Annotated in this window: 53 protein-coding genes and 1 pseudogene; 42 read left to right on the top strand and 12 right to left on the bottom strand. The window is 70.6% G+C overall.

Going from position 1 to position 56,939, the window contains the following annotated elements:
• Nucleotides 1-138 precede the first annotated feature (138 nt).
• From KILIM_RS23325 to KILIM_RS12190, 18 genes are all read left to right on the top strand, one after another.
• Nucleotides 139-237, top strand: coding sequence for a 30S ribosomal protein bS22 (locus KILIM_RS23325; protein WP_003792170.1), 99 nt, complete (start codon nt 139-141; stop codon nt 235-237).
• Between the two features lie 81 nt (nt 238-318).
• Entirely contained in the window at nt 319-1,305 is a 987-nt protein-coding gene (locus KILIM_RS12270) for an NAD-dependent epimerase/dehydratase family protein (RefSeq protein ID WP_255247644.1), read from the top strand.
• A 47-nt stretch (nt 1,306-1,352) separates the two neighbouring features.
• The gene (locus KILIM_RS12265; protein WP_174316829.1) at nt 1,353-2,336 is read left to right on the top strand and encodes a lysophospholipid acyltransferase family protein; all 984 of its coding nucleotides are present in this window, start codon (nt 1,353-1,355) and stop codon (nt 2,334-2,336) included.
• Nucleotides 2,337-2,830: 494 nt separating this feature from the next.
• Entirely contained in the window at nt 2,831-3,895 is a 1,065-nt protein-coding gene (locus tag KILIM_RS12260; protein ID WP_006593009.1) for a TerC/Alx family metal homeostasis membrane protein, read from the top strand.
• 100 nt (nt 3,896-3,995) lie between these two features.
• Complete coding sequence (locus tag KILIM_RS12255) at nt 3,996-4,292, top strand: glutaredoxin family protein (RefSeq protein WP_040563197.1); 297 nt, start codon at nt 3,996-3,998, stop codon at nt 4,290-4,292.
• A 184-nt stretch (nt 4,293-4,476) separates the two neighbouring features.
• On the top strand, nt 4,477-5,319 hold the full coding sequence (locus KILIM_RS12250) for a redox-sensing transcriptional repressor Rex (RefSeq protein WP_006593007.1): 843 nt from the start codon (nt 4,477-4,479) through the stop codon (nt 5,317-5,319).
• Nucleotides 5,316-6,641, top strand: coding sequence for a glutamyl-tRNA reductase (locus tag KILIM_RS12245; protein ID WP_006593006.1), 1,326 nt, complete (start codon nt 5,316-5,318; stop codon nt 6,639-6,641). Before KILIM_RS12250 ends, KILIM_RS12245 begins: the two co-directional genes overlap by 4 nt.
• The gene (gene hemC, locus KILIM_RS12240; RefSeq protein WP_006593005.1) at nt 6,638-7,780 is read left to right on the top strand and encodes a hydroxymethylbilane synthase; all 1,143 of its coding nucleotides are present in this window, start codon (nt 6,638-6,640) and stop codon (nt 7,778-7,780) included. The genes KILIM_RS12245 and hemC overlap by 4 nt, the downstream gene beginning before the upstream one ends.
• 99 nt (nt 7,781-7,879) lie before the next feature.
• Nucleotides 7,880-9,574: a bifunctional uroporphyrinogen-III C-methyltransferase/uroporphyrinogen-III synthase gene (locus KILIM_RS12235; RefSeq protein WP_006593004.1), complete on the top strand. Its 1,695-nt coding sequence runs from the start codon at nt 7,880-7,882 to the stop codon at nt 9,572-9,574.
• 89 nt (nt 9,575-9,663) lie between these two features.
• Nucleotides 9,664-10,656, top strand: coding sequence for a porphobilinogen synthase (gene hemB, locus KILIM_RS12230; protein WP_006593003.1), 993 nt, complete (start codon nt 9,664-9,666; stop codon nt 10,654-10,656).
• A gap of 32 nt (nt 10,657-10,688) precedes the next feature.
• Complete coding sequence (locus tag KILIM_RS12225) at nt 10,689-11,216, top strand: MarR family winged helix-turn-helix transcriptional regulator (RefSeq protein WP_006593002.1); 528 nt, start codon at nt 10,689-10,691, stop codon at nt 11,214-11,216.
• 69 nt (nt 11,217-11,285) lie between these two features.
• Nucleotides 11,286-12,644 carry a glutamate-1-semialdehyde 2,1-aminomutase gene (gene hemL, locus KILIM_RS12220; protein WP_040563194.1) on the top strand — a complete coding sequence of 453 codons (1,359 nt, stop codon included), beginning with the start codon at nt 11,286-11,288 and terminating at the stop codon, nt 12,642-12,644.
• Nucleotides 12,641-13,321, top strand: a complete 681-nt coding sequence (locus tag KILIM_RS12215) for a histidine phosphatase family protein (protein ID WP_006593000.1) — start codon at nt 12,641-12,643, stop codon at nt 13,319-13,321. Before hemL ends, KILIM_RS12215 begins: the two co-directional genes overlap by 4 nt.
• Entirely contained in the window at nt 13,321-13,965 is a 645-nt protein-coding gene (locus tag KILIM_RS12210; RefSeq protein WP_006592999.1) for a TlpA family protein disulfide reductase, read from the top strand. Before KILIM_RS12215 ends, KILIM_RS12210 begins: the two co-directional genes overlap by 1 nt.
• A 48-nt stretch (nt 13,966-14,013) precedes the next feature.
• The gene (locus KILIM_RS12205) at nt 14,014-14,907 is read left to right on the top strand and encodes a cytochrome c biogenesis CcdA family protein (RefSeq protein WP_040563220.1); all 894 of its coding nucleotides are present in this window, start codon (nt 14,014-14,016) and stop codon (nt 14,905-14,907) included.
• A 28-nt stretch (nt 14,908-14,935) separates the two neighbouring features.
• Nucleotides 14,936-16,705: a cytochrome c biogenesis protein ResB gene (gene resB, locus KILIM_RS12200; protein WP_006592997.1), complete on the top strand. Its 1,770-nt coding sequence runs from the start codon at nt 14,936-14,938 to the stop codon at nt 16,703-16,705.
• A 65-nt stretch (nt 16,706-16,770) separates the two neighbouring features.
• Nucleotides 16,771-17,805, top strand: a complete 1,035-nt coding sequence (gene ccsB, locus KILIM_RS12195; RefSeq protein WP_006592996.1) for a c-type cytochrome biogenesis protein CcsB — start codon at nt 16,771-16,773, stop codon at nt 17,803-17,805.
• A complete protein-coding gene (locus tag KILIM_RS12190) occupies nt 17,802-18,122 on the top strand; it encodes a DUF4229 domain-containing protein (RefSeq protein WP_006592995.1) in 321 nt (106 codons plus the stop codon). The genes ccsB and KILIM_RS12190 overlap by 4 nt, the downstream gene beginning before the upstream one ends.
• 505 nt (nt 18,123-18,627) lie before the next feature.
• Here the strand turns inward: KILIM_RS12190 and KILIM_RS12185 are convergent.
• The gene (locus KILIM_RS12185) at nt 18,628-19,515 is read right to left on the bottom strand and encodes a 1,4-dihydroxy-2-naphthoate polyprenyltransferase (protein WP_006592994.1); all 888 of its coding nucleotides are present in this window, start codon (nt 19,513-19,515) and stop codon (nt 18,628-18,630) included.
• 45 nt (nt 19,516-19,560) lie between these two features.
• Nucleotides 19,561-19,818: a PLD nuclease N-terminal domain-containing protein gene (locus KILIM_RS12180; protein WP_006592993.1), complete on the bottom strand. Its 258-nt coding sequence runs from the start codon at nt 19,816-19,818 to the stop codon at nt 19,561-19,563.
• A gap of 110 nt (nt 19,819-19,928) precedes the next feature.
• On the opposite strand from KILIM_RS12180, the gene KILIM_RS12175 reads away from it, so the two are divergent.
• Both KILIM_RS12175 and KILIM_RS12170 read left to right on the top strand, forming a co-directional pair.
• Complete coding sequence (locus KILIM_RS12175; RefSeq protein ID WP_169330762.1) at nt 19,929-20,222, top strand: ribbon-helix-helix protein, CopG family; 294 nt, start codon at nt 19,929-19,931, stop codon at nt 20,220-20,222.
• Nucleotides 20,219-20,635 (top strand): type II toxin-antitoxin system VapC family toxin, encoded by a 417-nt coding sequence (locus KILIM_RS12170; RefSeq protein WP_006592991.1) that lies wholly within the window; start codon nt 20,219-20,221, stop codon nt 20,633-20,635. The genes KILIM_RS12175 and KILIM_RS12170 overlap by 4 nt, the downstream gene beginning before the upstream one ends.
• A 296-nt stretch (nt 20,636-20,931) precedes the next feature.
• Here KILIM_RS12170 and menE read toward each other — a convergent pair whose 3' ends face one another.
• On the bottom strand, nt 20,932-22,122 hold the full coding sequence (gene menE, locus KILIM_RS12165) for an o-succinylbenzoate--CoA ligase (RefSeq protein WP_006592990.1): 1,191 nt from the start codon (nt 22,120-22,122) through the stop codon (nt 20,932-20,934).
• 40 nt (nt 22,123-22,162) lie between these two features.
• Nucleotides 22,163-23,443: an acyltransferase family protein gene (locus KILIM_RS12160; protein WP_006592989.1), complete on the bottom strand. Its 1,281-nt coding sequence runs from the start codon at nt 23,441-23,443 to the stop codon at nt 22,163-22,165.
• Between the two features lie 303 nt (nt 23,444-23,746).
• Between KILIM_RS12160 and KILIM_RS12155 the strand changes: the two genes are divergently transcribed.
• Nucleotides 23,747-24,982 carry an acetate kinase gene (locus tag KILIM_RS12155; RefSeq protein ID WP_306302356.1) on the top strand — a complete coding sequence of 412 codons (1,236 nt, stop codon included), beginning with the start codon at nt 23,747-23,749 and terminating at the stop codon, nt 24,980-24,982.
• 44 nt (nt 24,983-25,026) lie between these two features.
• Nucleotides 25,027-27,099, top strand: coding sequence for a phosphate acetyltransferase (gene pta / locus KILIM_RS12150; protein ID WP_006592987.1), 2,073 nt, complete (start codon nt 25,027-25,029; stop codon nt 27,097-27,099).
• Nucleotides 27,100-27,590: 491 nt separating this feature from the next.
• Here the strand turns inward: pta and KILIM_RS12145 are convergent, their stop codons facing one another.
• Nucleotides 27,591-27,857, bottom strand: a complete 267-nt coding sequence (locus KILIM_RS12145; RefSeq protein WP_006592986.1) for an addiction module protein — start codon at nt 27,855-27,857, stop codon at nt 27,591-27,593.
• A 193-nt stretch (nt 27,858-28,050) separates the two neighbouring features.
• On the opposite strand from KILIM_RS12145, the gene KILIM_RS12140 reads away from it, so the two are divergent.
• From KILIM_RS12140 to KILIM_RS12125, 4 genes are read left to right on the top strand one after another with little or no spacing between them, the layout of a single operon-like run.
• Nucleotides 28,051-29,283, top strand: coding sequence for an amidohydrolase (locus KILIM_RS12140; protein WP_006592985.1), 1,233 nt, complete (start codon nt 28,051-28,053; stop codon nt 29,281-29,283).
• The gene (locus tag KILIM_RS12135; RefSeq protein WP_006592984.1) at nt 29,280-30,005 is read left to right on the top strand and encodes a DUF5058 family protein; all 726 of its coding nucleotides are present in this window, start codon (nt 29,280-29,282) and stop codon (nt 30,003-30,005) included. Before KILIM_RS12140 ends, KILIM_RS12135 begins: the two co-directional genes overlap by 4 nt.
• A 10-nt stretch (nt 30,006-30,015) precedes the next feature.
• Entirely contained in the window at nt 30,016-30,744 is a 729-nt protein-coding gene (locus tag KILIM_RS12130; RefSeq protein ID WP_006592983.1) for a hypothetical protein, read from the top strand.
• A 13-nt stretch (nt 30,745-30,757) separates the two neighbouring features.
• Nucleotides 30,758-32,215 carry an amidase gene (locus tag KILIM_RS12125; protein WP_006592982.1) on the top strand — a complete coding sequence of 486 codons (1,458 nt, stop codon included), beginning with the start codon at nt 30,758-30,760 and terminating at the stop codon, nt 32,213-32,215.
• Between the two features lie 150 nt (nt 32,216-32,365).
• On the opposite strand, the gene KILIM_RS12120 is transcribed toward KILIM_RS12125, so the two are convergent.
• The gene (locus KILIM_RS12120; RefSeq protein ID WP_006592981.1) at nt 32,366-33,349 is read right to left on the bottom strand and encodes a 1,4-dihydroxy-2-naphthoyl-CoA synthase; all 984 of its coding nucleotides are present in this window, start codon (nt 33,347-33,349) and stop codon (nt 32,366-32,368) included.
• 42 nt (nt 33,350-33,391) lie between these two features.
• On the opposite strand from KILIM_RS12120, the gene KILIM_RS12115 reads away from it, so the two are divergent.
• The 3 genes from KILIM_RS12115 (at nt 33,392) to KILIM_RS12105 (ending at nt 37,151) form a co-directional block, all read left to right on the top strand.
• A complete protein-coding gene (locus KILIM_RS12115) occupies nt 33,392-33,949 on the top strand; it encodes an NUDIX hydrolase (RefSeq protein WP_006592980.1) in 558 nt (185 codons plus the stop codon).
• Between the two features lie 112 nt (nt 33,950-34,061).
• Nucleotides 34,062-36,101 (top strand): phosphate acyltransferase, encoded by a 2,040-nt coding sequence (locus KILIM_RS12110; protein ID WP_006592979.1) that lies wholly within the window; start codon nt 34,062-34,064, stop codon nt 36,099-36,101.
• Nucleotides 36,102-36,125: 24 nt separating this feature from the next.
• The gene (locus tag KILIM_RS12105; RefSeq protein ID WP_006592978.1) at nt 36,126-37,151 is read left to right on the top strand and encodes an o-succinylbenzoate synthase; all 1,026 of its coding nucleotides are present in this window, start codon (nt 36,126-36,128) and stop codon (nt 37,149-37,151) included.
• Between the two features lie 28 nt (nt 37,152-37,179).
• Here the strand turns inward: KILIM_RS12105 and KILIM_RS22425 are convergent, their stop codons facing one another.
• Entirely contained in the window at nt 37,180-37,878 is a 699-nt protein-coding gene (locus tag KILIM_RS22425) for a 4'-phosphopantetheinyl transferase family protein (protein ID WP_006592977.1), read from the bottom strand.
• Nucleotides 37,879-37,930: 52 nt separating this feature from the next.
• Entirely contained in the window at nt 37,931-39,256 is a 1,326-nt protein-coding gene (locus KILIM_RS12095) for a THUMP-like domain-containing protein (RefSeq protein ID WP_006592976.1), read from the bottom strand.
• A 128-nt stretch (nt 39,257-39,384) separates the two neighbouring features.
• On the opposite strand from KILIM_RS12095, the gene KILIM_RS12090 reads away from it, so the two are divergent.
• On the top strand, nt 39,385-40,002 hold the full coding sequence (locus KILIM_RS12090; RefSeq protein ID WP_006592975.1) for an arsenate-mycothiol transferase ArsC: 618 nt from the start codon (nt 39,385-39,387) through the stop codon (nt 40,000-40,002).
• A gap of 16 nt (nt 40,003-40,018) precedes the next feature.
• Here the strand turns inward: KILIM_RS12090 and KILIM_RS12085 are convergent, their stop codons facing one another.
• Together KILIM_RS12085 and KILIM_RS12080 are read right to left on the bottom strand one after the other, a co-directional pair.
• Complete coding sequence (locus KILIM_RS12085; protein ID WP_083876142.1) at nt 40,019-40,753, bottom strand: sulfite exporter TauE/SafE family protein; 735 nt, start codon at nt 40,751-40,753, stop codon at nt 40,019-40,021.
• A gap of 127 nt (nt 40,754-40,880) precedes the next feature.
• Complete coding sequence (locus KILIM_RS12080; protein WP_006592973.1) at nt 40,881-41,831, bottom strand: PIG-L deacetylase family protein; 951 nt, start codon at nt 41,829-41,831, stop codon at nt 40,881-40,883.
• Between the two features lie 513 nt (nt 41,832-42,344).
• Between KILIM_RS12080 and groES the strand changes: the two genes are divergently transcribed.
• Nucleotides 42,345-42,641, top strand: coding sequence for a co-chaperone GroES (gene groES / locus KILIM_RS12075; RefSeq protein WP_006592972.1), 297 nt, complete (start codon nt 42,345-42,347; stop codon nt 42,639-42,641).
• Nucleotides 42,642-42,954: 313 nt separating this feature from the next.
• Nucleotides 42,955-44,565: a chaperonin GroEL gene (gene groL, locus KILIM_RS12070; protein ID WP_006592971.1), complete on the top strand. Its 1,611-nt coding sequence runs from the start codon at nt 42,955-42,957 to the stop codon at nt 44,563-44,565.
• 108 nt (nt 44,566-44,673) lie between these two features.
• Here the strand turns inward: groL and KILIM_RS12065 are convergent, their stop codons facing one another.
• Nucleotides 44,674-44,964, bottom strand: coding sequence for a WhiB family transcriptional regulator (locus tag KILIM_RS12065; protein WP_006592970.1), 291 nt, complete (start codon nt 44,962-44,964; stop codon nt 44,674-44,676).
• A gap of 295 nt (nt 44,965-45,259) precedes the next feature.
• On the opposite strand from KILIM_RS12065, the gene shbA reads away from it, so the two are divergent.
• From shbA to KILIM_RS12015, 10 genes are all read left to right on the top strand, one after another.
• Entirely contained in the window at nt 45,260-46,015 is a 756-nt protein-coding gene (gene shbA, locus KILIM_RS12060; RefSeq protein WP_246308810.1) for an RNA polymerase sigma factor ShbA, read from the top strand.
• On the top strand, nt 46,012-47,316 hold the full coding sequence (locus KILIM_RS12055) for a hypothetical protein (protein ID WP_006592968.1): 1,305 nt from the start codon (nt 46,012-46,014) through the stop codon (nt 47,314-47,316). The genes shbA and KILIM_RS12055 overlap by 4 nt, the downstream gene beginning before the upstream one ends.
• 156 nt (nt 47,317-47,472) lie before the next feature.
• Nucleotides 47,473-49,050, top strand: coding sequence for an IMP dehydrogenase (guaB, locus tag KILIM_RS12050; RefSeq protein ID WP_006592967.1), 1,578 nt, complete (start codon nt 47,473-47,475; stop codon nt 49,048-49,050).
• 249 nt (nt 49,051-49,299) lie between these two features.
• Nucleotides 49,300-50,076 carry a glucose-1-phosphate cytidylyltransferase gene (gene rfbF, locus KILIM_RS12045; RefSeq protein ID WP_006592966.1) on the top strand — a complete coding sequence of 259 codons (777 nt, stop codon included), beginning with the start codon at nt 49,300-49,302 and terminating at the stop codon, nt 50,074-50,076.
• Nucleotides 50,077-50,078: 2 nt separating this feature from the next.
• On the top strand, nt 50,079-51,107 hold the full coding sequence (locus tag KILIM_RS12040) for an NAD-dependent epimerase/dehydratase family protein (RefSeq protein ID WP_006592965.1): 1,029 nt from the start codon (nt 50,079-50,081) through the stop codon (nt 51,105-51,107).
• Nucleotides 51,104-51,646 (top strand): dTDP-4-dehydrorhamnose 3,5-epimerase family protein, encoded by a 543-nt coding sequence (locus KILIM_RS12035; RefSeq protein ID WP_006592964.1) that lies wholly within the window; start codon nt 51,104-51,106, stop codon nt 51,644-51,646. The genes KILIM_RS12040 and KILIM_RS12035 overlap by 4 nt, the downstream gene beginning before the upstream one ends.
• The gene (locus KILIM_RS12030) at nt 51,643-52,962 is read left to right on the top strand and encodes an NAD(P)H-dependent oxidoreductase (protein ID WP_006592963.1); all 1,320 of its coding nucleotides are present in this window, start codon (nt 51,643-51,645) and stop codon (nt 52,960-52,962) included. The genes KILIM_RS12035 and KILIM_RS12030 overlap by 4 nt, the downstream gene beginning before the upstream one ends.
• Nucleotides 52,962-54,305: an L-2-hydroxyglutarate dehydrogenase gene (gene lhgD / locus KILIM_RS12025; protein WP_006592962.1), complete on the top strand. Its 1,344-nt coding sequence runs from the start codon at nt 52,962-52,964 to the stop codon at nt 54,303-54,305. Before KILIM_RS12030 ends, lhgD begins: the two co-directional genes overlap by 1 nt.
• 597 nt (nt 54,306-54,902) lie before the next feature.
• Nucleotides 54,903-55,541: a hypothetical protein gene (locus tag KILIM_RS23695; protein WP_157551681.1), complete on the top strand. Its 639-nt coding sequence runs from the start codon at nt 54,903-54,905 to the stop codon at nt 55,539-55,541.
• Between the two features lie 315 nt (nt 55,542-55,856).
• Nucleotides 55,857-56,459 (top strand): Uma2 family endonuclease, encoded by a 603-nt coding sequence (locus tag KILIM_RS12015; protein WP_006592960.1) that lies wholly within the window; start codon nt 55,857-55,859, stop codon nt 56,457-56,459.
• A 37-nt stretch (nt 56,460-56,496) separates the two neighbouring features.
• Here the strand turns inward: KILIM_RS12015 and KILIM_RS12010 are convergent.
• Nucleotides 56,497-56,939: pseudogene (locus tag KILIM_RS12010) on the bottom strand (hypothetical protein); the annotation flags it as partial.

The raw sequence follows: 56,939 nt of genomic DNA, 5'->3' as shown, positions 1-56,939 counted from the left end.
CGCTTGTGGTTCGGTTGACCTGGACGATTACCGAGCGCCGTGGGCTGGCGGGTAAGGTGGAGCGACTGTCGACGGGCCGCGCGCGTCAGACAATCCGTACGAGACACCGCATGACAACCAGCACGACGAGGACGACACATGGGTTCAGTGATCAAGAAGCGCCGCAAGCGGATGGCGAAGAAGAAGCACCGCAAGTTGCTGCGCAAGACGCGTCACCAGCGTCGCAACAAGAAGTAATGAACGGCGGGCGCCTGCGGAGAGTCGGCGCCCGTCGCGCGTAAGCGGTCCTGCTCGGAGGTTCGATTGACCACGGTCCTGGTGACGGGCGTGTCTCGGTTCGTCGGCGCTCGTGTCGCCCAGGAGCTCAGTGAGAGCCCCGGCGTCGATCGGGTCATCGGCATCGACTTGCCGGAGCCTCGTTTTCCCCTCGGCGGCGCCGACTTCGTGCGCGTCGATATCGGCAATCCGCTCGTGGGTCGCATCTTGGCGACGCAGGGCGTGGATGTCGTGGTGCATCTGGCGATGAGCGCCGACGCGCGCTCGGGTGCGGCCCGGGTCTCGCAGAAGGAGCGCAACGTCATCGGGACGATGCAGTTGTTGGCGACGTGCCAGGCGCATCGTCCGCTGCGGCGGTTCGTGTTGAAGTCGACGGCGTCGGTCTACGGCTCGTCGCCGCGGGATCCGGCCGTGTTCACCGAGGCGATGTCCGGGGTGGGCCGCATCCGTGGCGGGCACCTGCGCGACGCCATCGAGGTCGAGGGGTACGTGCGGGCGATGGCTCGACGACGCCCCGACCTTGCGACCGTCGTGCTGCGGATGGCCCATATCGTGGGGCCGAACGTGCATTCGGCGTTGACCGACTATTTGCGCGGGTCCGTGTGGCCGACGCCCTTGGGTTTTCGCGCCCGACTGCAGTTGCTGCATCCGGACGACGCGATCACCGCACTGGTCGCCGCTGCCGTCGGCACCGCCGACGGGGTCGTCAATGTCGCCGGCGACGGTGTGGTGACGTTGTCGCAGGCCGCGCGGCTGCTGGGCAGAACCGCCGTGCCGGTGCCCGCGGCCACCACGCGCCGCTTGGGGTCGGTGCTGCGCCGGTTCGGGGTGGCCGCGATGGGCGACGACCAGATCGACTACCTCATGTGGGGGCGCTGCCTGGACACCACGCGCATGCGCAGCCTGCTGCACATGGAGCCGGCGTGGTCGACGCGCGAGCTCATCGAGGACTTCGGACGACCGCAGGAGGGGCCGCGTGACCTGCCGGACTTTCCCGAGCCGGCCCAGTCGTGGGCGATGGCGCGATGACCCCCCGCCGCGAACCTCCGGAGCAACCCGAGATGCCTGAGCCCGAGATGCCTGAGACGCCCGAGTCGTCGGACGGGGCCGGCCCGCAGTTGAGCGCGGCGCAGGTCGCGCGTCGCCTGGAGCAGGGCGTGGAGTTGCTGATCGCGACGCTGCGCTGGGCGGTGGCCAAGGCGGGCGGCGACCTGACCGAGCAGGAGGTCGAGGAGCGGGTCGCGCTGTTCCTGGCGTACCTGCGTCGCCGGATGTCCGGCGAGGTCGAGGTCGACGCGTACGGCTACGACGCCGACTTCACCCAGCACATCTACCTGCCGGTGTTGCGCGTGCTGTACAAGCGCTGGTTCCGGGTGCAGGTGCGCGGCATCGAGAACATTCCGGCGGACGGGCCGGCGCTCATCGTGGCGAACCACTCGGGCACCGTGCCGGTGGACTGCCTGATGACGCAGGTGGCGGTGCACGACACCCATCCGCAGCAGCGGCTGATGCGGCTGCTGGGCGCCGACCTGCTGTTCCGCCTGCCGGTGATCGGTGAGACCGTCCGCGCAGGGGGCACGACGCTGGCGGCCCCGAGCGACGCGCAACGTCTGCTGGCGGCTGGCGAGTTGGTGGCGGTGTGGCCGGAGGGCTTCAAGGGTCTGGGCAAGCCGTACGCGGATCGCTACCGCTTGCAGCGGTTCGGCCGCGGCGGCTTCGTCGGCACGGCCCTGCGCACCCAGGCGCCGATCGTGCCGTGCTCGATCGTCGGCGCGGAGGAGATCTACCCCAAGATCGGCGACCTGACGCCGCTGGCGCACCTGCTCGACGTGCCCTACTTTCCGATCACCCCGACGTTCCCGCACCTGGGGCTGCTGGGTCTCATTCCGCTGCCGAGCCAGTGGATCATCGAGTTCGCGCCGCCGGTCGAAACCGCCGACCTCGGCCCCGACGCCGCCGAAGACCCCCTCCTGGTCTTCGAACTCACCGACCGGGTTCGCGAGACCATCCAGTCCCGCCTGCATGTGCTCCTGGCCGACCGCGGCCCGATTTTCGGCTAGTCGACGACCACCTCGTACAGGCAGGAGGCATCGACAACGATCACGTCGGCCAAGCCCCCGAAGCTCATCCAGGGCTTCGAGCGTGTCACGGCGGGTGTGTTCGCCGGATCGACGGCGCGTGCGATCCCGCCACTCGCCGATCGTCGGGCGAGCCGCGAGCCGCTCGGTCTCCTTGCGCAGATACTCCGGTACGGAGAGCCCAACCTCGGCGGCGCGCCTGGCCAGGGCCTCGTACACGTCATCGTCCACGTCGCGAATCTGAATCGTGCGAGGCATATCTGCGTTGTCGCATGCGTAAATGCATGTCCACCTGCGTCGGGAGCCGGTGGTTTGCCGAATGCGGGACGTGTCCTCTAGTCTCGAGCGAGAGGGGAGTACTTCCCAGTCGAGTTCGGTCATTCCGGTCGCCCCAGTGCGACCCCGGGCTCGAGTCGCGCCGCACGCCGCGATGAAGGAGACCTCAGCCACGCATCAGCGTTCCTGAGGAGACCTTCGTGTCTGTGCCATCTGTGTTGTCCGCTGCCCTGCCGACCGCGTCTGCGGGGGCCGGGATCGAGACCATCGCCACCCCGGGCCTGTGGGTCGCGACGATCGCCGGCGTCCTCGCCCTCTTCGCGATCGACTTCGTCATCACCCGCAAGCCACACGCCGTGACCATGCGCGAGGCCATCGGCTGGTCCGCCTTCTACGTCGCCATCCCGGTCGCCTTCGGCGTCTGGCTCTGGTCGGCCTACGGCAGCGTCACCGGCGTCGAGTTCTACACCGGCTATCTCGTCGAGAAGTCGCTGTCGATCGACAACCTCTTCGTCTTCCTGCTGCTGCTCACCGCGTTCGCCGTCCCGCGCGAACTGCAACAGCGGGTGCTGCTCATCGGCGTCGCCGGCGCGCTCGTGCTGCGGGCCATCTTCATCGCCCTCGGAGCTCAACTCATCGCCTCCTTCTCCGCCGCCTTCCTGCTGTTCGGCGCGATCCTGCTGATCACCGCCGTCAAGGTGCTGCGCGACGCGATGAACCACGACGAGGCCTCGATCGACATCTCCTCGCTGCGCACCGTCAAGGTGGTGCGCCGCTTCTGGCCGGTCACCGACGACTACGTCGGCTCCCGCCTGAGCGTGCGCCGCGCCGGCCGCCGCATGCTGACCCCGATGGCGTTGGTCATCGTCGCGATCCTGGGCACCGACATCGTCTTCGCCATCGACTCCGTGCCGGCGGTCTACGGCATCACCGGCGACCCCTACCTGGTCTTCATCACCAACGCCTTCGCCCTGCTCGGCCTGCGCGCCCTCTACTTCGTGGTCGAAGGGGCGCTGGCGTCGCTGGCGCACCTGGCCTACGGCCTCTCGATCATCCTCGGCTTCATCGGCGTCAAGCTCGTGCTGCACTGGGCGCACGACGTGTGGGCGTGGGTGCCGCAGATCCCGACCCTGGCCTCCCTGGCCGTCATCGTCGGAGTGCTCGGCACCGTCACCGTCACCAGCCTCATCGCCCGCCGCCGCGCCCAGAACGCGCAGCCCCAAGCGGAGAACGAGGTGGCGGCGGAGCGGGAGCCGGTCGCCTGAGTTCAGCGCTGCGCGAACAAACGGTGTCCGCTGTGCCCGAAAGTGTCCACAGAGCGACGAGCGGCGCTGCCCACTTGAACGACCGTCATACAGTGGCGCCATGAGCAGCGATGAACGTAGCGTGGAGCAGCCGCGCGTGACCCTCATCACCAAGCCCGGTTGCCACCTGTGCAATCTCGCCCGGCAGGTCATCGAGCGGGTGACCGACGACCTGGGTGTGCGCTGGCAGGAGCAGTCGATTCTCGATATCGACGAGCCCGACCCCGTGTGGTTCGAGCAGGTGCCGATCACGTTGGTCGACGGGCGCCAGCACGACTACTGGCGGGTCAGCGAGACCCGGTTGCGCGCGGCCTTGGGTGCTGCACCGGTGTCCTCCACCGTCGGGACGTCGGCTTGAGCTGTGCCGGACCGGTGCCTGCGGCGCAGCACGAAGCCGCCGGGACCGCAAGGTTTGGAGCAAAACGTCACGCACACCTAAGGTGAGGGACGTCGAGAGCGCCGCCCCCGGTCGCCTCGTCGATGAACGCGCCGCCCTGGCGCACGCCAGGGCCTGAAACTCGGATAGGAGCCGGTGACTTCCGTTGCCTGCCGACACCGCAGCACGCCGTGGCATCCCCGATGCCACGGTGGCGCGGCTGCCGGACTACCTACGGGCGCTCACCGACCTCATGGATCAAGATGTCGCCACCGTATCCTCCGGTGATCTGGCCGCAGCGGCGGGGGTCAACGCTGCCCAGCTGCGCCGCGACCTCTCCTACTTGGGCTCCCACGGGGTGCGTGGGGTCGGTTACGACACGGCGCACCTGGTCGCCGAGATCGGCGCCCGCCTCGGCGTCGGTCGCGACTGGTCCGTCGTCATCATCGGCGCCGGCCGGCTCGGGCAGGCGCTGGCCGACTATCCCGGCCTGACCGCGGGCACGTTCCGCGTCGTCGGGCTCTTCGACCGCGACCAGCGGCTCATCGGCAACGCCGCAGGTCGGCTGACGATCCAGGATGTCGAACGGCTGGCACAGGTCGTGCGGACCTCCGCCGGGTCCAGCCCGGGTGCCGCCGTGGCGAATAGCGTCATCGGTGTCATCGCGACCTCCGCCGAGGGGGCCCAGGAGGCGTGCGACGCGCTCGTCACCGCCGGGGTCACCTCCGTGCTGACCTTTACCCACGGGCACCTGCGCGTGCCGGCGGGCGTGCACGTGCGCTCCGTGGACGTCGCGACCGAGCTGGCCGTGCTGGCGTTCCGGGCTCAGGCCGAGCGCCCGGCCGCTCCCGCACCGGATCCGCAACTCGCCGACCGCTTGGCCGCCGTAGATGCAACGCTGCTGCCCAGCAATGACAGCGGCGAAGACATAGGTGGCGCGGGCGTGAGCAACGGCGTGGACGAGGCAGACGGGCACGGCAGCACAGGGGAGAGGCAGGGAACACGATGAGCTTGGTCGTCATGGGGCTCTCTCACCGATCTAGCCCGATCGACGTGCTGGAGCGGGTGGCGCTGGACGAGGTCGGCGCGCAGCTGCTCGTGGGCGCGGTCGCCGCCGGCGAGAACATCGCCGAAGCGGTCGTCGTCGCCACCTGCAACCGGCTCGAGGTGTACGCCGACGTGGACGCCTTCCACGGCGCCGTCGACGACATCGGCTCGGCCCTGGTCGAGGCCACGGGCATGTCCCGCGCCGCGCTCGGCGACCACTGCTACGTGCACTACGAGGACCGCGCCATCGCGCACGTCTTCCAACTGGCGTGCGGGCTCGACTCGATGGCCGTGGGCGAACCGCAGATTCTCGGGCAACTGCGCACCTCCCTGCTGAGCGCCCGGGAGGCCGGTACCGTCGGCCCCGCCCTCAACGTGCTCTTCCAGCAGGCGCTGCGCGTCGGCAAGCGCGCCCAGAGCGAACTCGACCTGGCCGGCACCAACCGCAGCCTCGTCGCCGAAGGCCTGGCCGCCGCCGCCGAATACGTCGGCCCGGTCCGCGACGCGCACGTGCTGATCGTCGGCGCCGGCGCCATGAGCGGCCTGGCCGCCGCGACCGTCGCCCGCGAGCAGCCGCGCGCGATCACCGTCGTCAACCGCACCTGGGAACGTTCGCTGCGGCTCGCGCAGGGCAGCGGCGGTGCCCCCCGCCCGTGGAGCGAACTGCACGACGCTTTCGCCCACGCCGACATCGTCCTCACGTGCACCGGCTCGCTCGGCCACGTCATCCACGCCGACCAGGTGGCGCAGGCCCGTCACGAGGTCGCGCAGCGCACCGGCGAGCGATGCGTGCAGCGCCAGGTCGTCGTCGACCTCGCCCTGCCCCGCGACGTCGACCCCGACGTCGCACTGCTGCCGAACCTGCGCGTGCTCGGACTCGGCGAGCTGGGCGAGCGGCTCGCCCACCGCGAGCAGGGCAGCGACCTGAGCGCGGTGCAGGCCCTGGTGACCAGTGAGGTCGCCGCCTACCTCGTCGGCCGCCGCGGCCAGGAGGTCGCGCCGACCGTCACCGCCCTACGCGCGCGTGCCGCCGAGGTCATGGCCGCCGAACTGTCGCGTCTCGACGCCAAAGTTCCGCACATGGACGAGCCGACCCGGGCCGAGGTGCAGCGCACCCTGCACCGCGTCGTCGAGAAGCTGCTGCACGCCCCCACCGTGCGAGTCAAGCAGCTGACCGGCAACGACGGCTCCGACTACGCCCGCGCGCTGCGCGAACTGTTCGACCTGCACCCCGGTGAGGCCGCGACCAGCGGCAGCGCTCCGCCTCCGGGGGTGACCCGATGACCTCTACCGAGGCGACCCAGATCGCGGCGCAGCCGCGCCCCGTGCCCGGCCTGGGCACCCTGCGCCTGGGCACCCGGCGCAGCCGTTTGGCGACCACCCAGTCGAGCTGGGTGGCCGACCTGTTGCGCGCCCGCGGCCACGAGGTCGCGCTCATCGAGATCGCGACGGAGGGCGACGTCAATCGCGCTCCGCTGACGCAGATCGGCGGCACCGGCGTGTTTGCCAGCGCGCTGCGGGACGCCCTGCGCGAGGGGCAGGTCGACCTGGCCGTGCACTCGCTGAAGGACCTGCCGTCCGCGCCCGAACCGGGCCTGTTCATCGCCGCTGTGCCGGAGCGTGAGGACCCCCGCGACGCGCTGTGCGCCCGCGACGGCCTGCGCCTGGAACAGTTGCCCGCCGGAGCCCGGGTGGGCACCGGATCGCCGCGCCGCGCTGCCCAACTCGCGGCCCGCCGCCCCGACCTGACGATCGTGCCGATCCGCGGCAACGTCGAGACCCGCCTGCGCCGCGTCGCCGACGCTGCGACACACACCGACGCCACGACGAGCACCGACACCACGACGAGCACCGACGCCGCGACGAGCACCGACGCCGCGGCGACCGAATCCGGTCCGCTGGATGCCATCGTGCTCGCCTACGCCGGCCTGCGCCGCCTCGGACTCACGGAGCACGTGACACAGGTGCTCGAACCCGACGTCATGCTGCCCGCCGCCGGCCAGGGTGCCCTGGCCGTCGAATGTCGCGCCGACCGCACCGACCTCGTCGAGACGCTGCGCGACCTCGACGACCCGCCCACGCGGGCCGCCGTCGAGGCCGAACGGGCCCTGCTGGCGACCCTGGAGGCCGGCTGCACCGCCCCGATCGGCGCCCTGGCGCGCCCCGACGGGCAGACCGGCCTGTTGCTCGAGGCGTTCGTCGGCGCCGACCTGCCCGCCGGCGCCCGCCGCGACCAGCTCAGCGGCGTCGCCGCCGACCCGGTCGGTCTGGGGGCCGCGCTGGCCCGGCGACTGCTTGCCGACGGCCCGATCGCGGGCACCACAGCCGGCACCACCAGGGGCACCGAAACCGTTAGTACTTCCACCGAGAACGACAGCAGCACCAGCACGAACAGCACCGCGAAAGCACAACTGAATACCTAGCACCACCGCCCAGTTCCACCAGTTCAACTCGGGTCGACCGGCCCGATCGCACGCACCACCATCAGGTGCGGGCGACATCGAAACACAGGAGTGCCCGACGTGAGCGTCAGCAGCCGCGACCGCACCACAGCGCAGGGTTCATGCGCCACCACCTCCCTGCCCTTGGCCACACCCGCCCCACGGCACGCCCGGATCGCCTTCGTGGGCACGGGCCCCGGCGACCCCGGGTTGCTCACCGTCCGAGCACGCGAGCTGCTCGTGACCGCCGACGCCCTGGTCATCGACTCCGGCGTGCCCGTCGACCTCGTCGAGGCGCACGCCCGGGCGGACGCCCAGATCATCGATGCCGGCTACGGCGAAGGCACCCAACTGACCCGGGCCTCGCGCGCCAAGCTGCTCGTGCGCACCGCGCAGAGCACCTCCGGCGTGCCCGCCCCCGGCGGCCTGCCGATCCGCGGGCTCGTCGTGCGGGTCATGGCCGGCGACCCCGGCACCTTCAATGGTCTGCCCGCCGAGATCGCCGCCTGCCACAAGGCCGGGTTGGAGGTCGAGGTCGTCCCCGGCGTCTCCACGATGCACGCCGCCCCGACCTACGCGGGAGTCCCGTTGGCCAGCGAACACAGCCCGACCGTGCTGATGAACTGCGGCGACGCCGATCGGGCCGACTGGTCCAGCGCGGCCGCCGACTCCGTCACCGTCGTGCTGACCGGTGACCCGGCGCAGATCGCCTCCGGTCTGCGTCAGGTGCTGGCGGCCGGCCGCGACGACCAGACGCAGGTGGCGTTGACCGCCGACCCGACGACCACGGCGCAGCGCACCGTCTGCACCAGCCTGGGAGAGGCGCCCGCGCTCGTCGAGAACGGCCAGATCGTGCCCGCGCTCGCCGTCATCGGCGCCGGAGTGCAGGCCCGCGACGAGCTCTCTTGGTTCGAGACTCGGCCGCTGTTCGGCTGGCGGGTGCTGGTGCCGCGCACCAAGGACCAGGCCGGTGACACCCTCGAGCGGCTGGCCCGCTACGGCGCCCACGGGGAGGTCGTGCCGACGATCAGCGTCGAGCCCCCGCGCACCCCGCAGCAGATGCAGAAGGCCATCAAGGGCCTGGTCACGGGCCGCTACGAGTGGGTCGGGTTCACCTCGGTCAACGCGGTGCGCGCGGTCAAGGAGAAGCTCGCCGAGATCGGCCTCGACGTGCGGGCCTTCGCCGGCCTCAAGATCGCCGCCGTCGGCGGGGTCACCGCCCAGGCGCTGCGCGAGTGGGGCCTGGAGCCTGACCTCGTGCCCGACGGTGAGGAGTCCGCTCGCGGGCTGCTCGAGGTCTGGCCGCCGTACGACGACGTGCTCGACCCGATCAACGGGGTCTTCCTGCCGCGCGCCGATATCGCCACTGACACCCTCGTCGCGGGGCTGCAGGAGATCGGCTGGGCGGTCGACGACGTCACCGCGTACCGCACGGTGCGCGCGGCCCCGCCGCCCGCGCCGACCCGCGAGGCCATCAAGACCGGCGCGTTCGACGCGGTGGTCTTCACCTCCAGCTCGACAGTGCGCAACCTCGTCGGGATCGCCGGCAAGCCGCACGCCAGCACCGTCGTCGCCTGCATCGGCCCGGCCACGGCCAAGACCGCGCAGGAGCACGGTCTCAACGTGGCGGTCATCGCCGAGTCGGCCAGCAGCGACGCTCTGATCGACGCCCTCGCGGGCTTCGGCCGCACCCTGCGGGAGCAGGCCCAGGCCGTGGGAGATCCGGTGCGCCGACCGAGCGAGAACCGGCCCGCCGCCCGCCGCAAGTCCCGCTGACGCGGGTCCGCCGGAGGGGTTCTGTCCGAGCGGGTTTGGTGACACGGGCCCGCTGAACGAGGCTCGCTGCGGCGGGCGCAGGAGGGTTGATGGACTGGGACGGCTCGCGGGTGCGCCCGCGGCGGCTGCGGACGACCCCCGCGGTGCGGCGGCTCGTGCGCGAGACCCGGCTGCATCCGGCGCAGTTGATCCTGCCGGTGTTCGTCGTCGAGAACCTCGAGGCGCCCCGGCCCATCGGCTCGATGCCGGGCGTCGTGCAGCACACGCTGACCTCGCTCGCGCAGACCGCCCGGGAGGCGGTCGCGGCCGGGATCGGCGGAGTGATGATCTTCGGGGTGCCCGCGACCAAGGACGCGGTCGGCTCCGGGGGCACAGACCCCGACGGCATCCTCAACGCCGCCGTGGGTGTGGTGCGTGAGGAGGTCGGCGACGACACCCTCGTCATGGCCGACCTGTGCCTGGACGAGTTCACCGACCACGGCCACTGCGGGGTGCTGGGCACCGACGCCTCCGGGCGCACGGTCGTCGACAACGACGCGACGCTGGAGCGGTACGCCGCCATGGCGGTCGCCCAGGCCCGCGCCGGCGCTCACGTCGTGGGCCCCTCGGGGATGATGGACGGGCAGGTCGGGGTGGTGCGGGACGCCCTCGACGAGGCCGGTCACGACGATGTCATCGTGCTCGCCTACGCCGCCAAGTACGCCTCCGCGTACTACGGGCCGTTCCGCGAGGCCGTCGACTCCAGCCTGACCGGCGACCGCATGAGCTACCAGCAGGACCCGGCCAACCTGCGGGAGTCCCTGCGGGAGGTCGCCCTCGACGTCGAGCAGGGCGCCGACATCGTCATGGTCAAGCCCGCGCTGCCCTACCTCGACGTACTCGCCGAGGTCGCCGCCACCGTGGACGTGCCGGTCAGCGCCTATCAGGTGTCGGGGGAGTACGCCCAGATCGAGGCCGCCGCCGCCAACGGCTGGATCGACCGTGACCGGGTGGTGCTGGAGAGCCTGACGTCGATCACCCGTGCCGGCGCCGGTTCGATCCTGACCTATTACGCGCTGCACGCCGCGCGGCTGCTGGGCTGACCCCGCCGACGCGGACCGACGTGGGAGCGGGAGTGGACGACGACCAAGACGAGAAGGCGACACCGCCGACCCGCTGGCTGACTGCGGCCGAGCAGGACACCTGGCGCGCCTACCTGTGGGCGGGTCGCCTGCTCGACAAGGTGATGGACGACGACCTGCAGGAGCACGGCCTGAGCATCGGCGAGTACGAGATTCTCGCGATGCTCTCGGAGGCGCCGCGGGCGGCGATGCGGATGTCGACCCTCGCCGACTTCGTCGTGCAGTCCCGCAGCCGGTTGAGCCACACCGCGATGCGGCTCGAGCGCCGCGACCTCGTGGCGCGCCGGCCCGCGCCCGGCGACCGGCGCGGCGTGGAGCTGACGCTGACCGGGCAGGGCCGCCAGATCGTCGACGCCCTGGCACCCGTGCACGTGGCCAGCGTGCGCGCCCACCTGTTCGACGTCATCACCCCACGCCAGGCCGCTGTTCTCGGTGACGCGATGCACCGCGTCCGCGCCGGCATCCTCGGTGTGGACCCCTCGACCGCCGCGCCCCCACCGGACGAACCACCGGTCCCGTAGCGCTACCGAGCCCCCGCCGGAAACCCCCGGGGGCAGTGGGCGGAGCGTGCGCTCGGCATGATGGGCTGCATGTCGACCCCAGACTCCAGCCCTGATACCCAGCCGGTGGCCGCCAGCGCCGCCCTCATGGAGCGGGCCCTCGCGGTGACGCCGGGGGGAGTGAACAGCCCCGTGCGGGCCTTCCGCGCCGTCGGCGGCACCCCGCGGTTCATCGCTTCCGCCGCCGGGCCGTGGCTGCGTGATGTGGACGGCAATCGCTATGTCGACCTCGTCGGCTCGTGGGGGCCGATGATCCTGGGCCACACCCATCCCGACGTGCTGGCCGCCGTGCAGGGCGCCGCGGCGCACGGGTTCAGCTTCGGCACGCCGAGCGCCAACGAGGTCGCGCTCGCGGAGGAGATCGTGGCCCGGGTCGAGCCGGTGGAGCAGGTGCGGCTGGTCTCCAGCGGCACCGAGGCGACGATGAGCGCGGTGCGGCTGGCCCGCGGGTTCACCGGCCGCTCGGCGGTCGTGAAGTTCGCGGGCTGCTACCACGGGCACGTCGACGCGCTGCTGGCCCACGCCGGCTCCGGGATCGCGACGTTCGGGTTGCCGGACTCCGCGGGGGTGCCCGCGAGCGCCGCCGCCGAGACGATCGTGTTGCCGTACAACGACGTCGAGGCGCTGGAGGCCGCGTTCGCCGAGCACGGGGAGCGGATCGCGTGCCTCATCACGGAGGCCTCGCCGGGCAACATGGGCGTGGTGCCGCCGGCCCCGGGGTTCACCGACGCGCTACGTCGGGTCACCCGCGAGCACGGGGCGCTGCTCATCTCCGACGAGGTGATGACGGGGTTCCGCTGCAGCGCCTCCGGTTGGTACGGCCTGGAGGGGCCGTACGAGGGTGGTGCGCCCGATCTGTTCACGTTCGGCAAGGTGATGGGCGGTGGCTTCCCGGCGGCCGCGTTCGGCGGCCGCGCCGACATCCTGGCCCATCTGGCTCCGCTCGGGCCCGTCTATCAGGCGGGCACCCTCTCGGGAAACCCGGTGGCGACCGCCGCCGGGCTGGCGACCCTGCGCGGTTGCACCCCGGAGGTGTACGAGCGGCTCGAGCGCACCGCGCGCACCATCGCTGACGCCGCCTCCGCGGCCCTGACCGAGCACGACGTGCCGCACACCGTGCAGTGGGCGGGGTCGATGTTCAGCATCTTCTTCCAGCCCGGCCCGCCCAAGCCGGTGCGTGATTACGACGACGCCCGGGAGCAGGATCTGCCGGCGTTCGCCGCGTTCTTCCACGCGATGCTCGCCGCCGGGGTGCACCTGCCGCCGAGCGCGTTCGAGTCGTGGTTCGTCAGCGCCGCGCACGACGAGGAGGCGATCGAGGCGGTGCTCGCCGCGTTGCCCGGTGCTGCCAGGGCGGCTTCAGACTCGCGTGCCAGGATGACCCGATGAGCACGCCGAGTAGCGCGCGCGTGTCGCTGCGCCGCGACGTCGTGCATCTCCTGCGGCACGGGGAGGTGCACAACCCCGACGGCATCCTCTACGGGCGGCTGGCCGACTTCCACCTCTCCGACCGGGGCCGCGCGATGGCCGACCTGGTGGCCGAGCACCTGGCCGACGCCCCGATCGGCATGGTCACCGCCTCCTCGCTGGATCGCGCGCAGCAGACCGCGGCGCCGATCGCGGCCGCCCACGGGCTGGGCGTGCACACCGACGATCGGGTCATCGAAGCCGGTAACCACTTCGAGGGCAAGACGTTTGGGCGGGGCGCGGGTTCACCGGCCAATCCCGCCAACTGGGCGCTGCTGCGCAACCCGCTGCGCCCCTCCTGGGGGGAGCCGTACGAGCAGATCGTGGCCCGCATGCTCGCCGCGATTCGCGCCGCGCGGGCCGCCGTGCACGAGCTCTACGACGGCGGCGAGATCGTCATCGTCTCGCACCAGTTGCCGATCGAGACCACCCGCCGCTTTCTGGAGGGTCAGCACCTGTGGCACGACCCGCGCCGTCGACAGTGCACGCTGGCGTCGCTGACGACGCTGACGTTCCACGGCGACGCGCTCGAGTCCATCGCCTACAGCGAGCCGGCCGCCGCGCTGCTGCCCGGCGCCGCGCAGGTGCCGGGGGCGTGATGGCTGGGGGCGTCATGGCTGGGCTCGGTGGATCGTTCTCGCGTCGGCAGCTGCTGCGCGGGGTCGCGTTGTCGGCCGCCGGGCTGGGGCTGGCGGCCGGGGCCGCGGCGTGCACCGACCCGAACTCCGTCTCCGAGCAGGCGCGGCGCGGCGACGACAAGGGCTTCATCGCCGGCGACGGCACGATCGAGCAGCTGGCCCCCGAGCAGCGGGGCGCTCCGGTCGAGCTCTCCGGCAAGCTCCTCGACGGCACGCCGTGGTCGATGGCCGACGCCGCGAACACGGTGCTGGTGCTCAACGTGTGGGGCTCGTGGTGCGAGCCGTGCGTCGCCGAGGCGCCCGAACTGGTGCAGGCCGCCGACTCCCTGACCGCCGCCCACAAGGACGTGCGGTTTCTCGGCATCAACGTCGGCGAGAGCCCGCAGACCGGGGCCGCCGGAGCCCGCGCGCTGCAGCTGCCCTATCCCTCCCTCAGCGACGAATACCGCGGGCTGGGCCCGGCGCTGCAGAACAAGGCCAGCGCCACCCCGACCACGCTGGTGCTCGACCGGGCGCACCGCATCGCCGCGCGCATCTCCGGGCCGATCACCAGCCCGGCGACGTTGACCAACCTCGTGGAGTCGGTCGTTGCGGAGGGCGCGTGATCGGGCCTGTGACGCAGCTACGTGCGGGAGGTGGCGGTGGGCGCTGAACTGGCGGGCGTCATCGCCGACGGCAACCTCGCCCTGGCGGCGGCCGTCGCGCTGCTCGCCGGGCTCGTCTCGTTCGCCTCGCCGTGCGTGCTGCCGCTCGTGCCGGGCTTTCTCGGCTATGTCACCGGCCTGGGGGCCGCGGCGTTGCCGGGTGCCGCTGTGCCTGCCCACGCCGCCTCCGTGAGCGCTGCGGTCAGCCGTACCGGAGCAGGAGGGTCGGCCGCCACCTCCACCTCGCCGGGTGCGTCGGCGGACGTCGAGGGTGGCGCGGCGCGCGATGATCGCCCCGCCGCGGTGCGCCGGCGGGTGCTTCTGGGGGCGGCACTGTTCGTCGCCGGGTTCAGCGTCGTGTTCATCACCGGGACGCTGCTCGCCTCGGCGGTCGGGACGGCGCTCGCAGACCACCGCCAGCTGCTCTCCCGCGTCGGCGGGGTCGTCGTCATCGCGCTGGCCCTCGTGTTTCTCGGCGTCGGCGCCGGGCTGGGGGCCCAACGCTCCTGGCAGCCGCGCTGGCGTCCGGCGGCCGGTCTGGCCGGGGCGCCGCTGCTCGGGGTCGTCTTCGCCATCGGGTGGGCGCCGTGCATGGGGCCGACGTTCGGCGCGATCATGCTGCTGGCCACCAACCTCGCCGGTGACTCCGGGCTCGTGGCCCGCGGCGGGCTGCTCGGGGTCGCGTACTGCATCGGGCTCGGTCTACCGTTCCTGCTTCTTGCTGCGGGCTGGTCGCGGGCGATCACCGCGTCGGCGTGGCTGCGCCACCACCACCGCGCCATCCAGCTCGCCGGCGGCGCGATGTTGCTCGTCGTCGGGCTGCTGCTGGTCACCGGCGTGTGGGATCAGCTGGTGCGCGCCCTGCAGTCCTCGCTCGTCTCCTCCTTCACGACGCCGCTGTGAGCGGCGGCAAAGGGTGATGTGAACTCCTATGGCCACCCCCCCTCGTGACCCGGCCGGCCCGGCCGACCGCGTCGACCCGCTCGCTCAGGGTGACCCCGGCGGCGTAGCGCTGCGCCGCGAGCCACCCGTGCCCGCGTCCGTGCGTCAGCCGAAACTGGGGCCGCTGGGCTGGGCGCGCTGGGCCTGGCGGCAACTGACGAGCATGCGCACGGCGCTGCTGCTGTTGCTGCTGGTAGCCGTCGCCGCCGTCCCCGGCTCGGTGTTCCCGCAGCGCGACATCGACCCCGGGGCGGTGAGCACCTACCTGGAGGACAACCCGACCTGGGGGCCGTGGGCCGACCGCCTGTACCTCTTCGACGTGTTCACCTCGCCGTGGTTCTCGGCGATCTACCTGCTGCTCGTCGTCTCGCTGCTCGGCTGCATCGTGCCGCGCACCCGGCTGCATCTGCGGGCGCTGCGCGGGCAGCCGCCCAAGGCCCCGAGCCGTCTCGACCGACTCTCCCAACACCGCTCCTTCGAGGTCGCCGCCCCGCCTGAGCAGGTGGTGCAAGCGGCCCGCTCGGCGCTGCGTTCGTCGCGGTACCGGCTGCGCCGCGAGGACGGCGACGCCGACGGCGCGGCTGCCTCTGGCGCGGGCAAGGGCACGGCGGTGGCGGGGGAGACCGGCTACCTGCGCGAGACCGGCAACCTCATCTTCCACATCGGGGTGGTCGTCGTGGTCATCGCGCTGGCCTGGGGGTATCTCGTCGGTTGGAAGGCCGACCGCATCGTTCCGGTCGGCGGCACGCTGACCAACACCGTCTCCGGTTATGACAGCTTCTCGGCCGGGCCGCTGGTCGACACCGACGCCCTCGATCCCTTCTCGGTGCGCATCGACACCCTCGATGTGCGTTTCGAGGAGGATGCCGGCGGGGCGCAGTACGGCGCCGCCCGCGACTTCCGCGCCGCCACGACCGTGACAACGGCCCCGGGCGCGCCGCCGGAGCAGCGCGAGTTGGCGGTCAACGCGCCGCTGAACTTCGGCCCCAACGCGGTCTTCCTCATGGGCAACGGCTACGCGCCGGTCATCACGGTCCGCGACGCCGCCGGCGAGGTGCTGTATCGGCAGGCCACACCGTTCCTCCCGCAAGACGGGGTCTACACCTCCTCCGGCGCGGTGAAGGTCGTCGCCGCCCAGCCGCAGCAGCTCGGGTTCAGCGGGCTGTTCCTGCCGACGGCGTTCATGACGCCTGACGGGCCCGCGTCCGCCTTCCCCGACGCCCGTAATCCGGCGCTGGTGCTGTCGGCGTGGACCGGCGACCTCATGCCCTCGGGGCCGCAGTCGGTGTACACCCTGGAGACGTCCGCGATGAGCCAAGTGAACGGCGCCGACGGGCGGCCGCTGCAGGTGGTGCTGGGGCTCGGGCAGACCGTGCAGCTGCCCGACGGGCTCGGGTCGATCACCTTCGAGTCCCTCGACCGCTGGGCGGGCCTGTCGACCCGTTACGACCCGGCACGCCCGTTGGCGCTCGGCTCCGGACTGGCCTGCCTGGTGGGGCTGCTCGGCTCGCTCATGGTGCGGCGTCGGCGGATGTTCGTGCGGGTGCGCCCCGGGGTCGACGGGGGCAGCCGCGTCGAGATCGGCGCGCTGGCTCGCGGCGAGGACAACACCCTGGGCGATGCCGTCGACCAGCTCGCCGAACGCCTCGGTTGGCTGCCGCCGGGCTCAGAGCCGGGCTCACCGCCGGGTTCGTCGCCGGGTTCGCCGGTGCAGGCCCATTCGGCACCTGGCCCGGCCCCGGCGCACGAAGCCCGCTGAGGCGCGGTGACGCGCCGAGTAGGCTGGCCCTCAATCCCCGTACCCCTGCTACTTCGGAGTCGCGCATGGACGGCCAGAGCCTGGCCACCCTCTCCAACCTCGTGCTGTACGGGGCCATGGGGGTTTACGCCTTCACGATGATCGCCTTCGCGGTGCACCTGGCGTTCGCGGCCGGGCGCGCCTCGCGCCGGGCCGGTGGTGAGCAGGCGGCGGTCGCGGAGCAGAGGGTCGCAGCCGGAGTCGGTGGCCGCGGCGACGCGGGTGAGGTCGGGTCGCCGACGGCTCGGTCGGCGCAGCGCAGTTCCGACGCGGCGGAGCGCGCGAGCCTGGGTGCTCGTGCGGGTGGCTGGGCAATGAGCCTGGGCTGGCTGGGCACGCTGCTGCTCGGCGCCTCAATCGCGCTGCGGGGTGCCTCGGTGCAGCGCGCCCCGGTCAGCAACATGTTCGAGTTCGCCTGCGCCGCAGCGTTTCTCGTCATGCTCATCTACCTGGTGTTGGCGATGCGCCGGCCGCTGCGGTGGCTGGGCCTGTTCGTCGTGACTCCGGTGCTGCTGGCCCTGGGGCTGGCGATCACCGTCTGGTACACAGAGGCCAGCGAGTTGGTGCCGTCGTTGAAGAGCACCTGGCTGGTCATTCACGTGCCGGTGGCGATCCTGTCGACGGCGATCTTCACGATCTCGTTCTGCGTGCTGCTTCTGCACCTGGCGCAGGCGCGTCGCGAGGCGCGCAAGGCGGCGGGGCTGCCGGTGCGCTTCGACAACTTCCTCGCGGCGCTGCCGACTGCGGCCTCTCTGGACCGCACGGCCTACGGGCTGGTCGTCGTCGCGTTCCCGCTGTGGACGTTCACGCTCATCGCCGGCGCCATCTGGGGCCAGCAGGCGTGGGGCACGTACTGGAGCTGGGACCCCAAGGAGGTGTGGACCTTTGTCATCTGGGTCATCTACGCCGCCTACTTGCACGCCCGCGCCACGAGCAATTGGAGCCTGCGCACCGCGAACATCATCGCGGTCGTCGGCTATCTGGCGATCATCGTGAACTTCACGATCGTCAACATGTACTTCCCCGGTATGCACTCCTACTCCGGTCTGGTGACCCCGTGATTTCTCCCGCAATTCGATACACCCTGGCCCGCATCACTGTTTTCCTCGCGTGCCTGCTGATCTTCTGGCTCGTCGGCATCCGCGACAACCCGCTGATGCTGCTGCTCGTCGCGACGACCGTCTCGATGCTCATCTCGGTGATCCTGCTGCGCGCCATGCGCGAGGACTTCGCCGACCAGCTGGCACACCGCGTCGAGGAGCGCACCGAGCGCAAGCAAGCTCGCGCCGCCCAGCGCCGCAAAGACGAGGTGCTCGACGACGAGGCGATGGAAGACATCGAGCAAGACGCCGACCAGCACCGCCGCAGCGGCCACTGATCGCCCGCTCGGCAGGACGGGCAGGATGTTGCCCACCTGGCCTAGCGGCACGGGGGTCTTAGGAGTAGCTGGGGAGCGCCCATCCCCCGCCGCCCGCCCGTGCTAGGCACGGCGGGCAACATGTTGCTCCACGTGCCTAGCCGCGCGTGAGTGGCGGGGTCCACGGTTGCAGCTGTGATCGCCGCGCTCGCCGCGCTCGGCAGGACGGGCAGTATGTTGCCCGCTTGGCCGAGCGGCCGCGATCGGGTGGCGATTCCGGTGGCAGCTGGGGTGGCCGCGCTAGGCAGGGCGGGCAGCATGTTGCCCGCTTGACCTAGCGCGCCGGCCGGCTGGCTGCTGACGCTAGGTGGCTCGCGCAGGATGTTGCCCGTCTGACCTAGCGGTACTGGGTCTCAGGAGTGGCTGGGAGCGCCCGGGCGTCGTCGGCCGCGGCTGGGTGGGCGGCGCTAGGTGGAGCGGGCAACATGTTGCTCCCTGTGCCTAGCCGCAGGTGTGTGGTGGCGGGTCAACCGAGAGCTAGCCCCCCGGCCAGCAGCAGGGAGTAGGCGAGGGTGAGGGCGCCGGTGCCGCTGAGCACCGGGATGAGGTCCTTGCCGCCCGCGCCGGCGAGCACGGTGCGCACCGGCCGGTACGCCAGGGCGAAGGCCAGCAGCGCCGCCAAGGCCCAGGGGGCCAGCGGGTGCGACATGGCGGCGAACGGTACACACGCCAGGGCCACCGCGAGCAGGCCGCAGTACGCCATCCGGGCGCCCGCGTCGCCCAGCCGCACGGCGAGGGTGCGCTTGCCGACCTGGGTGTCGCCGGGGATGTCGCGCAAATTGTTGGCCATGAGAATCGCGCAGGAGAGCGCCCCGACGCCCACCGCTCCGGCCCAGGCGGCTCCGGTGAGGGTGAGGGCCTGCGTGTACGTGGTGCCCAGGGTGGCCATGAGCCCGAAGAACACGAAGACGAAGACCTCGCCGAGCCCCAGGTACCCGTAGGGGCGGGAGCCACCGGTGTAGAACCAGGCGGCGACGATCGCGGCCGCGCCGAACGCCAGCATGATCCACGCGCCGGAGAGCGCCGTGAGCGCCAGACCCGCGACCGCGGCGATCCCGAAGCACGCGAACGCGGCCCGCTTGACGTGGCCGGGCGCAGCGAGCCCCTGCCCGACGAGCCGTACCGGCCCCACGCGCCGCTCCTGGGAGTCGGTGCCGCGGATGCCGTCGGAGTAGTCGTTGGCGTAGTTGACCCCGACCTGCAGCGCGAGGGCCACGACCAGTGCGAGCAGCGCGAGGGGGATGCGGGCGGAGTCGACCTGCGCGGCGGCGCCGGTGCCGATGGCGACGGGAGCCAGGGCGGCGGGCAGGGTGCGGGGCCGGGCGCCGTGCACCCAGTCGGAGAGCGTGGCCATCGGGGCGGAAACAGACCTTCGGTTGTGAAGAGGGGCGGGATCGGCCTAGAGGCCGCGCAGGAAGTCGGGGTCGTCGTCGGGCCCGCGGGGACGGTTGGGCCGCCGGTCCTGGATCGGGCTGGGCCGCGACGGCCGCCCGGCGAGGAACCACGCGCCACCACCGGCCAGCGGGAACAACAGGATGATGATGACCCAGGCGATCTTCGGCAGCCCCTTCACCCGATCCTCGGGCGTCTGCACGCAGTCCGTCAGCGTGTAGATCGTGAAGCCGAGGACGAACGCGGCGAAGACGATGCGGAGCACGGCGCACCTCCTGTTGTCGAGACCTTCATTCTCGCATCGCCTGGGCGTCACTCAAGTCGACGGGTGCGACCGACCAGAGAATGCGTATGTGGCATGTGTATGCTCACATCATGTCGGTCATGGGGAGACGCCTGCAGCTGCTCCTCGATCAGGAGCGATACGACCGCGTCGCGGCGGAGGCGCAGCGGTCGGGCCGCAGCGTCGCGGCCGTCATTCGCGAGGCCATCGACCTGCGCTTCGAATCGAGCCACCGCGAGCGACGGGCAGCTGCCGCCGCGAACCTCGTGCGCCTGGCAGCACTTGCCCGGGCCCGCGCCGACGACTCCAGCGGTCCTGGCGAGGGTTCGGTCGCGCTGGATGAGGCCTACGCGGCGGAGCTGGAACGGAAGCTCGCCACCCGATGACCGCCCTATTCCTCGACCCCGTCGTGCTGCTCCGTGCCTTCGGTGCGCCACATCCCGACCGGGAAGCCTGTGTGGCGCTCCTCGAGCGGGCGCAGGACGGCGAGATCGAATTCCACCTGAGCGTCGAGGGCGGTCAGGAGTTCCTGTTTCACCGGCTCCGGATGGCCGCTCGCGACGATGCCGTGGCCGAGTTCGACGCCGTCGATGCGCTGGTCACGTGGCACGACTTCGACGCGCCGACCCTGCGGGTCTCGCGGCGGATCGTGGGGGAGGGACACGCGCGCGGCCGCGACGCCGTGCATGCGGCCACGGCGCTGGGCGCCGGCTTCACCGAGATCGTCTCGCTGGACCGCGACTTCGATCAGGTGCCGGGCCTGCGCCGCGTCCACCCCGCCGACGTCGCCACTTCATGACCGCCGCCTGGGGCTTGGTTTACGGGACGCCAATATGTTGAAGAACAGCCCGTTGGAGATCGCGTTGGGAGTTCTTGCTGCGATGTTGACGGGGGCAGGCATAGCTTTGATCGCATTCTCTATCTGGGGCGAGGCGGTGAGAACTCCGTACCTCGGTTTCGTGTCGGGCGTTGCCGGTGGCGTCGCCTGCGTGTCCTTCCTTCGTTGGAGGACGACCCTGCGGAGATCTCGACGTTAGGGGCGGGTCCTGATCTCCTGTCGTGCCCCGTGGCCCAGGTCCACCGAGTCTGAAGATCTCAGAGTTCTTCTGCGTTGTTCAGCGCACTACGCAGAGCCGCCAGGTCCGGTTTGCCGGGGCCGCGTAGGGGCAGCTCGGGGACGATTTCGAGGCGGCGAGGGAGTGCGTGCGCGGGGAGACGGTGGCGCAGGCGGTCGAGGGTCTCGGGCCAGGTGGCGCGGACCGTGTCGGCGGCCGGCCCGGTGGCGACGACCACTGCGGTGACGACCTGGCCCCAACGGTCGTCGGGCAGGCCGAGTACAAGGCTTGTGAGATCAGGCAGCTCGGCCGCCAAAGCCTCGGCGACGACGTGGGCCGCGACTTTCAGGCCGCCGGTCACGATGACGTCGTCCAGGCGCCCCCGCACGGTCAATACCCCGTCGCGCAGCTCACCCAGGTCGTCGGTGCGGAACCAACAGCCCTGCCCATCAGCGCTAAACGCCTGAGCCGCGGGGCTCTCGGAGGGCAGGCCGAGATAGCCAGCCGCGACCGTCGGCCCACCGAGGACGATGCGTCCCGCGCCGTCGTCCTCGGCCTCCAGTCGCACCCGCACCCCGGGCAGCGGGCGGCCGTCGTACACACAGCCGCCCGCGGTCTCGCTCATGCCGTACGTGCGGACGATTCGGGCGCCGGCGTCCCTGGCGCGCTCCACGAGCTGCGCGGGGGTGGCCGCGCCGCCGACGAGCACGGCGTCGAAGGTCGCCAGAGCCCCGCGGCCCGCCGGGTCGTCGAGCAGCCGGCCGAGCTGGGTCGGCACAAGGGACACGTACCGCGGGGCGACTGCCTCGGCGCGAGCGTCAGCCACGGCCTGAGTGAAGCGTTGGGCGGTGAACGGCCCCGGAGCCAGTAACGCCGGGTCGTGCCCGGACAGCAGCGACCGCAGGATGACCTGCAGGCCCGCGATGTGCTCCGGCGGCAGCGCCAGCAGCCAGCGACCCGGACCGCCGAGCACCTGATGCGTCGCCTCCGCGCTGGCCCGCAGCGCGGCCGTCGGCAGAATCGCTCGCTTCGGTGAGCCCGTCGAACCCGAGGTCCCCACCGCCACACCCGACGCGGGCCCGACCGACGAGTCGCCCGAGGTCAGAAGATCCGGCGCGGCCGCACCCTCCGCAAACGGCAGCAACAGCGGACCGGAGCCGTCGAGCATCACCTGCAACGCCGGCAACGCGGCGCGCAGATCGGCACCCAGGGGCAACCCGACGATCGACATCAACGCAGCACGATCGACATCCGGTACGAGAGTTTGGCGCTCAGCGGCGACCGACGCCCTCGGGCTCAGCGGCGCCTGCCGTTGTCGACGCGCCCTCGGCCTGCGCCGACGCCGTCTCGCTCGCAGCGGCCTTCGCCGACTTTGCCTCCACCGGGTACCGCGCGGCGAGCGCGACCCGAGCCCGCTCGGTCTGCCGACGCAGCGGCGCGGGCATCGCGAACAGGGCACCGAGGCCGACCTTCGGCGCGAGCATCTGGCAGGCGATGCAGATCGGCACGATGATCGCGGTGATGATGAGCGGGTACAGCACGTCGACGAGCGGGCTGGTCGCGACGAGGTCGCGCAGCGTGCCGAACGGGCCGAACTGCCCCAGGTTGATGACCACGATGACCGGGATGTGCAGCACGTAGATGCCGAGGGTGTGCTTGCCGATGAAGCGCCCGACGACGGCCCACGGCCGGGCCCGCGACAGCATGCCGGTGATGCCGACCATGCCGATGCCCGCGAGCACGTACAGCGCCATCGTCAAGAACGCGTCGACCACCGACGGAGGCTCCAAGCTCATGAGCTTGGTCATGCCGATCTGCTGGTACACCAGGTAGCCGCTGGCCAGCGCCAGGGACGCGAGGATCGGCCGCGCCGCGACCTGCGTGAGGAACTGCTTGCCGTACACACCGAGGCCGAAGTAGATGGAGTACGACAGCGCGCGGGTCCACAGCGGACTCTCCAGCGTGTACAGCTGCGTCGACACCAGGTGCAGCGCGAGTAGGCCGCCGAGCACGACGCCGGGGTGCACGCGCCGCAGCGCCGTGAACGCGACCAGGTAGATCGCGAGTGCGAACACGTACCAGAGGGGGCTGTTCGGCTGGTAGAACTCCTGCAGGTACACGCTGAAGCTGTCGACGCGGAACGGCACCGGCCGGTCGCCGGCCAGCAGCAGCATCGCGCCGAAAACGAGCAGCCACACGACGTACAGGTAGTAGTTGGTGACGGCGGCCTCGATCGCGCGGCCACCGCGGAAACCGCGCCGGATCTTGCCGGCCGCGAGCATGCCCGATATGGCGAACAGCAGCGGCATCCGCACGGTCGTCACGATCTGGTTGACCCGGTCCCACCACGCCACGACGCCCTCGGCGGAATGCTCCATGAGGTAGTAGTGCCCGATGCTCGCGTGAAAGAGGACCACCGCGACGACGGCCACCGCCCGCGACATGTCGATCCAGTCCATGCGCGGCGGCGGCGTGGAGGCCGTGGCAGGAGGCGGGCTCGCTGCGTCGGCGCGGGAACGCTGCGCGTCGGAGGCGCGCTGGACTATCGACATGACAAGTGCTCTTTCACAGGGGGTCACACCGCGGCCTCCGCCGGGAGCCGATAGCAGGTGAGACCACAGGGTCGATCCACCGGAGGGGAAGCTCCCGAGTGTCGGACGGCGATGTCGCGAGCGGATGTCGTAGGGGGTGTGGATGGAATCAGATCACCATATGGTAACGGCCGATCGTTGCTCGAGGCAAAGGGCTTCTCGTGCAACAAATTAGAGATGGCCTTTTGGTGACACCCGGCGGACCGTCCGGGGCAGCCCCACGCCGAGCGTTGCTGCACCTTGATCGGCGGGTAGCCTCGCACCGTGACCTTCGTGACGTCGGCCGTGCTCGTCCTGAACTGTGGCAGTTCCTCGTTGAAGTTCGCGGTGGTCGACCCGCAGAACGGCGCCCGGCTCGTCACCGGCCTCGCCGAACGCGTCGGCACCCGTGAGGCCAGCGCCTCCGTACGGTTCGTCGGCACCGACGGGCAATTCGGCCAGGCCGCAGCGCTGGAACTGGGTGATGACACCGGCCACCGCGGGGTGCTGGCCGTCGCGCTGGCGGCCGTGCAGGAGTGGGCCCGCGAACACGCGGTCGAGCTCGTCGCCACCGGCCACCGCGTCGTCCACGGCGGAGAGGCGTTCTCGGCCTCCGTCGTCCTCGACGAGGAGGCGATGGACGCGGTCCGCGAGTGCATCCCCCTGGCACCCCTGCACAATCCGGCGAACATCGCGGGCGTCGAGGCCGCCCGCGCGGTGCTGCCCGATGTGCCGCACGTCGCGGTCTTCGACACGGCGTTCCACCAGACGATGCCCGCCCAGGCCTACCGGTACGCCGTGCCCGCCGAGTGGGCCCGTGACTACGGGGTACGCCGCTACGGCTTCCACGGCACCTCGCACCGCTACGTCAGCGCGCGGGCGGCCCGTGAGCTGGGCCGCTACGGCGACCCCGGGCTGCGCCTGGTCACCGCGCACCTGGGCAACGGGTGCTCCCTGGCCGCCGTCAAGGGCGGCCGCAGCCTCGACACCTCGATGGGCCTGACCCCGCTCGAGGGCCTCGTCATGGGCACCCGCTCCGGCGACCTCGACCCCGGGGTGCTCGGCTACATCCACGACCGCACCGGCGCCGACATCTCTGCGATCACCGCCGACCTCAACAAGCGCAGCGGGCTGCTCGGCCTCTCCGGCATCAGCAACGACATGCGCACCCTCGACGAGGCCGCCGAGGCCGGCGACGAGCGCGCCCAACTGGCCATCGAGGTGTTCACCTACCGCCTGGCCAAATACATCGCCGCGCTGATGGTGCCGCTACAGGGCCTCGACGCGCTCGTGTTCACCGGCGGCATCGGCGAGAACAGCACGACCGTGCGCAGCGCGACCCTCGGTCACCTGCGCTACCTCGGTCTGGAGGTCGACCCGGCCGCCAACCAACGCTGCATCCGCGGCGAGGGCGGCATCATCACCCGCGATCCCGACAGCACCCGGGCACCCGTCGCGATCGTCGTGCCGACCGACGAAGAGCTGGTCATCGCCCGCGACGCCGCCGCGCTCACCCGCTGAACCACCGCCCTGCCGCATCCACTCCGACCCGGAAGGCCCCGCGCATGACGCGCCGCATCCTGCTCGCCCCGACCAGCCACGACTCCGGGCTGAGCTCCACGTGCCTGGGGCTCATCCACGCCCTCGACGAGCGCGGCATCGACGTCGGCTACCTCAAGCCGCTGGCGCAGGCCACCCACGGGCACCCCGATCACACGACGGACCTCGTGCGGCTGGTCACCGACCTCAACCCGCCGGACCCGATCTCTGCGACGGAGACCGAGCATGCGTTCGCCCGCGGGCACGACGACGACCTCATGGAGCGGGTGTTGAGCCACGGCGAAGACGTGCTGTCCCAGCACGACGTCGTCGTCATCGAGGGGCTCGTGCCGACCGAGGAGCACACGTATTCGGGGCGCATCAACATCGCGCTGGCCAAGTCGCTCGATGCGGAGGTCGTGCTCGTCGCCTCGGCGCACGGGCACAGCGTCGAGCACGTCGTCTCGCTCATGGCGGGCGCGGAGGCGAGCTACCGCGTCGGCGGGGAGATCAGCCGAGTCATCGGCGCGGTGCTGACGCGCGTGCCGACGGACGGCTCTGGGCCGGGGATCGAGGCTTACCGCACCGCGTTGGCCCAGCAGGGGATTCGGCTCGTCGGGGCCGTGCCCTATCTCGCGGAGGCGACGTGGCCACGGGTGCGGGACATGCAGCGCGAGCTGAGGTTGACGGTGCTGTCGCAGGGCGACCTGGACCGCCGCATCCGGGCGAACGCGATCATGGCGCAGAGCGTGCTCGGCAGCCTGTCGGTGCTCACGGAGGGTCGTCTGGTGGTCGTGCCCGGCGACCGGCACGACGTGCTGCTGGCTGCCTGCCTGGCCGCGATGAACGGTACGCGGCTGGCCGGGATGGTACTCACGGCCGGTCTGACGCCGGACCCCAAGCTGATGGCCATGTGTCAGCCGGCGCTGGCGACGGGACTGCCGATGCTGCTCGCGCAGGGCCAGACGTTCGACACCGCGAACCAGATCGTGCACATGAACAAGGGCATCGCGGACGACGACGAGCCCCGCACCCAGGTGGTCATGCAGCTGACGGCGGACAACTTCAACGAGGACTGGCTGGCGGGGCTGGCCGAGTCGTCGGGTACGCGGCGTCTGTCGCCGGCGGCGTTCCGGCGGGAGCTGACCGTGCGCTCGCGGGTGGCGAACAAGCGGATCGTGCTGCCGGAGGGGGCCGAACCCCGCACGGTGCAGGCCGCCGTGATCTGCGCGGAGAAGGGCGTGGCCCGCTGTGTGCTGCTGGCGGCGCCCGCGGAGGTCGAGGCCGTGGCGTCGTCGCTGGGGCTGGAGTTGCCGGAGGGCATCGAGATCATCGACCCGGTCGAGGCCGCGCCGCGCTACATTCCCGCGCTGGTGGAGCGCCGCCGGCACAAGGGGATGACCGAGCAGATCGCCGTCGACCAGCTCAGCGACACCGTCGTGCTGGGCACGATGATGGTCTACCTGGGAGAGGTCGACGGCCTGGTCAGCGGGGCTGTGCACACGACCGCCAACACCGTGCGCCCGGCGCTGCAGATTCTGGGCACCAAGCCCGGCGCGAAGCTCGTGTCCTCGGTGTTCTTCATGGGCCTGCCCGACGAGGTGGTCGTCTACGGCGACTGCGCGATCAACCCGGACCCCAACGCCGAAGAACTCGCTGACATCGCCATCCAGAGCGCCGACTCGGCCACCGCCTTTGGTATCGAACCGCGGGTGGCGATGATCTCCTTCTCAACGGGCTCCTCGGGTGCCGGCGCGGACGTGCAGAAGGTCGCCCGCGCAACGGAACTCGTCAAGGAGCTGCGCCCCGACATCCTCGTCGACGGGCCGCTGCAGTACGACGCGGCCACCACGGCGTCCGTGGCGAAATCGAAGGCGCCCGACTCGCCGGTCGCCGGCAACGCCAACGTCTTCATCTTCCCGGACCTCAACACGGGCAACACCACCTACAAGGCCGTGCAGCGCTCAGCGTCGGTCATCTCCGTCGGCCCGATGCTGCAAGGCATCGCCGCCCCCGTCAACGACCTCTCCCGCGGCGCCCTCGTCGAAGACATCGAGTACACCATCGCCCTCACCGCCATCCAGGCCGCCGCCGGCTGACGGCGCGCGCCGAGTCGTCATTACGGAGGTCGAGTCGTCACTTCCGCCGCGCCGAGTTGTCACTTTCGCCCTCGAGTTGTCACGAAATTTCGACCACTGGCCCCGAAAAGTGACCACTCGGGATCCGGGCGTTTGGCCCCGACCACTGGACAACCGAACGTGGGGACCGCTCATCCGACGTCTGGGCTGTTGTTCACTCTGCCCCTGCCAGTAGCCGGGCCGTCGCTTGGTATGGGCGATCGTCAAGCTGCCGCCGCGACTGAAGTAGACGATCCGGAAGGGAAAGTCACGAACGCTCTTCGCCCGGACGATTGGATGGCGATCCCATCCCGGCCACACGCTCCAGGCTTCTGGGTGGTCCGCGCAGTCAGCCACAGACTCCAGGACCAGGCTCTCGAACCGATCGCCAAGCCCCTCTTCGCGGTCGTCATACCAACTGATCTCGCTGTCGAACTCCGCCTCAGCTTCGGGATGCCACCGGATCGACCAGCTCACGACTGACGGCGCGCGGCACGACGGGAGGCCCTTCGCTCGGCCAGACGGGCAACAACGTCCTCGTGCGGAACCGTCTCTACCGTGCCGCTAAGGATGTCATCGATCCGCAACTCGATCTCGCTCGTCCACGAGTCATCAACCGTGCTGGGCGTTGCGCTCTCGGGGGCCTCGATGGAATCCAGCAGGCGTAGTGCCACGTCCTTGCGCACCGACGGAGGAAGGGCCAGTCCAGCCTCGTAGAACTCGGATGCAGTCAAGGTCATAAGTTCATTCTAGGCGCGACCTCGATCATGCACGAGGGTCAGCTGGGCGGTCCTGCCGGTGGGGAAGGTCCTGCTCACAGCGTGGGATGTCCCGGTGCGCAGCGCGCAGACGTTTGCTTGACTGCGCAGACGTTTGCGTTGGGCGGCGGCGTTGCCGCCCAGGTCCGCCAGTCCCCTCCCGCAAGGAGTAGCGATGACGACGATCCTCGACGACCACCCGGAGCTGCGCGAGCGGCTGCACGAGCTCTACCGGCACTTGCACCAGAATCCCGAGCTGTCGATGCAGGAGCACGAGACCGCCGCTCTCATCGAGGAGCGGATGGGCGCGCTCGGCTACGACGTCTTCCGTTGCGGCGGAACCGGCGTGGTCGCGACTCTGGTGAACGGCGACGGGCCGGTGATCGGGTTCCGAGCCGACACGGACGCGCTGCCGCTGCAGGAGGACACCGGCCTGGAGTACGCCTCGACGGCGCGCGGGGCGCTGCCGGACGGCACCGAGGTACCGGTCATGCACGCCTGCGGCCACGACACGCACATCACCGCGGCGATCGGGGCGGCCACGCTCCTGGTGCAGAACCGGGACTCGTGGGCCGGCACCGTCGTGTTCCTCTTCCAGCCCGGCGAGGAGACGGCGGCCGGAGCCGCGGCGATGCTCGCAGACGGTCTGTGGGACAAGGCACCCCACCCCGAGGTCATCTACGGGCAGCACGTGTGGCCGGGCGTGACCGGCTCGATCGATGTCACCCCGGGACCGGCGATGTCGTACTCCGACGCCTGGAAGGTGACGGTCAAGGGCCGCGGTGGTCACGGATCTCAGCCGGAGAACACGATCGATCCGGTCGTTCTCGCGGCGTACATGATCGTTCGCATTCAAAGCCTCATCAGCCGTGAGGTCGCCCCGCTGAAGTCGGCGGTCATCACCATCGCCACGATGCACGCGGGGCTCAAGGAGAACATCATCCCGCCCACGGCCGAGTTCACCGTGAACATGCGGAACCTCGACGCCGACGTTCGCGAGCACCTGCTGGCCGGATTGCGTCGAATCATCACGGCGGAGGCGATGGCGAGCAACGCGCCGGAGCCGCAGATCGAGGAGCTCTACACCTTCCCGCTGCTGATCAACGATGAGGAGGAGACGGCGCGCGTCATCGAGGTCCTGCGCGGCGCCCTCGGTGACGACAAGGTCAGCGAGAAGCCTGCCGTCATGGGCTCTGAGGACTTCGGCGCGCTGCCCGACGCGCTTGGCGTGCCGGGCGTCTATTGGTTCTTCGGTGGAATGCCGCAGGACGTCGTGGACTCGGACGAGCCCACCCCATCGAACCACTCGCCCTTCTTCGGCCCCGTCATGGAGCCGACGCTGAGCACCGGGACGGCCGCCGCCTACGCGGTCCTCATGTCCCGCCTGGGCAAGAACGCCAGCGCATGATCGCGGCGGACAGCAATTCCACGAATATCGGAGCCATCGCCAATTCGCCCGTCCTGTGGGTGCTCGCGCTCAGCGTTCTCGGCGTCATCCTCGTCCAGTCGGCCGTGTACATGGTCGCCGTTCGCAAGAACGCCGAGGGCGCCGGGATGAGCCAACACGAGGTCTACCAAGCATTTCGAGCGGGCGGTGTGGCCGCTATCGGACCCTCGCTCGCCGTCGTACTCGTCGCGATCGCTCTGCTTCCTCTGTTCGGCACACCCTCGATCCTCGTCCGCATCGGACTCATCGGATCCGCCGCGACGGAGACGGCCTCGGCATCGATCGCGGCGGGAACCATGGGGGCCAACCTGGGTGATGACAGCTATACCCAGAGCGTCTTCATCGTCGCGCTCTTCGCGATGAGCCTTTCCGGAGCGTGCTGGATGATCTCGACGCTCATTCTCACGCCCATCCTCTCGCGTGGCCAGGACAAGCTCACCAAGGTGAACCCGGCCCTGATGGCCATCGTGCCGTCGGCGGCGTTGCTCGCTGCCTTTGCCGGCCTCACGGTGACGGAGTTGCCGAAGTCGAGCATTCACGTCCTGGCCGTCATCGTGTCTGCGGCCATCATGGGCGTCTGCCTGTGGGTGGCCAAGCAATTCAAACAAGCCTGGCTGCGGGAATGGGCTCTGGGCTTCGCCATTATCGGTGGTCTCGTTGCCGCCTACGTCGCGACGAACTGAGGGGCTGGCCATGAGTAAGTACACCGCGGAACAAGACGCTCTGTTCGACAACTACACGCGCACCACCAACCGATTCGGGCGAATCACCCTGCTCATCGGGCTCGTCATCGCCACGTCCATGCCGTTCATCATCATGACCATCTCCGGCGTGGAGGTCTCGGCCGGCCAGGTGATCACGGCATTCATCGCCGTGGCGGCCGTCTACGGCGCGTTCTATGTCGTGGAGCCCCTGACCTACTTCCCCATCCTCGGGCCGGCCGGTATGTACCCGGCCTTCCTCATCGGGAATATCGCCAACAAGCTGGTGCCTTCGGCGATCGTCGCGCAACACACCATCGAGGCGAAGCCGGGAACTCGCAAGGCCGCCTTCGCTGCCACGGCCGCGATTTCCGGCGCGGCGGTCGTCCATGTGCTGTCGCTGCTCATTCTGGTGGGCTTCCTCGGCACCTGGATCGTCTCGATCACCCCGGCTTCCATCACCGACGTGGCCCGGCTCTACATCCTCCCCAGCATCCTGGGGGGCGTCCTCGTGCAGCTGATCGTCACGCTGAAGTCCGCGAAGTCCACGGCCATAGCGGTCGCGGTGGCTTTCTTCGTCGTCCTCCTCGTCGTGCCGAACACACCGAAGATCGTGTCGTCCTTTGCCATCGCCCTCTGCGTCGTGATCACCGTGGCCCTGGCCTGGTACACCCGCAAGAAGGCCGACGGTGCCGAGACCGAGAGCTCGCTCATCAATTGAGAAGGGGACTGACATGACCGACCTCACGTGGTTGTCCACCCGCGAACTGGCTCACCTCATCGCGTCGGGCGAGGTGAGTTCGACGGAGGCCGTTAAGGCGCATTTCGCGCGCATCGAGCAGGTCAACCCGACGATCAACGCGATCGTCACCCTCAATCCGGAGCGGGCGCTGGACGAAGCCCGGCGAGCCGACGAGAAAACTGTCGCCGCCCGTGCCGCGGGTGAAAGCCTGCCCCCGCTGCACGGTGTGCCGATGACGATCAAGGACACGCACGATACGGCCGGCATGCGCACGACGCTCGGCTCGCCGATCTATGCCGACCGGGTGCCCGATTCGGACGACCTGCTCGTGGCGCGGCTCCGTGCCGCGGGCATCATCCCGACCGGAAAGTCGAATGTGCCCGAGTTCGCTGCCGGTGCCCACACCTTCAATCCGGTCTTCGGGACGACGGTCAATCCCTACGACCCGACGAAGTCGGTGGCCGGGTCCTCCGGCGGTGTCGCCGCGGCGCTCGCGACCGGAATCCAGGCCTCCGGTGACGGGTCCGATATGGGAGGGTCCCTGCGGACGCCGGCCTCCTTCAACAACGTGGTGGGGATGCGCCCCTCGAACGGGCGTATTCCGCACACTCCGCCGGGCAATGCGTGGCAATGGCTCGCCCAGCAGGGCTTCATGGGGCGGACGGTCGGCGATGTCGCCCTCCTCATGAGCGTGGGCGCGGGGCCTGACCCCGCCGGGCCGTGCTCGATCCAGGAGCCGGGAGGCGTCTTCGATCTGCCGGAGTTCGCGCTCGGGTCGTCGCACGCGCCGAGCGTCGCCGGCGTGAAGGTCGGCCTGAGCCCCACCCTCGACGGACTCATGGAGGTCGAGCGCGATGTGCAACTCGCCGTCACCGCAGCGGCAGACGTGTTCAGCCGCCTCGGGGCGGACGTCGACGACCGTATCCCGGATCTGCGCGATGCGGATCAGGTCTTCTCGGTGCAGCGGGCCTACGACTTCGCCGCCTCCTGGGGTGACCTCGTGCGCGCGGAGACGGCGCGGCCCGACGGGGGACGGATCAAGCAGGCGGTGGTTTGGAACACCCAGCTCGGCCTCGACCTGACCGTGCAGGACCTTGCCGCGATGGACGAGGCACGCGGGCGCCTCTGGCAGGCGACGCAGCGGTACTTCGCGACTCACGACGTGCTGGTGATGCCCACGGCCCAGGCCCTGCCGTTCGACGCCGAGTTGGAGTATCCCCAGGCGATCAACGGCCGCCCGATGGCCAACTACCTGGAGTGGATGCGGGCCGTCACGTTGATCTCGGCCACCGGCTGCCCGGCGATCTCGGTACCCGGTGGGTTCTCCTCCGACGGACTGCCCATCGGCATCCAGATCGTCGCAGCGCCCGGCAAGGACGTCGAGCTGCTGCGGGTGGCCGCCGCGTTCGAGGCAGCCACCCGCTACGCAGACCGTCATCCGCCCCTTTAGGCGGTCACTTCGTCCCCGCCGAGTCGTCATTTTGACGCCCGAGTCGTCACGAAGAATCGACGACTGGTCCATCAAATTGACGACTCGGCCTCTGGGCGGCGCGGGGTTCGGCGCCCGGCGTGGGCCGCCAACCCTGGCTCGACCCAGCCATCAGAAGTACCAGGGGAAGGGGGACCAGTCGGGGTCGCGCTTCTCCAAGAACTGGTCGCGCCCCTCGACGGCCTCGTCGGTCATGTAGCCCAGGCGGGTGGCCTCGCCGGCAAACACCTGCTGGCCCATGAGGCCGTCGTCGACGAGGTTGAACGCGAACTTCAGCATCCGCTGTGCCTGCGGGCTCTTGCCGAGGATCTCGCGGGCCACCTGGATGCCCTCCGCCTCCAGCTCCGCGTGCTCGGCGACGATGTTCACCGCGCCCATCCGGTGCATGTCCTCGGCCGTGTACGTGCGCCCCAAGAAGAAGATTTCGCGGGCGAACTTCTGCCCCACCATCCGCGCCAGATACGCGCTGCCGTACCCGGCGTCGAAGCTGCCGACATCGGCATCCGTCTGCTTGAACCGGGCGTGCTGGCGGCTGGCGATCGTCAGGTCGGAGACGACGTGCAGCGAGTGTCCGCCACCGGCGGCCCAACCACCCACCAGCGAAACGACGATCTTCGGCATCGTGCGCATGAGCCGCTGCACCTCCAGGATGTGCAGCCGCCCGCCCTCGGCCTTGACCCGCGCCTCATCCACGCTGCTGGCCGTTTCATCACCCGACGCGCTCGCCTCGCTGGAGGCGTACTGGTACCCCGAGCGCCCCCGAATCCGCTGGTCACCGCCCGAGCAGAAGGACCACTTGCCCGCCGCGCCGGTCCCCTCCGGGCCGGGGCCGTTGCCGGTCAACAGCACCACCCCGACATCCGGGGTCATCCGCGCGTGATCCAACGCGCGATACAGCTCGTCGACCGTGTGCGGGCGGAACGCGTTGAGCACCTCCGGCCGGTCGAACGCGATCCGCACCGCCCCCAGCGGGCGGCCCGGCACCGGGCCCGGCAACACGCTGCGGTGGTAGGTGATGTCGGTGAAGTCGAAGCCGTCGACCACCGCCCACGCCGCAGGGTCGAAAGGCTGCTCGCTGCTCTGCTCTGCCGTCACGACGCCCCAGCCTACGAGGCGCGCCCGTGAGACGCTGCGCTCATGCCGATCCCCGAGTTCATCGTCGAACTGCGCCACCACATCGGGCACGCGCCGCTGTGGCTCATCGGCTGCACCGCGGTCGTTCTGCGCCAAGCCCCCGAAGATCCCGAGCGGCCCGAACACCCCGGGCATCCCGGGGGTCCCGGCGCAGCCGACCCCGGGCAAGCCCCGGGCACCCAGGTGCTGCTCGTGCGGCGCGCCGACTTCGACATCTGGAGCCCCGTCACCGGCATCGTCGACCCCGGCGAGGACCCCCACGACGCGGCGGTGCGGGAGGTTTTCGAGGAGACCCGCGTCAGCGCCCGCATCGAGTCGCTCGTGTGGGTGCGGGCCACCGAGCTGATGACTCACGCCAACGGTGACCAGGCCCGATACCTCGACCACTGCTTCCGCCTGCGGTACATCGAAGGGGAGCCCGAGGTCGGCGACGACGAGAATCTCGAGGCCCGCTGGTGGCCGCTCGACGCGCTACCTGCGATGCCCGAGCACTTCGAGCAGCGCATCGCCGCCGCCGTCGCCGACCCGGCCCGGCCCATCCTCGGCCAGTGGCCGGCCTGAGCGGACGCCCGCCGCCCCCGCGAACCGCCTACAGCGGCGGGCAGTTCGGTCGATAGGGCAACAAAGGTCCATCGACCGGTGACGCTGGGGCGCCGCCGCAGGAGGAGTCCATATGGCGCGTCGCATCCTCGTCGTCCCGACGAACCACGGGGCGGGAGTGACGAGTACGTGCCTGGGCCTGGTGCAGGCCCTCGACCGCCTCCGGGTCAGCGTCGGCTACCTCAAGCCGTTCGCCCAGGCCCGCTGGGTCGGTGAGGACGAGTCGGTCGAGCTCTTCCGGCTCACCACGTCGCAGCGTCCACCCGCACCCATCGCGGTGGCGCACCTGGAGGAGATGCTGGCGCTCGACCGCGTCGGCAGCCTCATGGAAGAGGTCGTGGACCTCGCCGACGACGCCCTCCGCGAGCACTCCGTGGTCGTCATCGAGGGCCTGGCCCCCGGCACCGAGCAGGTGTACTCGGGCCGCGTCAACGCCGAGATGGCCCGGTCGCTGGATGCCGACGTGCTGTTCGTGGCCAACGCCTCCCGGCTCGACCCGCAACGCCTGGCCCACTCGGTCGGCGTCGCCAACAGCCAGTACGTGCTGCGCGGGGCGCCGCGCCTGACCCCCTCGAGCCTGACCGCGGCCGTTGCCGACGGGCAGCCGAAGTCGCGCCGCAAGAGCGTCCCCACGCGCGTCATCGGGGTCGTCGTCAACCACGTGCCGCCGGACCGCGACCCGAGCGAGTTCGCCGCCGCGCTGCAGCAGCGAGGCCTGCACACCGTCGCCAGCATCCCCGACAATCCGGAGTTCACGCGGCGCCGGGTCGGCGACATCGTGCGAGAGCTCGGCCTGGAGATCGTCAACGTCGGCGACCAGAGCCGCCGCATCCACGGGGTCGAGATCGCCGCGCAGGCCGCCCCCGGCTACCTGAGCGTCTTCCAGGAAGATCGGCTGGTCGTCGTGCCCGGCGACCGACACGAGGTGCTGATGTCGGCCGCGCTGGCCGAGACCAAGGGCACCCGGTTGGCGGGCGTGCTGCTCACCGTCGGCATCCGCCCGCACGACGACATCCTCGACCTGTGCCGCCCCGCCCTGGAGGCGGGCCTGCCGGTGCTGCTGTCACCCGGGCGCACCTATGAGACCGTCACGCGGGTGCTCGGGCTCGACCCGGACATTCCCGCCGACGACGAGGCCCGCGCCAACCTCGTCAAGAACACGATGGCCGAGGCCTTCGACGAGCAGTGGCTGTTGGGCCTGCCCAGCGACGACCGGCTGCCCCGCTCCACCCCGGCGGCCTTCCGCCGCGAGGTCGTCGTCGCGGCCGCGCGGGCCGAGCAACGGATCGCCCTGACGGATGCGACCGACCCGGCGACCCTCGTCGCGGCGATCAACCTGCAGGCCCGCAGCGTCGTGCGCTGCGTGCTCGTCGGCGACACCGCGGCGATCGAGGCGGCGGCCGCCGAGGTCGGCCTCGACCTGCCCGCGGGTCTGGCGATCGCGGAGCCGGCCGCGGGTGTCGAGCCGCTGGCCGCCGGTCTGCGGATGCTCGCCGAGGGCACCGTCGACGGCCTGGTCGGCGGCGCCGACGCCGACCTCGAGGAGGTCGGGCGGCGAGCCGAAGCCGCCGTCGGCCTGCGCTCGGACGCCGAGGTCGTGTCCAGCATCCACTACCTCATGCTGCCCGACGAGGTCGTCGCTTACACCGACTGCGCCCTCAACCCGCATCCCACCGCCGAGCAGCTCGCGGCGATCGGGTTGTGGGCCGCCGAGGAGTCGCAGACGGTCGGCATCACCCCGCGCATCGCCTTCATCGAGCCGCGTTCGTCCTCCGACTCCGTCGCCGCGGACACCGAGCGCGTGCGGGAGGCCGTGCAGCTGGCGGCCGGCCGGCGCCCCGACATCCACATCGAGGGTCCGGTCGCGTTCAACGCCGCCTCCCGGCGGGCCAGCAACGGAGAGGGTGGCAACGGCACAGTCTTCGTCTTCCCCGACGGCGCCGCCGCCGAATCGACCTTCCACGCCGTGCACCGCACCTCAGGCGTGCGGGCCGTCGGGCCGATCCTGCAGGGGCTCAACCGGCCCGTGAACCGCGCCCCCGGTAACGGGGACGCGCTGGAGGTCAACGAGATGATCGTCGCCACCGCCGTGCAGGCCTCCCGCAACTTCTAAGCGCCGGCCGGGGAGACTGGCGCCATGACCCCAGTCTCCCCGGCCCCCGACCGGCCGCTGCCGCCGGTCGCCGAACTGCTGGCCGGAGCGAGCGTGGTCGCGGTGCCCTTACGGATGCGCTTTCGCGGGGTGCAGCAGCGCGAGGCGATGCTGCTGCGCGGGCCCGCCGGGTGGGGCGAGTTCGCGCCGTTCCCCGAGTACGACGACGCGGAGGCCGCCCGCTGGCTGGCCGCCGCGATCGAGGCGGCGTGGGTGGGCTGGCCGGAGCCGGTGCGCGATCGGGTGGCGGTGAACGCGACGGTGCCCGCGGTGGCGCCCGAGCTGGTCGGCGAGGTGCTGGCCCGATACGACGGGTGCGCGACCGTGAAGATCAAGGTGGCCCAGGCGGGGCAGGAGCTGCGCGATGACCTCGACCGGGTCGCGGCCGTGCGCGAGCACGCCCCGCTGGCGCGACTGCGGGTCGACGCCAACGGCGCCTGGGACGTCGAGCAGGCCCGCCTGGCCCTGAGCGCGCTGGCGCCCTACGAGCTGGAGTACGCCGAGCAGCCCTGTCGCAGCGTGCCCGAACTCGCCCGACTGCGAGTCGATCTCGCCCGCGCCGGCGTCGATGTGCCGATCGCGGCCGACGAGTCGGTCCGCCGCGCCGACGACCCGCTGGAGGTCGCACGGCAGCAGGCCGCCGACGTCATCGTCGTCAAGGTCGCGCCGCTGGGAGGGGTGCGCGCGGCGCTGGCGATCGTCGCGCAGGTCGGGCTGCCGGCGGTCGTGTCCAGCGCCTTGGACACCTCCGTCGGCATCCGCGCCGGCGTCGCCCTCGCCGCGGCCCTGCCCGAGTTGGACTACGCCTGCGGCCTGGGCACCGTCGAGTTGCTCGAGCGGGATGTCGCGCGGCCGCGCCTGGTGCCCCGCGCCGGCCTGCTGGCCCCTGGTGACCTGCACGTCGACGAGCCGCGCCTGCCCGACCTGGCACCGGCTCCGGAGCGGATCGCCTGGTGGGTCGAGCGCCTGCGCCGCTGCCACGCACTGCTCGCGCGGCCCTCTGGCGGCTGAGCGCCCGGTGTCGGGGTAGGTCGCTGGGTCAGGCGGGCACGGCGAGGGTGGCGATGTGGCCGGCCGGGACGTCGACCGCGTGCAGGCGCCAGGTCGTGCGCGTCGAGGTGTACGGCGGGGCGACCGCGACGGTCACCAGCTCGCGACGCACGTCGATGAGCGGCGGGTCGACGCCCAGGCCTACCTCCAGGGCCTTGAGCACACTTTCCTTTGCGGTCCACCAGCGGGCCGCGAGCAACACGGGGTCCTGGGCGGCGGCTAGTGCGGCGAGCTCGGGCGGCGCGTAGATGACGTCGCTGCCGACGACCGGCTCGACATCCGCGACGACCTCCACGTCGATGCCGCACGGCCGGGCGCTCACGGCCACGAGCACCACCTCGCCCGCGTGCGCGATCGACAGGTAGGCGTCGGCGCGCCGCCCGTCGACCGTCAGCCGGGGGCAGCCCCGCGACGTCGCGTCGAGGTCCGGGACCACGCCGACCCGTTCGGGCGCCACGCCGAACCAGCGTGCCGCCGTGGACCGTGCCAGCAGTCGCCCCGTGGCGTGGCGGGCCGCGTCGACCTCCCGCCGAAACGCGGCGCAGCGCGCCCGCTCCGCGGCGGTGAGCAGCGGATCGGCCCGCGCTGCGGCCAACGGCGGCGATCCGACGACCAGCACCTCGGCCGGAACGCCGGTCGCGTAAGAGCCCGGCAAACGCTGGATGCCCCCACCCCCGCCGATCGTCACACTTCCAGGCCAGATTCAGAGTTCTTACTATGCCGGTCGCCCGGAAATCCGACTATCGGCGGGTGGTCGGGGCGGCTGGTGGGGCGGCCGGTGGGGCGGGGCGGACCAGGAGGGTGGCCGAGCCGCGGGGCGTCCGGGTCAGCACGAGCACGCCCTCCTCGCCCGTCGCCTTCGCGGGCAGGCGCAGCGCGGCGCGGAAGACGTCGGGATCGACGGTGCCGCCGCGCTTCTTGATCGTCACCCGATCGATGCCCCGGGAGCGGAGAGCGGCGCGCACCGGTTTGGGGGATCCCGGCAACACCTCCTCGATGCGGTAGCGCCGGGCCCACGGCACGTCGACCGCGCGCGTCGCCACCACATAGCCCGCCCCGGAGGCGAGTTCGGCGCCGTCGGTGGCCGCCGCCAGAGCGTCGACGCGTCCGGCCCGCACGACCGCGCGGTCGGGGTCGTAGAGCCACTGGCCGGCCGCAGCCGGCACCGACCCGGGCGCGGGGGCAGGGCCGTGCGCGCCCGTCACCTCCCATGCGGCGTCCGACCGCAGCACGAGTGCGGTCCGCCCGGGCGTGCCCGCCAGCGGGCCGAACCACAGCGCGCACTCGAGCACCTCACCCTCGAGCGACACCCACTGCGCCTGTGCCCCCGGCGGCACTGCGGCGTGCGGGAATCCCGGCGACAGCTTGGCCCCCACGGCGCGACCGGACCCGGCGCTCGCCACCACGAAGTCCCAACTCGGCGCCAACTGATCGAGGCGGAACGTGCGCCGGGTGCGGCCGGATGCGTCAGTGCGCCCTGGAAGCCGCCGAGCCGGGTCGAACCACACACCGAAGTCACCCCTGGCATCAGCCGCATCCCCCAGCCGCACCTCTTCGGCGCGCGCCCGGCGCACGGTCAGCCGGCCGTCGGCAGACCGGAACACCCCTTCGTCCATCGCGGCCTGCGAGATCGGCAGCTCGAGGTTGTGCGCGGCCATCAGGGCGGTCGCGGCGTCGGCTTCGACGGCGTCCACCGCCAGCCCCGCGTCGGCGAACGCCGCCGCGTCGGAGCCGATGCCGCAGCCCAGATCCCACACGCCCGGCACCCCGGCGGCCACGAACCGCGCGGCATGCAGCGCGGCCAGCCGCGGGCGGGTCGCCTGTTCCACGCCATCGGGGGTCAGCAGCAGCCGGCCCGCGCGGTCCCCGAGCTTCTCCCGCGCCCGCGCCCGCAGCCGAGCCTGCGTCATTGCCGCCGCGACCAGCTCCGGCTCGAAGCCGGCCGACCGCAACCGCTGCGCCACGCGCAACGCCGCCGACTCCTCGTACGGCGGCATCTGCGCCAACAGCTCCTGCCCTCGCGGCGCGAGCAGCGCCTGGACGTCGGCGAGGGTGGGGGCGGTCATGCGCAACATTCTGCGCCCGCCCCTCAACGCGGCATCGGGCAAGGCCCGGGCCGCCCCCTGCCAAGGTTCGCCGGATGGTTTCGCGCCGTTCACCTGCACGCCCAGCGTTCAGGAGTTGACTGAGCGCCGTGGTTTACCTCGAGACAACGGAATTGGACCAGATCATCGACCAGCTGAGCGAGCGCTACGAGGGGTCGTTCTCCCGCGCGGAGATCGCCGTCGTGGTCGCCGACAGCCACGATCAGCTAGGGGCGACGTCGACGTCGAAGACCTACTTGCCGGTCTTCGTCCAGCGTTTCGCCAAGGAGCGGCTGGGGCACCTCGCCGAGGCGAAGGGGCTCGACCCGGCCGGCGTGCACGACATCCTGTTCATCTGCAACGGCAACGCGGGCCGCTCCCAGATGGCGGCCGCGTTCGCCACGGCGCAAGCGCAGGGTCGGGTGCGGGCCTGGTCGGCGGGCATCAACCCCATGGAGAGCGTGCTGCCGGATGTCGTCGAGGCGATGACCGAGGTCGGCATCGACATGGACGAGAGCTACCCCAAGCCGGTGACCGGCGACGCTACCCGTGCCGCGGAGTACATCGTGGCGATCGGCGTGCCGGAGGACGAGCTGCCGACCACCGGGCGGATGGTGCTCACCTGGGACGTGCCGCCCGTCGTCGGTACCAGCCCGGAGGAGACCCGGGCCGCCCGCGACGACCTGCGCCGCCGCGTCCACGACCTGCTCGAGGACGTCCTGGGCTGAGCCGTGTGCCACGCGGTCAGCCGGTCACGACGTGCAGGATGCCCCTGCCGAGGGTGACGGCTCCGCCGGTCACGGCGATGGCGACGACGAAGCGGCGGGCCTGCGCGCTGGTGACGTGCCGAGCCAGCAGCTGCCCGGCGGCCAGCCCACAGGCCAACCCCACCGCGCCCGCGAGGTAGGCGGGTGCGGCGACCTGAGGGCTGCCCTTGGCCAGCACGGACGAGGCATTGACGGCGATCGTGTAGAACTGAAAGGTCGCCGCGAACGACGCCTGGGGCCAGCGGCTGCCGATGGCGTAGGCGGCCATGATGGGGCCGCCGACCCCGGCGGTGACGTTCATGAAGCCGCTGATCGCGCCCGCCGTCGCGGCCCCACCACGGCCGCGCAACGGCGAGAGCTCCGGGCGCGCCAACACCAACGCGAGCGCGGCCAGCACCATGGTGCCGATGATGATCTCCAGCCACGCCGCCGGCAGCGTCCGAGCGACCCACGCCCCGGGCACGATCGCGACAAGCGCGGGGATCATCAGCAGCAGCCCGCGCCGCCACTGCACATGCCGCCAGGTGGCGGCGAGCACCAGCACGGCGACCGCGACGCCGAAGACGTTCGCGAGCACGACGCCGGCGAACGGGCCGAGTAGCAGCACGAGCAGGGGTGATGCCGTCAGCGCGAACCCGATACCGGTCACGCGCTGGGTCACGGCCCCGGCTGCGATGGCCAGCCCCACCAGCGCGACCGCGGTCAGGCTCACGAGCGGTGCGGCCGGGCCGGCGGTGACGTCATCCCGGCAGCGTCGCACGTCCGGTCGCCGATTCGCAGCGCGGCCACCGTCTGCGCAGCGCGGCCACCTTCTGCACGACCCCTAGGTCACCCCTAGGTCAACGGTGCAGATACGAGACGTACCCCCGGTAGAGGGCGACGTTGGGGGAGCGGATCGGGCCCGGGCTCCACTGCTGTCCGCCGTCGGAGACGAACCGCAGGGTCAGCGCGGGCCCGCCGAACTGCTGCGGCACCGACACCCAGCCGATGCCGTAGCGCCCGGCCCTCGGGTCGTAGCGGCCGTACTCGGCGGCGGCCTGGCGGATCGCGATCCGGTCGGCGTCGTTGGTGGCGACGGTCGGCGAGAGCTGGCGCGGCGCCGGCATCCGGTACGGCGGGTAGAGGAACGACGTCGAGGACACCTTTCGCGTGGCACCGACCTGGCGCAGGGCCGTGCCCAGGTTGCGGTGGTCGGCCAACGGGTCGGAGTCGCTCATCGTCGTGTAGCCCGCCCGGGTGCCGAAGCGGTCGATGGCCGCCGAGACGATCTGGCGAGACGCCGCCGGAGTGAGCGCGGGCACTCGGGGCGCCTTCGGTAGGCCGAGGTGCACGTTGGCCGCCGGCACGCCCAGCCGTGCGGCGGCCGCGCGGAACTCCCGGTCACGGGCCGCCCCGAACTGCGCCGGGGTCAACGACACGCGCACGACGCCGCTGCCGCCGACCGGCACCCAGCCGCGCGCCATGCTGGTGCGCGCGCCGGAGGAGATGCCGTCGGTCACGAGCACGAGATGCACACACGCCGCCCCCGAGCGGCCGACCATCCGCCGGATCGAGGCCGCCATGCTCAGCACCTCGTCGTCTTGGTGCGGCACGAGGTAGACGACCGGCGAGCGACGGCACTGGGAGTTGGCCGTGGAGGCAGCGCCTGAGGCGGCGGTGGCTGGGGCTACGCCCGAGGCTGGGGTGGTGGTGGCGACCGCGGTGGTGGTGGTGATCGCGGTGGCTGGTGCGCCCGAGGCCGAAGCGACAGGCGTCACGATGGCGGCGGCGATCGCCACCGTGCCGAACATCGCGGCGAGCCTGCGACCGAGGGGCCTACGCCGGGCTCGACCGCCCTCTCGGGCAGATTTTGGGCAGGCTGAAGTGACCACGGGACGCCCCCTGACGACGCGGTTGCCCGGCTCCGATTCCCCCACCCAGAGACGGAGCCGGAGGCGTCAACTGGACGGACGTCCTAGACCCTAGGTTGCTGTCCCGGGGGTGTGGGTCGATCGGTCGTGCGGCTTGTCGACAAGGGCGGCGGGCGCCTGCTCGTGAGGGCGCGAGCGGCACCCAGCGCGTCCGCAGATTGGCACTCGAGTTGACCGAGTGCTAATCGCGGCCTAGATTTCGGGTTAGCACTCTGCACTGCCAAGTGCTAACCGTCGCCCAGCAGGGACGGCGGCGCGGACTTGGCATCGGGGTGGACATTCTGCGTTTCCGTAGCCCACGGTCGACCCCCGCGACGGCGGCCCGCGGCCCGGTACGCAATCACACGTCAAGTCGCCCCCTGCCTGGGGGCGTGTCGAAGGAAGGGTCGAAGCGTGTCGGTTTCCATCAAGCCGCTCGAGGACCGCATCGTCGTCAAGGCCAGCGAGGCCGAGCAGACCACGGCCTCCGGTCTGGTCATCCCGGACACCGCCAAGGAGAAGCCCCAGGAGGGCGAGGTCCTGGCCATCGGTCCGGGTCGTGTCGACGACAACGGCAATCGGGTTCCGCTCGACGTCAAGGTCGGCGACAAGGTCATCTACAGCAAGTACGGCGGCACCGAGGTCAAGTACGCGGGTGAGGAGTTCCTCATCCTGTCGGCTCGCGACGTGCTCGCTGTCGTCGAGCGCTGACGACAGCCTGAGGACCCGAGGGAGCGCTAGCGACCGAGGCCCGGAAGGCCGAGGAAGCGCGACCAAAGGGTACGAGCGCTGACGACAGCCTGAGGACCCGAGGGAGCGCTAGCGACCGAGGCCCGGAAGGCCGAGGAAGCGCGACCAAAGGGTACGAGCGCTGATTTACCTAAAGGGTTAGAGCGCTGAGCTCAGCGCCCCGACGGTGAGGGCCCCGGTACGCGCCGTCTTGGTGCGTCCGGGGCCTTGCGCGTTCACCTACCGACCTCATCCATCCCGCGCCGATCGGCGCTGAGCAAGACAAGGACCACTCATGGCCAAGACGCTGGAGTTCAACGACTCCGCCCGTAAGTCGCTTGAGCGCGGTGTCGACGCGCTCGCCAACGCGGTCAAGGTGACGCTGGGCCCCAAGGGCCGCAATGTCGTCATCGACAAGCAGTGGGGCGCACCCACGATCACCAATGACGGCGTGACGATCGCCCGCGAGATCGAGCTCGAGGACTCCTACGAGAACCTCGGCGCGCAGCTCGCCAAGGAGGTCGCCACCAAGACTAACGATGTTGCCGGTGACGGCACGACGACCGCGACGGTGCTCGCGCAGGCCATGGTCAAGGAGGGCCTGCGCAATGTCGCCGCGGGCGCCGCCCCGGCCAGCCTCAAGCGGGGCATGGACGCCGCGGTGACCGCGATGACCGACGCGCTGCTGGAGACCGCTCGCGAGGTGGAGGGCCGCGACGAGATCGCTCAGGTCGCCAGCCTCTCCGCGCAGGACGGCACGATCGGCAGCCTCATCGCCGACGCCTTCGACAAGGTCGGCAAGGACGGCGTCATCACGGTCGAGGAGTCGCAGACCGCGGCGACCGACCTGGAGTTCACCGAGGGCATGCAGTTCGACAAGGGCTACCTCTCGCCGTACTTCGTCACCGACCCCGAGCGCATGGAGGCCGTCCTCGAGGACGCCGTCGTGCTGGTCAACGCGGGCAAGATCTCCGCGATCAGCGACATCCTGCCGCTGCTGGAGCAGGTCGCGCAGGCCAAGAAGCCGCTGCTGATCATCGCCGAGGATGTCGACGGCGAGGCGTTGAGCACGCTGGTCGTCAACCGCATGCGCGAGATCCTCAAGGTTGTGGCGGTCAAGGCGCCGGGCTTCGGCGACCGCCGCAAGGCGATGCTGCAGGACATCGCGATCCTCACCGGCGCGACGGTGGTCAGCGAAGAGGTCGGCCTCAAGCTCGACCAGGTCGACCTGACGATGCTGGGCCAGGCCCGCCGCGTCGTCGTCACCAAGGACGCGACGACGATCGTCGACGGTGGCGGCAGCGCGGAGGAGGTCGAGGGCCGGGTCAACCAGATCAAGTCCGAGATCGAGCGCACGGACTCCGATTGGGACCGCGAGAAGCTGCAGGAGCGGCTCGCCAAGCTCGCCGGCGGCGTCTGCGTGATCCAGGTCGGCGCGCACACCGAGGTGGAGCTCAAGGAGAAGAAGCACCGCATCGAAGATGCGATCTCCGCGACCCGCGCGGCCATCGAGGAGGGCATCGTCGCAGGCGGCGGCTCCGCCCTCGTGCACGCGACCAAGACGCTGGACGGGCTGAACCTCTCCGGTGACGAGGCGACCGGTGCCGGCATCGTGCGTAAGGCCGCGGTGGAGCCGCTGCGCTGGATCGCCGAGAACGCCGGCCTGGAGGGTTACGTCGCGGTCGCCAAGGTGCGTGACCTCGACCTGCGCAGTGGCCTGGACGCCGCGACGGGCGAGTACGGCGACCTCGTCGCCAAGGGCATCATCGACCCGGTCAAGGTGACCCGGTCGGCGCTGCGCAACGCGGCCTCCATCGCCTCGATGGTGTTGACGACTGACACCCTCGTCGTGGAGAAGAAGGAGGAGGCCCCCGAGACCGGTCACGGTCACGGTCACGGCCACTGATCCGCGCGTGTTCTAGCGCGTCAGACGCGACAAGGCCCGGCTTCCCACACGGAAGCCGGGCCTTGTTCGTGTCGGTCCGCCCAGGGAGGTGCTCGCCTCAGGCTCGCCTCAGCTGGCCTGGGCGATGGAGGCGCGGTACTGCGCCTCGCGCTCTTCCTCGGTCATGGCGCCCCACACGCCGTAGGGTTCACGCACTCGCAGTGCGTGTTCGCGGCACTGCTGCAACACTGGGCAACTCAAGCAGAGTGCCTTGGCTGCGGCGGCGCGGTTGCGGCGGGCAGGGCCTCGTTCGCCTTCGGGGTGGAAAAACGACTCCGGGCTCACGGTTCGGCAGGCGCCGTCCAGCTGCCAATCCCATCGGTCGGCTACCGGCCCTGGCAGTCGGGAGATCTCGGCCACGTTGTCCCTCCAGATGTGCTTCGTCTTCGGTTGTCGCACGGTCTCTGTCGCGGGTGTCGCTCGTTTCGCACTTGCTCAGTACGCGTCGATGGGGCAGAGTCGATGCCAGCGTGTGCTGACTCGCTCCGTCTCAGGTGTCGCGTCCTGTTAGCCGATGTGGTACCCAGAGCCAGCCGCCGCCAAACCCGGGTTTCCGTATCGGTCGGCCGGAGAGGGCATGAGCTGGGGTGCAACCGCCCTCGGTGTCGATCGAACGAAACGGGGAGCCGGTGGCTTCGGTAAGCGAGAGGTGCGCATGAGCACCCCCTCTCGCAACGTGCTGCGTTTCGGTCGCGCCTCCGACAAAGCGGGCACGTCCGAGGCGTCGCGGCGTCACGACGCACATCCGAAGGTCCCCGTCGAGGGCACCGACCCTGACGTTGCGGCAGAAGAGTCGACCGAAGGCGTAACGCCGGGCCGCTCTCAAGCGATGGAAGAGATGAGTGCCGGTTCGCCGATGGCGACACTGGCGGTCAAGGCCATGGCTGGAGACGCGCAGGCACTCGAAGAGCTCATGGTGGCGGTGCGCGAACGGGCGTTCCGCTACGCACGAGCTCGCCTTGGACGTTTTCCACGGGCGGCGCACGCCGCCGAGGACGCGGCGCAGGAGGTGTGCATCGCAGTGTTGACGTCACTGTCACGGTATGACGAACGCGGTGTGCCTTTCGAGGCGTACGTGTACTCGATCTGCGCCCGCAAGGTCGCAGACGTGCAACGTTCGTCGATGCGCACCCCCGTGCCGACCGATCAGGTGCCCGAGGGTGTCGACACGGCGGCCGGTCCGGAGGAGTTGGCGGTCAAGGAGGCTCAGGCCGATGAGGTCTGGGCGCTCATGGATCAACTGCCCGCACATCAGCGTGAGCTGTTGACTCTGCGGGTGGCAGTAGGGTTGTCGGCCGAAGAGACGGCGCAGGCATTGGATATGACCGCGGGGGCGGTTCGCGTAGCGCAGCATCGGGCTCTGGCCCGTTTGCGAACGCTTTATGACAGGCGGGACAAGGGGGAGTCGTGAACAGGGACGAGTCTGTAGGGCTCGGCGCGATTCACGCGGACGACGAGTTGCTCGACCGACTCGCGCAGCGGCAGGAGCAGTCCGACGACGGGCTGGAACTGCTACTCGCGTCATGGACGACGCAGATCGACGCCGATGAGTCGATGATGGCCGATCGCAGTGGGCCGCTGGGGCTGCGCGGGCGTGCGGGGGCACAGGCCGCGGAGGCCATCGCCAGCCTGGCCGCTGCGCCGCGCCCGGCGCCGCGCACCATCCGCATCCCCGGTTCGCGGGCCGCGGCGGTCGCCGCTGCGCTCGCGCTGACAATGTCGGGTGGCGGTGTCGCCGCCGCCCTGACGGGTCAGGAGGTGCCGCTGATGTCGAGCATCGTCGCCAAGACCCGCATCGTGCCTCCGGTCACCGCCGCACCGACCAGCGCCGAGAAGCTGGACGATGTGCTGGCCAACGCCGTTGAGGCCAAGATCAAGGAGGGCAAGGCCACCGAGGCGCAGGGCATGATCCAGGTGCTGGCGGCCGGCCTCGGCGCTACTCCGAATCCGTCCGTCAACGCGCAGATCGAGGTGTTGCAGGAGCGGGTCGACCAGGTGCTGGCCGCAGGCGGGGTAGACCCGACGGCCACGACCACCACCAGCCCGGTCATCGTGGCCCTGGGCCCGACGACGACGTCGGCTCTCCTGGTCGGGGTGCCCTCGTCGGCGGCCGCTCCCGGGCTCGCCTCGAGCCTGGCGACCTCCCCGCTGGCCTCGACCGGCGATGGTGCAGAGAAGCCCGTGCCGACGCCGACCGACACCAAGCCGAGCACCGACCCCGACGGAGCCACCACGCCCGTCGACTCGGGCACCGCCACCGATCCGCAGGCCCCGCCCACCGGATCACCGACCCCCAGCGCAACGGCCACGGTGAGCAACGTGCGCCCGCCGGTGGCACCGTCCACGAGCGTCGAGACACCGAGTCCCTCGGAGACGCCCACGGCCGAGGCGCCGCAGACGCCCTCGCCGACGGGCACCACCGGCTCGACGGGCACCGCTACCGGGCCGGGCACGTCCACCGGCACCGCCACGGGCGGCACCACCGCGACGGGCACGGGCACCGGCACGGCCACGAGCACGGCGACGAGCACCAAGCGCTTCAAGACGACTCGCGCGCGCACCGCGACCCCCAAGGCCTCAGCGCCCACCTCGGCCGCGACCAGCACCAGTGCTTCGGCCTCTGCGACGGGCACTGCGACGGGCACGATGACCCGCGGCGGCTCGACGAGCGACCGCGTGCCGACCTCCACGGGCACCGACTCCGACAACTGACGCCGCGTCGAACGGCGCCGCCGCGAGTTGCGGTGTCGGTCCGTCGATGGCGCCACGACCGCTGAGCAACCCTCTGCGGCAACGCTCCTGAGCCTCGCGGCAGGCCCCCGGCCAGGCCCGTTATGGCCTGCCGGTTCGGCGACCTAGAATCTCGTCATGGAGTGGGCTACGACCGCGGACCACGTCACGGCGAACGACGCGCAGCAGGCCGCGTCGAACGGGCGCCCCCCGGGCCCCGCGCACGATCCGTTCGCCCTGACCGGGCTGACCTACGACGACGTCCTGCTCTTGCCCGGCGAGACCGACGTCATCCCCTCCGAGGCAGACACCTCGAGTTGGGTCAGCCGCAACATTCGCGTGCGCATCCCGCTGCTGTCGGCCGCGATGGACACGGTCACCGAGTCCCGCATGGCCATCGCCATGGCCCGCCAGGGCGGCCTGGGCATCCTGCACCGCAACCTCTCGATCGCCGATCAGGCCCGGCAGGTCGATGTCGTCAAACGCTCCGAAATGGGCATGATCTCCGACCCGGTCACGGTCTCCCCGGAGGCGACCCTGCGCCAGGTCGACGACCTGTGCGGGCAGTTCCGCATCTCCGGGCTGCCGGTGGTCGACGCCGAGGGCCTGCTGCTGGGCATCATCACCAACCGCGACCTGCGCTTCGAGTCCGACCCGTCGCGTCGCGTGGCCGAGGTGATGACCCCGATGCCGCTGATCACCGCCTCCGTCGGGGTGGCCAAGGAGGACGCGCTGGCGTTGCTGGCGCGCAACAAGATCGAGAAGCTGCCGCTGGTCGACGATCAGGGCCGCCTCAAGGGCCTGTTCACCGTCAAAGACTTCACCAAGACCGAGCAGTACCCGCTGGCCACCAAGGACGACGCGGGCCGCCTGCGGGTCGGTGCGGCCGTGGGCTTCTGGGGCGACTCGTGGGAGCGAGCGATGGCGCTGGTCGAGGCCGGGGTCGACGTGCTCGTGGTGGACACCGCCAACGGGCACGCCCGTGGCGTCACGGAGATGATCGCGCGGATCAAGGCCGACCCGGCCGCCCGCGGGGTCGATGTCATCGGCGGCAACGTCGCCACCCGCGAGGGCGCGCAGGCGCTCGTCGACGCCGGCGCCGACGGCATCAAGGTGGGGGTCGGTCCGGGCTCCATCTGTACGACGCGCGTCGTGGCCGGGGTGGGGGTTCCGCAGGTCACGGCCATCCACCTCGCGTCGTTGGCGGCCCGCCCGGCCGGTGTCCCGCTCATCGGCGACGGTGGGCTGCAGTACTCCGGCGATATCGCCAAGGCGCTCGTGGCCGGCGCCGACACCGTCATGCTCGGCTCGCTCCTGGCCGGTTGTGAGGAGAGCCCCGGCGAGCTGGTGTTCATCAACGGCAAGCAGTACAAGTCCTACCGGGGCATGGGTTCGCTGGGCGCGATGGCCTCCCGCGGGCGCGGCACCTCCTACTCCAAGGACCGCTACTTCCAGGGCGATGTCGCCGACGACGACAAGGTGGTGCCCGAGGGCATCGAGGGGCAGGTCGCCTACCGGGGGCCGTTGTCGGCCGTCGCCTACCAGCTCGTCGGCGGGCTGCGGCAGTCGATGTTCTACATCGGCGGCGCCACCATCGACCAGCTCCGGTCGCAAGGACGATTCGTGCGGATCACGGCTGCCGGGCTCAAGGAGAGCCACCCCCACGACGTGCAGATGACCGTCGAGGCACCGAATTACGCGGGGCCGGGGAGCTGAGCGTCGCGCCTGCGCAAGGGCCGTTGTATTCATCGCGCGCCGCTTGGCGATGTGACCAACCAGCAGGACGCTTGTATAGTTTGCGGCAGTGACGCCTCGCTGGGGTGACCGTAGGGGTCATCCGGGGCTTTGAGGCGACGCTTGGGGGAGCGGCCGCGCTGCGGTCGACGCGCGATGACGTAGGGGGATTCAGCAAGCTATGCCCGCAACAATTGTGCCCGCGATGAGGCACGCCCGGGGAGGGGCACGATGAAGGCAGTCATTCTGGCCGGAGGACTCGGCACTCGCTTGTCCGAGGAGACCGCGCTGCGGCCCAAGCCCATGGTCGAGGTGGGGGGCTACCCGATCATGTGGCACATCATGAAGACGTATTCCGCGCACGGCATCGACGACTTCGTCGTCTGCTGCGGCTACAAGGGCGAGGTCATCAAGGACTACTTCGCCAACTACGCGATGCGCCACTCCGACGTCACGTTCGACCTCGGCAAAGACGAGATGACCGTACACCAGCGCTCCGCGGAGGACTGGCGGGTCACCCTGGTCGACACCGGCGCCGAGTCGATGACCGGCGGGCGGCTGCGGCGCGTCCGCGAGCACGTGGGCGACGAGACGTTCTGCTTCACCTACGGCGACGGGGTGACCGACGCCGACATCAGCGCCGAGATCGCCTTCCACAAGAGCGAGGGCCTGCAGGCCACGATGATGGCCGTGCAGCCCGCGGGCCGTTTCGGCGCGCTCGTGCTGGGGGCCAACGAGACGAAGATCGAGTCGTTCATGGAGAAGCCGGCCGGCGACGGCGCGTGGATCAACGCGGGCTACTTCGTCCTCGAGCCCAGCGTCATCGACTACATCGACGGTGACGACACCGTCTTCGAGCAAGGGCCGCTGCGCAACCTCGCGCACGCCGGCCAGCTCAACGCATTCAAGCACGACGGGTTCTGGCAGCCGATGGACACGCTGCGCGACCGCAACCTGTTGGAGACCCTGTGGAACAAGGGCACTGCGCCCTGGAAGGTGTGGAACTGAGCATGAAGATCCTGGTTACCGGTACCGAGGGCTACCTCGGCTGTCTGCTCGCGCCGCTGCTCATCGCGGACGGTCACGAGGTCGTCGCCGTGGACACCGGCTTCTACAAGAACGGCTGGCTGTACAACGGCCTGGAGTCGACCCCGTTCACGCTCGACAAGGACATGCGCGACCTGACGGTCGAAGACTTCGAGGGCGTCGACGCCGTCGTCGCGATGGCCGAGCTCTCCAACGACCCGGTCGGCGACCTCGTCGGCCCGATCACCTTCGACATCAACCACAAGGGCTCGGTGCACGTCGCGGAGACCGCCAAGAAGGCGGGCGTCAAGCGCTTCGTCTACATGAGCTCGTGCTCGGTCTACGGCGTCGCCGAGGGTGACGTCGACGAGACCAGCCCGGTGAACCCGCAGACGGCCTACGGCGAGTGCAAGTACCTCACCGAGCAGGACCTGTGGAAGATGGCCGACGAGAACTTCCACCCGACCGCGATGCGCAACGCGACCGCGTTCGGTGCGAGCCCGCGGCAGCGCTTCGACATCGTGCTCAACAACCTCTCCGGCCTGGCCTGGGTCGAGAAAAAGATCGCGATGACCTCCGACGGCACCCCGTGGCGCCCGATGGTGCACGCCCTCGACATCTGCAAGTCGATCCGCATGGTGCTCGAGGCGCCGGTGGAGAAGGTCTCCGGTGAGGCCTTCAACGTCGGCAGCTACGACAACAACTACACCGTGCGTCAGATCGCCGAGACGGTGGCGCAGGAGTTCCCCGGGTGTGAGCTCTCCTTCGGGGCGCCCGGTCAGGACAACCGCTCGTACAAGGTGAAGTTCGACAAGATCGAGCAGACGCTCGGCTTCTCCTGCGACTGGGACCTCGCCAAGGGCGCCAAGCAGCTGCACGAGGTGTTCGAGGCGATCCAGCTCGACGCCGAGACGTTCTACGGCCGCGGTCACACGCGCCTCAAGCAGATCGAGTGGCTCGTCAACACCGGCCAGGTCGACAAGCAGCTGTTCTGGAAGAAGGTGTCGGCGTGAAGTTCACCGAGACCGCCGTCGACGGCTGCTGGATCATCGACCTGACCCCGTTCGGCGACGAGCGCGGCGGCTTCGCCCGCACGTTCTGCGTCGACGAGATGGCCGCACACGGCATCGAGACCAACGTCGCCCAGGCGAACATGAGCTGGAACGCCAAGAAGGGCACGCTGCGCGGCATGCACCGCCAGATCGCTCCGGCGTCCGAGGGCAAGCTGGTGCGCTGCACCCGCGGCACGATCGTCGACTGCTGCCTCGACCTGCGCGAGGACTCCCCGACGTTCGGGCAGTACGCGATGGTCGAGCTGTCCGCCGACAACCGCCGGGCGCTGTGGATCCCGCCGTACTGCGGCCACGGCTACCTGACGATGACCGACGACACCGAGATCACCTACCAGGTGTCCGGCATGTACACCCCGGAGGCCGAGCGCGGCCAGCGCTACGACGACCCGGCGTTCCGCCTGGAGTGGCCGGGCGAGGTCGTCGTCATCTCCGACAAGGACAAGAGCTGGCCGGACTGGGACGGAAAGAAGATCCGATGATCGTCACCGACACCCTGCTCGCCGCCCGCGAGGCCGAGGGCCGCCCGATCCAGGTTGGCATCGCCGGCCCGGGCTTCATGGCCAAGGGGCTGATCAACCACATCACCAACACCGTCTCCGGTCAGAATGTCGCGGTCGTGTTCGCCCGCAACACCGACAAGGGCGTCTTTGCCCTGGAGAACGCGGGCATCGCCGCCGACGACATCGAGGTGGTCGAGACGGCCGCTGACGTCGACCGCGCCTGCCGCGCCGGTAAGCACGCCGTGACGAGCAACCACGCGGCGATGACGGGGGCCACCAGCGTCGACGTCGTCGTCGACTGCACCGGCTCCGTGGAGTTCGGGGCGCGCCTGGCGCTGGACACCCTCGCCGGCCGCAAGCACCTCGTGCTGATGAACGCCGAGGTGGACGCCACGATCGGCCCGATCCTGTCCGCGAAGTTCGAGGACGCCGGGCTCGTCTACACCGGCTGCGACGGCGACCAGCCGGGCGTGCAGATGAACCTCATCCGGTTCGTCCGCGGCCTGGGGCTCACGCCGCTGGTGGCGGGCAACGTCAAGGGCCTGCAGGACCCGTACCGCAACCCGACGACGCAGGAGGGGTTCGCCAAGCAGTGGGGGCAGGACCCGCACATGGTGACGAGCTTCGCCGACGGCACGAAGGTGAGCGTCGAGCAGGCGCTGGTCGCCAACGCGGCCGGCCTGAGCGTGCACCAGCGCGGCTGCCTGCAACGTGACCACCGCGGCCACGTCGACGAGCTGACCGGCATGTACGACATCGACGAGCTCAAGGAGCTCGGCGGTGCGGTCGATTACGTCGTGGGCTCCAAGCCCGGCCCGGGCGTCTACGTGCTGGCCACGCACGACGACCCCAAGCAGCGCCACTACCTCAACCTCTACAAGCTGGGGGAGGGGCCGCTGTACAGCTTCTACACGCCCTACCACCTGTGCCACTTCGAGGTGCCGAACACGATCGCCCGCGCCGCCCTGCTCGGTGACGCGACGATCAAGCCGCTGCGCCAGGCGCCGAAGGTCGAGGTCATCACGGTCGCCAAGCGCGACCTCAAGGCCGGCGAGACGCTCGACGCGCTCGGTGGGTACACGTACTACGGCGAGTGCGAGAAGGCTCCGATCGCGGCGGCCGAGAACCTGGTTCCGGTTGGTTTGGCGGAGGGTTGCGTGCTGACCCGCGACATCGCCAAGGACGAGGCCATCTCCTACGCCGACGTCACGGTGCCCGCCGGTCGCCTGGCGGACGAGCTGCGCGCCGAGCAGGACGCGGCCTTCCCCCAGCCGGCGGTGGAGGCGAGCGCCTGATGACCCAGGGTTCTGACTCGGCGAAGCCGAGCCGAGAAGCCGCGACGAAGTCGCCTGGCTTCTCGGAACAGGGTGATCGTGCGGCGGAGCCGCTCGGTGCAGTTCGGGGGTCCCCGGGGGCGGAGCCCCCGGGCGTCTACGACTTCGCGGTGATCGGCGGTGGCATCGTCGGTTTGGCGACCGCGATGAAGCTGCTGGCGGAGCGGCCCGGCGCGAGCCTCATCGTGCTCGAGAAGGAGGACGGCGTCGCCCGTCACCAGACGGGGCACAACAGCGGCGTGATCCACGCGGGCATCTACTACAAGCCCGGGTCGCACAAGGCGAAGCTGTGCAAGGAGGGGGCTGTCCGCACGCGGCAGTTCTGCGACGAGCACGGCATCCCCTACCGCAACACCGGCAAGCTCATCGTCGCGACCAACGACGCCGAGCTGGAGCGGATGAACGCTCTCTACGAACGGGCTCTCATCAACGAGCTCGACGTGGAGAAGATCGACGCGGCCGAGCTCAGGCGGCGCGAGCCGAATATCACCGGAGTCGGTGCGATCTGGCTGACCTCGACCGGCATCGTCGACTACACGCAAGTCTGTGTGAAGATGGCGGAGGTCATCGAGAAGACCGGCGGCACGATTCGCCTGGGGGCCAAGGTCGTCGACATCACCGAGTCGCTCTCGGAGGTGCGCATCGACGTCGAGGCACCCGGTTCGGCGGCGCCGGAGAAGATCTATGCCAAGCAACTCGTGGTGTGTGGCGGTATCCAGGCCGACCGTCTCGCGACGATGGCGGGCCTCGATGTCGACTTCCAGATGGTGCCTTTCCGCGGGGAGTACTACCGGCTGCCGGCGAGCAAGAACACCATCGTCGACACGCTGATCTACCCGGTTCCCGACCCGGAGCTGCCGTTCCTGGGTGTGCACCTGACGCTGATGATGGACGGCGGCGTGACGGTCGGCCCGAACGCGGTCATGGGTTTCGCTCGCGAGGGCTACCCGAAGTGGTCGATGAACCGGGCGGACATCGCGTCGTTCGTGAAGTTCCCGGGGTTCTGGAAGGTCGCGAAGAAGCAGTTGAAGACGGGCGCGGTGGAGCAGTGGAACTCGGTGTACAAGCCGGGCTACCTGCAGCTCATCCGCAAGTACTGCCCGCAGCTGACGACGGCAGACCTCACGCCTGAGCCGGCGGGCATCCGCGCCCAGGCCGTACGCATGGACGGCTCGATGGTCGAGGACTTCCTCTTCTACGAGACCGCCCGCATGACCCACGTGTGCAACGCTCCGTCGCCCGCCGCGACGAGCGCCATGCCCATCGGCGACCTCATCGCCGACAAGGTGCTCTCCCGCGCCTGAGCTCCACCCCGCAGCGCCCGGCACCCCAGGGTGTCGGGCGCTACGGCGTTTCCGGTTGGGCCCCTCGGTAGCGACTTTTCAACGCACTCGCGACGCCTCTGCTCGCGTGTGAACCTCTCTGACCTGCATGTTCGCGGAAGCGGCGCTGGCCGCGAAGGTTCCCAGTGCGTTGAGAAGTCGCTACGCCCGGCCGCTCCAGTGTCTGTGCGACACCGCATACCTTGGCGTCGATGTCCAGCGACCGTGAAGTGCCATCCTGCTTACGTTGTGACAGCACTGGCCATCTCCCTACGCTGGCTGGGATACCAACGCGCATCCTGGAGGCCGTCACAGATGTCAACGCAGTCGCCAACGCATGGTCGGCGCTTGCTGACGGTGTACGCCTCGGCCGCCGTCCTGGCAATGCTGGCATCCTGCGCTGCACCGCCGCCCGTTGATCCACTGATTGACGATGCGGCGCTGGCCGAGCTCTCGGCGCTCGTGACGACTGATGGGTTGGCCCACGAGCCTGTCGAATCCCGTGGGACCGTCGAGTCCACGTACGCGGTCGTTCGGATCGCCGCTGACAAGACCGGGCAGGTCCTTAACGACCGAACGGTGGCCAGTCTGCGCAGCCACCTTGACGAGGTCGAACCGGCGACTCTGGCCACGGTCAGGGAGCAGGTGGAGGCACTGGGGGCCTTGGTGGCGCTCGGGCAGGACGACCCGCATCGAGCGGCCATCGTTGCGAACGCGCGCAAGGTCCTTGCGCAGCCGGTGGGCCCAGCCGAGTTGGAGGCTGCGGCGCGGGCGCTCGAAGCGCTCCAGCGAATGGGTGAATCGGCGCAGGGCCTTGCGCCCATTCGCCTCGACGGACTGGCCCCGCAAGACCCGCGGGCGGCCTGGGCGCTGCGGCTTCAGCAGCTGACCGGCCAAACCGCGGGCACGGCGACCTGGCGCTCCGCCGCGGTCGAAGCGACTCGACAGCGGATCGCGCAATGGGCCGCCCCTGCGCCGACGGCTGGCTTCTGGGTCGACGCCCGCGCACTCGTGGGAACCCAGGACCTGGACGAGGCCAGCATGCGTCGCATGTACGACGTGGCCAGGAGCACGCGGGGCTGCTCGGCCTACCCGCACCTGTTCAACGCCGGCGGCGGGGCCGACCTGTGCGATCTCATCGTCATCGCCGACGCCGTCGAGGCAACCGGCACCGAAGAGTCACGCAAGCCCGACTCGAACAGCTGGCCCACCCCGTGACCGGCCGATGTCGCCAGACGTAGCGACCTTTCGACGTACCCGCGACGGCGCCGCTCGCGGGCGCAACGCCCTGACCTGCGCGTTCGCAAGAGCAGCTCGGGCGGGGGATGTTCCCAGTACGTTCAAAAGTCGCTACGCCCGGCGGTGCCGCGGCTAGCGACCGTCGGTGAGCCCGCGAGGAGGTGTCCAGCGGCATGGCCGAGCGCTGCGGCTGTGGATAACTTCGCGGGCTCGTCGGCGGTCGGGACTAGCGTTTCGGGCGTAGGTCTTCCCCGCGGCGTGTGCGCCCGTGACACTGGAGAAACGAGGAACCCGATGACCATGACTGTGCGTGAATCCACCCTCGACCCAGCGCCTCAGCGGAGCCCGGAGCCAATCCCGGCCGAGCCGATGACGTGGGAGCAGTGGCTGGCGTTCGATCCCGATAACGACACCCGCTACGAGCTGGTTCAGGGCGTTCCTGTCATGACACGACCCAAATCGGCCCTGAACGCGTGGGCAGCTGAGCGTCTGACACAACAGCTCGCAGCGGCCGGCATTGAGTTCCGGTGGTTGAGGCATGGGGGCATCGAGATCCAGCGCGACCCGAAGCCCACGGGGCGCGAAGCCGATCTGCTCGTGGTGCGCAAGGAGAGCCTTCGCGACACCTCCTACTTCAGCGGTGACGAGGTCGTGCTGGCGGTCGAGTGTGTGTCAGCGGGCAGTTCGGACGAGCGGGACTGGGTGACCAAGCGCGAGGAGTACGCGCGAGTCGGCGTCAACGCGTACTTGGTGGTCGATCGGGTGCGGGGGCAGCTGGTGCTGTTCGACCGCATCGTCGACGGTATGTACTCCCGGCGGCAGGATGCCGATCCAGAGGTCACGTTGGAGCTCGGTGAGCACCGCATCGCGGTGCGGCTCGATCAGCTCTTGGAGTGACTCCGAGCCGCTCGTGGCGTCAGCGGAGTCAGTGGTGTCAGTGGCCGTTGCGGGGGACCAGTTCGTCGGCGCGCGCCCAGAAGCGGGCGCGCAGCAGGTGGCGGTCGGCCTCGGGGATGTCGTACACGTGCAGGCGCGCCGACAGGTCCTGCAGCAGGGCGCGGTCGATGTCCGGCGGGATCGAGGGACGGTTGACGAACAGCCGCAGCCGGTCGGAATCCTCGACGGACGCCAGCCACGTGCCGATCACGCGGCCGCACACCTCGTCGATGGCCGCCTCGTCGGGGGCCGCGTCGAGCCACTCCGGCGGCGCCGATCGCGTACCCGTCGTCGTGGAGTAGACGACACTCGCCTCCTCGCGCGGTGCGACCGGCGCCGGAACGCCCGCAGGTCGCACCGGCGCGGTGGGCACGGAAGCCTGCCCGGGGGGCCGCGGTAGCGGGCGCGGGCCCGGCTTCGGCACACCGGTCGGCTGCGGTG

The organism is Kineosphaera limosa NBRC 100340, assembly GCF_000298215.1.
GTDB lineage: Bacteria > Actinomycetota > Actinomycetes > Actinomycetales > Dermatophilaceae > Kineosphaera > Kineosphaera limosa.
This window is presented reverse-complemented; position numbering and strand designations above follow the sequence as displayed.

What these genes read in the sequence shown, in the direction of transcription:
- KILIM_RS23325 (WP_003792170.1), top strand. Translation starts at nt 139, where the DNA reads ATGGGTTCAGTGATCAAGAAGCGCCGCAAGCGGATGGCGAAGAAGAAG.
- KILIM_RS12265 (WP_174316829.1), top strand. Translation starts at nt 1,353, where the DNA reads ATGCCTGAGACGCCCGAGTCGTCGGACGGGGCCGGCCCGCAGTTGAGC.
- KILIM_RS12255 (WP_040563197.1), top strand. Translation starts at nt 3,996, where the DNA reads ATGAGCAGCGATGAACGTAGCGTGGAGCAGCCGCGCGTGACCCTCATC.
- KILIM_RS12245 (WP_006593006.1), top strand. Translation starts at nt 5,316, where the DNA reads ATGAGCTTGGTCGTCATGGGGCTCTCTCACCGATCTAGCCCGATCGAC.
- hemC (WP_006593005.1), top strand. Translation starts at nt 6,638, where the DNA reads ATGACCTCTACCGAGGCGACCCAGATCGCGGCGCAGCCGCGCCCCGTG.
- hemB (WP_006593003.1), top strand. Translation starts at nt 9,664, where the DNA reads ATGGACTGGGACGGCTCGCGGGTGCGCCCGCGGCGGCTGCGGACGACC.
- hemL (WP_040563194.1), top strand. Translation starts at nt 11,286, where the DNA reads ATGTCGACCCCAGACTCCAGCCCTGATACCCAGCCGGTGGCCGCCAGC.
- KILIM_RS12215 (WP_006593000.1), top strand. Translation starts at nt 12,641, where the DNA reads ATGAGCACGCCGAGTAGCGCGCGCGTGTCGCTGCGCCGCGACGTCGTG.
- KILIM_RS12210 (WP_006592999.1), top strand. Translation starts at nt 13,321, where the DNA reads ATGGCTGGGGGCGTCATGGCTGGGCTCGGTGGATCGTTCTCGCGTCGG.
- resB (WP_006592997.1), top strand. Translation starts at nt 14,936, where the DNA reads ATGGCCACCCCCCCTCGTGACCCGGCCGGCCCGGCCGACCGCGTCGAC.
- ccsB (WP_006592996.1), top strand. Translation starts at nt 16,771, where the DNA reads ATGGACGGCCAGAGCCTGGCCACCCTCTCCAACCTCGTGCTGTACGGG.
- KILIM_RS12185 (WP_006592994.1), bottom strand. Translation starts at nt 19,515, where the DNA reads ATGGCCACGCTCTCCGACTGGGTGCACGGCGCCCGGCCCCGCACCCTG.
- KILIM_RS12175 (WP_169330762.1), top strand. Translation starts at nt 19,929, where the DNA reads ATGTCGGTCATGGGGAGACGCCTGCAGCTGCTCCTCGATCAGGAGCGA.
- KILIM_RS12170 (WP_006592991.1), top strand. Translation starts at nt 20,219, where the DNA reads ATGACCGCCCTATTCCTCGACCCCGTCGTGCTGCTCCGTGCCTTCGGT.
- menE (WP_006592990.1), bottom strand. Translation starts at nt 22,122, where the DNA reads ATGTCGATCGTCGGGTTGCCCCTGGGTGCCGATCTGCGCGCCGCGTTG.
- KILIM_RS12160 (WP_006592989.1), bottom strand. Translation starts at nt 23,443, where the DNA reads ATGTCGATAGTCCAGCGCGCCTCCGACGCGCAGCGTTCCCGCGCCGAC.
- pta (WP_006592987.1), top strand. Translation starts at nt 25,027, where the DNA reads ATGACGCGCCGCATCCTGCTCGCCCCGACCAGCCACGACTCCGGGCTG.
- KILIM_RS12145 (WP_006592986.1), bottom strand. Translation starts at nt 27,857, where the DNA reads ATGACCTTGACTGCATCCGAGTTCTACGAGGCTGGACTGGCCCTTCCT.
- KILIM_RS12140 (WP_006592985.1), top strand. Translation starts at nt 28,051, where the DNA reads ATGACGACGATCCTCGACGACCACCCGGAGCTGCGCGAGCGGCTGCAC.
- KILIM_RS12135 (WP_006592984.1), top strand. Translation starts at nt 29,280, where the DNA reads ATGATCGCGGCGGACAGCAATTCCACGAATATCGGAGCCATCGCCAAT.
- KILIM_RS12130 (WP_006592983.1), top strand. Translation starts at nt 30,016, where the DNA reads ATGAGTAAGTACACCGCGGAACAAGACGCTCTGTTCGACAACTACACG.
- KILIM_RS12125 (WP_006592982.1), top strand. Translation starts at nt 30,758, where the DNA reads ATGACCGACCTCACGTGGTTGTCCACCCGCGAACTGGCTCACCTCATC.
- KILIM_RS12115 (WP_006592980.1), top strand. Translation starts at nt 33,392, where the DNA reads ATGCCGATCCCCGAGTTCATCGTCGAACTGCGCCACCACATCGGGCAC.
- KILIM_RS12110 (WP_006592979.1), top strand. Translation starts at nt 34,062, where the DNA reads ATGGCGCGTCGCATCCTCGTCGTCCCGACGAACCACGGGGCGGGAGTG.
- KILIM_RS12105 (WP_006592978.1), top strand. Translation starts at nt 36,126, where the DNA reads ATGACCCCAGTCTCCCCGGCCCCCGACCGGCCGCTGCCGCCGGTCGCC.
- KILIM_RS12095 (WP_006592976.1), bottom strand. Translation starts at nt 39,256, where the DNA reads ATGACCGCCCCCACCCTCGCCGACGTCCAGGCGCTGCTCGCGCCGCGA.
- KILIM_RS12080 (WP_006592973.1), bottom strand. Translation starts at nt 41,831, where the DNA reads ATGTTCGGCACGGTGGCGATCGCCGCCGCCATCGTGACGCCTGTCGCT.
- groL (WP_006592971.1), top strand. Translation starts at nt 42,955, where the DNA reads ATGGCCAAGACGCTGGAGTTCAACGACTCCGCCCGTAAGTCGCTTGAG.
- shbA (WP_246308810.1), top strand. Translation starts at nt 45,260, where the DNA reads ATGAGCACCCCCTCTCGCAACGTGCTGCGTTTCGGTCGCGCCTCCGAC.
- guaB (WP_006592967.1), top strand. Translation starts at nt 47,473, where the DNA reads ATGGAGTGGGCTACGACCGCGGACCACGTCACGGCGAACGACGCGCAG.
- rfbF (WP_006592966.1), top strand. Translation starts at nt 49,300, where the DNA reads ATGAAGGCAGTCATTCTGGCCGGAGGACTCGGCACTCGCTTGTCCGAG.
- KILIM_RS12040 (WP_006592965.1), top strand. Translation starts at nt 50,079, where the DNA reads ATGAAGATCCTGGTTACCGGTACCGAGGGCTACCTCGGCTGTCTGCTC.
- KILIM_RS12030 (WP_006592963.1), top strand. Translation starts at nt 51,643, where the DNA reads ATGATCGTCACCGACACCCTGCTCGCCGCCCGCGAGGCCGAGGGCCGC.
- lhgD (WP_006592962.1), top strand. Translation starts at nt 52,962, where the DNA reads ATGACCCAGGGTTCTGACTCGGCGAAGCCGAGCCGAGAAGCCGCGACG.
- KILIM_RS12015 (WP_006592960.1), top strand. Translation starts at nt 55,857, where the DNA reads ATGACCATGACTGTGCGTGAATCCACCCTCGACCCAGCGCCTCAGCGG.